General features: G+C 66.1%; 47 protein-coding genes and 1 tRNA gene. 24 read left to right on the top strand and 24 right to left on the bottom strand.

The features are described 5' to 3' along the window. Positions 1–22: 22 nt before the first annotated feature. The 4 genes from D7Y61_RS19425 to D7Y61_RS19440 form a co-directional block, all read right to left on the bottom strand. Positions 23–1444 (bottom strand): M28 family peptidase, encoded by a 1422-nt coding sequence (locus D7Y61_RS19425; RefSeq protein ID WP_180868665.1) that lies wholly within the window; start codon positions 1442–1444, stop codon positions 23–25. Between the two features lie 271 nt (positions 1445–1715). Beyond that, on the bottom strand, positions 1716–2120 hold the full coding sequence (gene mscL, locus D7Y61_RS19430) for a large-conductance mechanosensitive channel protein MscL (RefSeq protein ID WP_032130206.1): 405 nt from the start codon (positions 2118–2120) through the stop codon (positions 1716–1718). Positions 2121–2175: 55 nt separating this feature from the next. Beyond that, positions 2176–2892: a fumarylacetoacetate hydrolase family protein gene (locus D7Y61_RS19435; protein ID WP_180868667.1), complete on the bottom strand. Its 717-nt coding sequence runs from the start codon at positions 2890–2892 to the stop codon at positions 2176–2178. Positions 2893–2967: 75 nt separating this feature from the next. Further along, the gene (locus D7Y61_RS19440) at positions 2968–3249 is read right to left on the bottom strand and encodes a hypothetical protein (protein ID WP_180868669.1); all 282 of its coding nucleotides are present in this window, start codon (positions 3247–3249) and stop codon (positions 2968–2970) included. A gap of 178 nt (positions 3250–3427) precedes the next feature. On the opposite strand from D7Y61_RS19440, the gene D7Y61_RS19445 reads away from it, so the two are divergent. Beyond that, the gene (locus D7Y61_RS19445) at positions 3428–3763 is read left to right on the top strand and encodes a Rieske (2Fe-2S) protein (protein ID WP_180868671.1); all 336 of its coding nucleotides are present in this window, start codon (positions 3428–3430) and stop codon (positions 3761–3763) included. A 162-nt stretch (positions 3764–3925) separates the two neighbouring features. Here the strand turns inward: D7Y61_RS19445 and D7Y61_RS19450 are convergent, their stop codons facing one another. The 4 genes from D7Y61_RS19450 to thiS all read right to left on the bottom strand — a co-directional run bounded on the left by D7Y61_RS19450 (position 3926) and on the right by thiS (position 7636). Continuing rightward, a complete protein-coding gene (locus D7Y61_RS19450) occupies positions 3926–5773 on the bottom strand; it encodes an SLC13 family permease (protein WP_057504383.1) in 1848 nt (615 codons plus the stop codon). Positions 5774–5800: 27 nt separating this feature from the next. Continuing rightward, positions 5801–6535 carry a tRNA (guanosine(46)-N7)-methyltransferase TrmB gene (gene trmB, locus D7Y61_RS19455; RefSeq protein ID WP_180868673.1) on the bottom strand — a complete coding sequence of 245 codons (735 nt, stop codon included), beginning with the start codon at positions 6533–6535 and terminating at the stop codon, positions 5801–5803. Continuing rightward, positions 6535–7329 carry a thiazole synthase gene (locus D7Y61_RS19460; RefSeq protein WP_010481470.1) on the bottom strand — a complete coding sequence of 265 codons (795 nt, stop codon included), beginning with the start codon at positions 7327–7329 and terminating at the stop codon, positions 6535–6537. The genes trmB and D7Y61_RS19460 overlap by 1 nt, the downstream gene beginning before the upstream one ends. 106 nt (positions 7330–7435) lie before the next feature. Further along, positions 7436–7636, bottom strand: coding sequence for a sulfur carrier protein ThiS (gene thiS / locus D7Y61_RS19465; protein ID WP_180868675.1), 201 nt, complete (start codon positions 7634–7636; stop codon positions 7436–7438). Between the two features lie 207 nt (positions 7637–7843). Here thiS and D7Y61_RS19470 point away from each other — a divergent pair, with 207 nt between their 5' ends. Then, the gene (locus tag D7Y61_RS19470; protein WP_180868677.1) at positions 7844–9679 is read left to right on the top strand and encodes an autotransporter outer membrane beta-barrel domain-containing protein; all 1836 of its coding nucleotides are present in this window, start codon (positions 7844–7846) and stop codon (positions 9677–9679) included. Between the two features lie 128 nt (positions 9680–9807). Next, positions 9808–9881 (top strand) — tRNA-Gly (locus tag D7Y61_RS19475). Between the two features lie 84 nt (positions 9882–9965). On the opposite strand, the gene D7Y61_RS19480 is transcribed toward D7Y61_RS19475, so the two are convergent. Continuing rightward, entirely contained in the window at positions 9966–10457 is a 492-nt protein-coding gene (locus D7Y61_RS19480) for a hypothetical protein (RefSeq protein WP_180868679.1), read from the bottom strand. A 112-nt stretch (positions 10458–10569) separates the two neighbouring features. On the opposite strand from D7Y61_RS19480, the gene D7Y61_RS19485 reads away from it, so the two are divergent. After that, the gene (locus D7Y61_RS19485) at positions 10570–10797 is read left to right on the top strand and encodes a hypothetical protein (RefSeq protein WP_180868681.1); all 228 of its coding nucleotides are present in this window, start codon (positions 10570–10572) and stop codon (positions 10795–10797) included. A 41-nt stretch (positions 10798–10838) separates the two neighbouring features. Continuing rightward, entirely contained in the window at positions 10839–12023 is a 1185-nt protein-coding gene (locus D7Y61_RS19490) for a hypothetical protein (protein WP_258010431.1), read from the top strand. On the opposite strand, the gene D7Y61_RS19495 is transcribed toward D7Y61_RS19490, so the two are convergent. Beyond that, complete coding sequence (locus D7Y61_RS19495) at positions 12024–12461, bottom strand: acyl-CoA thioesterase (RefSeq protein ID WP_180868683.1); 438 nt, start codon at positions 12459–12461, stop codon at positions 12024–12026. It abuts the gene before it with no gap. Between the two features lie 79 nt (positions 12462–12540). Beyond that, a complete protein-coding gene (locus D7Y61_RS19500; RefSeq protein WP_258010432.1) occupies positions 12541–12906 on the bottom strand; it encodes a hypothetical protein in 366 nt (121 codons plus the stop codon). Positions 12907–13073: 167 nt separating this feature from the next. Between D7Y61_RS19500 and rimK the strand changes: the two genes are divergently transcribed. The 6 genes from rimK to D7Y61_RS19530 all read left to right on the top strand — a co-directional run bounded on the left by rimK (position 13074) and on the right by D7Y61_RS19530 (position 18020). Further along, positions 13074–13952: a 30S ribosomal protein S6--L-glutamate ligase gene (rimK, locus tag D7Y61_RS19505; RefSeq protein WP_171969054.1), complete on the top strand. Its 879-nt coding sequence runs from the start codon at positions 13074–13076 to the stop codon at positions 13950–13952. 246 nt (positions 13953–14198) lie between these two features. After that, positions 14199–14675 carry a hypothetical protein gene (locus D7Y61_RS19510; protein WP_180868685.1) on the top strand — a complete coding sequence of 159 codons (477 nt, stop codon included), beginning with the start codon at positions 14199–14201 and terminating at the stop codon, positions 14673–14675. 93 nt (positions 14676–14768) lie between these two features. Continuing rightward, positions 14769–15242 carry a hypothetical protein gene (locus D7Y61_RS19515; protein ID WP_180868687.1) on the top strand — a complete coding sequence of 158 codons (474 nt, stop codon included), beginning with the start codon at positions 14769–14771 and terminating at the stop codon, positions 15240–15242. Between the two features lie 8 nt (positions 15243–15250). Beyond that, on the top strand, positions 15251–15928 hold the full coding sequence (locus tag D7Y61_RS19520; protein ID WP_005410804.1) for a response regulator transcription factor: 678 nt from the start codon (positions 15251–15253) through the stop codon (positions 15926–15928). Then, positions 15891–17261, top strand: a complete 1371-nt coding sequence (locus D7Y61_RS19525) for a sensor histidine kinase (RefSeq protein ID WP_180868690.1) — start codon at positions 15891–15893, stop codon at positions 17259–17261. Before D7Y61_RS19520 ends, D7Y61_RS19525 begins: the two co-directional genes overlap by 38 nt. A gap of 342 nt (positions 17262–17603) precedes the next feature. Beyond that, positions 17604–18020, top strand: a complete 417-nt coding sequence (locus D7Y61_RS19530; RefSeq protein WP_180868691.1) for a hypothetical protein — start codon at positions 17604–17606, stop codon at positions 18018–18020. A 178-nt stretch (positions 18021–18198) separates the two neighbouring features. Here the strand turns inward: D7Y61_RS19530 and coaE are convergent, their stop codons facing one another. Genes coaE through D7Y61_RS19545 form a run of 3 tightly spaced genes read right to left on the bottom strand, consistent with a single transcriptional unit; the run spans position 18199 to position 20952 of the window. Then, positions 18199–18810, bottom strand: a complete 612-nt coding sequence (gene coaE, locus D7Y61_RS19535; protein WP_180868693.1) for a dephospho-CoA kinase — start codon at positions 18808–18810, stop codon at positions 18199–18201. A gap of 11 nt (positions 18811–18821) precedes the next feature. Beyond that, positions 18822–19685: a prepilin peptidase gene (locus D7Y61_RS19540; protein ID WP_032128827.1), complete on the bottom strand. Its 864-nt coding sequence runs from the start codon at positions 19683–19685 to the stop codon at positions 18822–18824. Between the two features lie 7 nt (positions 19686–19692). Beyond that, positions 19693–20952, bottom strand: coding sequence for a type II secretion system F family protein (locus D7Y61_RS19545; protein WP_180868695.1), 1260 nt, complete (start codon positions 20950–20952; stop codon positions 19693–19695). A gap of 354 nt (positions 20953–21306) precedes the next feature. Here D7Y61_RS19545 and D7Y61_RS19550 point away from each other — a divergent pair, with 354 nt between their 5' ends. The 3 genes from D7Y61_RS19550 to pilB all read left to right on the top strand — a co-directional run bounded on the left by D7Y61_RS19550 (position 21307) and on the right by pilB (position 24249). Beyond that, positions 21307–21732 (top strand): pilin, encoded by a 426-nt coding sequence (locus tag D7Y61_RS19550; RefSeq protein ID WP_180868697.1) that lies wholly within the window; start codon positions 21307–21309, stop codon positions 21730–21732. 153 nt (positions 21733–21885) lie between these two features. Continuing rightward, the gene (locus D7Y61_RS19555) at positions 21886–22293 is read left to right on the top strand and encodes a pilin (RefSeq protein WP_180868699.1); all 408 of its coding nucleotides are present in this window, start codon (positions 21886–21888) and stop codon (positions 22291–22293) included. Between the two features lie 222 nt (positions 22294–22515). Then, positions 22516–24249, top strand: a complete 1734-nt coding sequence (gene pilB / locus D7Y61_RS19560) for a type IV-A pilus assembly ATPase PilB (protein ID WP_180868702.1) — start codon at positions 22516–22518, stop codon at positions 24247–24249. A 60-nt stretch (positions 24250–24309) separates the two neighbouring features. Here pilB and D7Y61_RS19565 read toward each other — a convergent pair whose 3' ends face one another. Then, complete coding sequence (locus D7Y61_RS19565; protein WP_180868704.1) at positions 24310–25683, bottom strand: sigma-54-dependent transcriptional regulator; 1374 nt, start codon at positions 25681–25683, stop codon at positions 24310–24312. A gap of 60 nt (positions 25684–25743) precedes the next feature. After that, on the bottom strand, positions 25744–27357 hold the full coding sequence (locus D7Y61_RS19570; protein ID WP_180868705.1) for an ATP-binding protein: 1614 nt from the start codon (positions 27355–27357) through the stop codon (positions 25744–25746). Between the two features lie 405 nt (positions 27358–27762). On the opposite strand from D7Y61_RS19570, the gene sucC reads away from it, so the two are divergent. The 3 genes from sucC (at position 27763) to D7Y61_RS19585 (ending at position 31702) form a co-directional block, all read left to right on the top strand. After that, a complete protein-coding gene (gene sucC, locus D7Y61_RS19575) occupies positions 27763–28932 on the top strand; it encodes an ADP-forming succinate--CoA ligase subunit beta (RefSeq protein WP_004154430.1) in 1170 nt (389 codons plus the stop codon). Positions 28933–28952: 20 nt separating this feature from the next. Continuing rightward, positions 28953–29828, top strand: coding sequence for a succinate--CoA ligase subunit alpha (sucD, locus tag D7Y61_RS19580; protein WP_005410793.1), 876 nt, complete (start codon positions 28953–28955; stop codon positions 29826–29828). A 239-nt stretch (positions 29829–30067) separates the two neighbouring features. Continuing rightward, complete coding sequence (locus D7Y61_RS19585) at positions 30068–31702, top strand: NAD+ synthase (RefSeq protein ID WP_180868707.1); 1635 nt, start codon at positions 30068–30070, stop codon at positions 31700–31702. Positions 31703–31795: 93 nt separating this feature from the next. On the opposite strand, the gene D7Y61_RS19590 is transcribed toward D7Y61_RS19585, so the two are convergent. Both D7Y61_RS19590 and D7Y61_RS19595 read right to left on the bottom strand, forming a co-directional pair. Further along, the gene (locus D7Y61_RS19590; RefSeq protein ID WP_180868709.1) at positions 31796–32989 is read right to left on the bottom strand and encodes a lipase family protein; all 1194 of its coding nucleotides are present in this window, start codon (positions 32987–32989) and stop codon (positions 31796–31798) included. A 202-nt stretch (positions 32990–33191) separates the two neighbouring features. Next, positions 33192–34079, bottom strand: a complete 888-nt coding sequence (locus tag D7Y61_RS19595; RefSeq protein WP_029379759.1) for an outer membrane protein assembly factor BamD — start codon at positions 34077–34079, stop codon at positions 33192–33194. A 113-nt stretch (positions 34080–34192) separates the two neighbouring features. Here D7Y61_RS19595 and rluD point away from each other — a divergent pair, with 113 nt between their 5' ends. Genes rluD through D7Y61_RS19615 form a run of 4 tightly spaced genes read left to right on the top strand, consistent with a single transcriptional unit; the run spans position 34193 to position 36891 of the window. Beyond that, entirely contained in the window at positions 34193–35182 is a 990-nt protein-coding gene (gene rluD, locus D7Y61_RS19600; protein ID WP_180868711.1) for a 23S rRNA pseudouridine(1911/1915/1917) synthase RluD, read from the top strand. Beyond that, positions 35182–35952: a peptidoglycan editing factor PgeF gene (gene pgeF, locus D7Y61_RS19605; protein ID WP_180868713.1), complete on the top strand. Its 771-nt coding sequence runs from the start codon at positions 35182–35184 to the stop codon at positions 35950–35952. The genes rluD and pgeF overlap by 1 nt, the downstream gene beginning before the upstream one ends. A 20-nt stretch (positions 35953–35972) precedes the next feature. Further along, complete coding sequence (locus D7Y61_RS19610; RefSeq protein WP_180868715.1) at positions 35973–36479, top strand: DUF4166 domain-containing protein; 507 nt, start codon at positions 35973–35975, stop codon at positions 36477–36479. Then, positions 36454–36891: a thiol-disulfide oxidoreductase DCC family protein gene (locus D7Y61_RS19615; RefSeq protein WP_180868717.1), complete on the top strand. Its 438-nt coding sequence runs from the start codon at positions 36454–36456 to the stop codon at positions 36889–36891. The genes D7Y61_RS19610 and D7Y61_RS19615 overlap by 26 nt, the downstream gene beginning before the upstream one ends. Positions 36892–36962: 71 nt before the next feature. Here D7Y61_RS19615 and otsA read toward each other — a convergent pair whose 3' ends face one another. The 4 genes from otsA to D7Y61_RS19635 form a co-directional block, all read right to left on the bottom strand. Continuing rightward, positions 36963–38327 (bottom strand): alpha,alpha-trehalose-phosphate synthase (UDP-forming), encoded by a 1365-nt coding sequence (otsA, locus tag D7Y61_RS19620; RefSeq protein ID WP_111112869.1) that lies wholly within the window; start codon positions 38325–38327, stop codon positions 36963–36965. Further along, on the bottom strand, positions 38324–40105 hold the full coding sequence (locus D7Y61_RS19625; protein WP_180868719.1) for a glycoside hydrolase family 15 protein: 1782 nt from the start codon (positions 40103–40105) through the stop codon (positions 38324–38326). The genes otsA and D7Y61_RS19625 overlap by 4 nt, the downstream gene beginning before the upstream one ends. A gap of 41 nt (positions 40106–40146) precedes the next feature. Then, positions 40147–40905: a trehalose-phosphatase gene (gene otsB, locus D7Y61_RS19630; protein ID WP_180868721.1), complete on the bottom strand. Its 759-nt coding sequence runs from the start codon at positions 40903–40905 to the stop codon at positions 40147–40149. Positions 40906–41124: 219 nt separating this feature from the next. After that, complete coding sequence (locus D7Y61_RS19635) at positions 41125–43557, bottom strand: TonB-dependent receptor plug domain-containing protein (protein ID WP_180868723.1); 2433 nt, start codon at positions 43555–43557, stop codon at positions 41125–41127. A gap of 242 nt (positions 43558–43799) precedes the next feature. Between D7Y61_RS19635 and D7Y61_RS19640 the strand changes: the two genes are divergently transcribed. Together D7Y61_RS19640 and D7Y61_RS19645 are read left to right on the top strand one after the other, a co-directional pair. Further along, the gene (locus D7Y61_RS19640; RefSeq protein ID WP_079222925.1) at positions 43800–44276 is read left to right on the top strand and encodes a DUF3574 domain-containing protein; all 477 of its coding nucleotides are present in this window, start codon (positions 43800–43802) and stop codon (positions 44274–44276) included. Between the two features lie 36 nt (positions 44277–44312). Further along, complete coding sequence (locus tag D7Y61_RS19645; RefSeq protein ID WP_180868725.1) at positions 44313–45170, top strand: XAC2610-related protein; 858 nt, start codon at positions 44313–44315, stop codon at positions 45168–45170. Between the two features lie 9 nt (positions 45171–45179). Here the strand turns inward: D7Y61_RS19645 and D7Y61_RS19650 are convergent, their stop codons facing one another. Together D7Y61_RS19650 and D7Y61_RS19655 are read right to left on the bottom strand one after the other, a co-directional pair. After that, complete coding sequence (locus D7Y61_RS19650) at positions 45180–45491, bottom strand: hypothetical protein (protein WP_180868727.1); 312 nt, start codon at positions 45489–45491, stop codon at positions 45180–45182. A gap of 17 nt (positions 45492–45508) precedes the next feature. Next, positions 45509–45796, bottom strand: coding sequence for a hypothetical protein (locus D7Y61_RS19655; protein ID WP_180868729.1), 288 nt, complete (start codon positions 45794–45796; stop codon positions 45509–45511). Positions 45797–45911: 115 nt separating this feature from the next. On the opposite strand from D7Y61_RS19655, the gene D7Y61_RS19660 reads away from it, so the two are divergent. After that, positions 45912–47630: a thiamine pyrophosphate-dependent enzyme gene (locus D7Y61_RS19660; RefSeq protein WP_180868731.1), complete on the top strand. Its 1719-nt coding sequence runs from the start codon at positions 45912–45914 to the stop codon at positions 47628–47630. Positions 47631–47810 lie beyond the last annotated feature (180 nt).

Below are 47810 nucleotides of genomic sequence, written 5' to 3' on the forward strand. Positions count from 1 at the left end.
CCSACCCCATGGTGTCATCGCATCACTCGTTCGGCGGCGTGGTGGCCTTGGCTTCGCTGCCGAAGTTGCCGTCGGCTTCCGCGGCCAGATACGCGAACACCGTGTACGCTGCCACGTTCTGTGCCAGCGCCTTCGGGTCGATCTTGTCCAGCGTGTCGTCGGCGGTGTGGTGCAGGTGGAAGTAGTCCGAGCCATCCTGCGCCAGCCATGCCCACGCGCCGCCCTTGGCGGCCAGCGGGCCGACGTCCGGGCCCGGGCCACCCTTGTCGGCCTGGTATTCGATGCCCAGCGGCTTCATCACTTCGGCAATCTGCCGGGTCGCCTCGCGCGAGCCTTCCGGATTTGGCGAACCGGTATTGAAGGCATAGATGCGGCCGGCGCCGAAGTCGCTCTCGGCGGCCAGCTGATGCAGGGCCACGTCCTTGGCATGCGCTTCGGCGTAGGCCTTGCCGCCATACAGTCCCTGTTCTTCGTTGGCGAAGGCGATCACGCGGATGGTGCGCTTCGGTGCCTGCTTGAGCTGGCCGATCAGGTGACCAGCAGCCATGGTGATTCCCACGCCCGCGCCGTCATCGACGGCACCGGTGCCCAGGTCCCACGAATCCAGATGGCCGCCGATCACCACCACTTCCTTCGGCAGGCTGCGGCCGGTGATCTCGCCGATCACGTTGTATGAGGTCGCCGTGCCATCCCAGCCGCAGTCCAGCGCCACCTTCACCGTGGTGCTGCCACGGGCCAGCAGGCGGGCCAGCTGGTCGGCATCGGGCACCGACAACGCCGCCGACGGCACCGGGGTCAGGCCATCATCGAAACGGGTGATGCCAGTGTGTGGCACGCGGTGCGAATCGGTACCGGCCGAGCGCATCAGGAAACCTACCGCGCCCTTGCGGATCGCCTCGGACGGGCCCTTGCTGCGGATCGCACCACCGCGGCCATAGTCGCGGCCATCGCGGAACGGCAGCATCTGGTAATCGACGAAGGCGATCTTGCCCTTCAGCGAACCGGCCGGGGCAGCCTGCAGCGCGGCCAGGTCGGCGAAGCGCACCACCTCGGCTTCCACGGTGCCGCCCGGGCTGCCACCCAGTGCGGTGATCTGCAGCGGCTGCGGGTTCCTGCCGGTCACGGCGGCATGCTCACTGCGGCGCTCCCACTTCGGGAAGGTCACCGGTTCCTTCCACACCTTGTCGAAGCCCAGGGCTTTGAACTTTGCTTCGGCCCAGGCCACGGCGCGGGCGTCGGCTTCGCTGCCCGCGATACGCGGGCCGATCTCGGTGGTGAGTGATTCGACCACCTTCCAGCCGGTGTCGTCGGCCAGTGCCCGGTCGCGCAGCTGCGCGGCGGTTGCCAGCGAGGCCGGGGGCAGGGTGGTGGTGTGCGGCGCCGCAAAGGCCGGAGCGGCCAGCAGGGCGAGGGAGAATGCGATGGCAAGGGCGCGGCGACGCATGGGCAACTCCGGAAGGGACCAAGTCTTGGAGCTTAACAGTCGTTCAGGCCCGCGCATGGGCGGGAGGTCATGGCTGGCGCGAACGCTGTTTTCCGCCATGTCCGGCAAAGCGAAAGCCCCGCCGGAGCGGGGCTTTCGCCTGCTTCTGTAGAGTCGAGCCATGCTCGACTGATTTTTCCGGGCAGTCGAGCAAGCTCGACTCTACGTACGAAGGCAGTCGAGCATGGCTCGACTCTACAGATGGGAGGGGCGCCCGTAGGCGCCCGCTACCTCATTTCTTCAAGCTGTCGCGGATCTCGCGCAGCAGCACCACTTCCTCGGCGGGGGCGGCCGGGGCGGCTTCCTGCTTGCGCGACAGGCGGTTGATCGTCTTGACCACCAGGAAGATGGCGAAGGCCACGATCACGAACTGGATCAGCGTATTGATGAAGTCGCCGTAGCCGATCACCACGGCCGGGATTTCCTTGCCGTCGGCACCGATGCTGGCCGGTGACAACGTCCACGCCAGCTGCGAGAAATCCACCTTGCCGATCAGCATGCCCAGCGGCGGCATGATGATCTTCTCGACCAGCGCGGTCACGATCTTGCCGAAGGCCGCGCCGATCACCACGCCGACGGCGAGGTCGATGACGTTGCCGCGCATCGCGAATTCCTTGAATTCGGTGAGCATTCCCATTGTTGTTGTTCTCCGGTGGGGGAAGTGGACAGCGCGCAGGGTAGCGCAGGTGATGTCAGCCGGCGATCACGCCGTGGCGCTCAGCCACGTTTTCCAGGCGGGCACTGAAGCGGTCGCCGGGCTTCAATGCGGCCACCCCGGACGGCGTGCCCATGAACACCAGGTCGCCGGCGCGCAGCTGCCACAGCTTGGACAGCTCGTGCAGGATCTCCGGCACATTCCAGATCATCTGGTCCAGCAGCGCCTGCTGGCGCACTTCGCCATTGACCTCCAGCGACAGGTTCAGCGCGGTCAGGTCGCCCACTTCAGCGGCGTGGACGATCTCGCTGATCGGTGCGGAGGCATCGAAGCCCTTGGCCGCATCCCACGGGTGACCCTTGTCCTTGGCGGCGGCCTGCAGGTCGCGGCGGGTCAGGTCCAGGCCGACGGCGTAGCCATAGACCAGCGCTTCGGCATCAGCCACGGCCAGCTCACCGGCAGGCGCATCGCTGCCGATCGCCACCACCAGCTCCACTTCGTGGTGCAGGTTGGCGGTTGCCGGCGGATAGGGGATGGCATCGTCGTGGCCGACCACGATCGCGTCGGCCGGCTTGCTGAAGAACATCGGGCGGCCGCGGTCATCGGCCGCTGGCACCGCTGCGCCCATTTCGCGGGCATGGTCGGCGAAGTTGCGGCCGACGCAGTAGATGCGGTGCACGGGGAAACTGCCACCGCCCACGACCGGCACACGCGGCAGGGCTACGGCAGGGATCACATCGGAGACATCGGACATGCGGGCATCCAGGAAGGGCGTGCCCGCAGTCTAGAACGCATGGCGCCCGCCGTCAGCGGGCGCAGAAGACGCGGGTCAGCGCGAGGCCGGCAGCACCGGCTTGCGCACCACGCGGTATTCGCCCTCGACCACGGTCGGGTCGACCGGATGCGCGGCGCCCGGCTTGCGCGAGGCCAGCAGCTTCCACGCCAGGCCGACCAGGATCATCGCCGCACCGACGAACACGCCGATGAACACCATCGCGGCCAGGATCGCCAGGCCGAGCAGGCCCACGGCAACGCGCACCAACGGATGGCGCGGCTTGCGCGGCGCGAACAGGGTGCGGAACTGGTTGAAGGCGGATGCGCGATTGAACATGGCGGCTCGATAGGCTGGGATCAGCGAAACCAGAGTATCGGGACGCGCCACTGTCATTGAGTGAAAAACTCGTTAAATATAGCCTGTGCTTATTACGGATCAATGACTTGTGTTCATGTCGCAGCCAGTCACCTGAGCAGGCATGCGACAATTCCGGTTTACCGTCCGAGCCTTCGCCATGACTACCGCTGCTGCCCTGATCGCCCTTGAAGCCATCGCCGATGGTGCGTTTGCCGAGGTCGAAGCGGTGGTCGATGGCGATGCCGAGTCGCTGGTGCTGTACCGCAACGGCGCGCAGGTCCGAGCCTTCCTGAACATCTGCCCGCACGCCGGCCGCCGCCTGGACTGGGCCCCAGGCCAGTTCCTGAAGAGCCGCGAAGGCCACCTGGTCTGCGCCGCACATGGCGCCTCGTTCGCGCTGGACAGCGGCGACTGCATTGCCGGCCCCTGCAAGGGCGACCGCCTGCGCGCAGTGCCGGTGGATGTGCGTGATGGGCAGGTCTATCTGGCCTGATGTAACCGGTGTGCGAACCAAGGTTCGCACCCACGGGATCAATGGATATCCAGAGACCCACCCCGCCATCTCTCAGTAAACCCGCTGTTGCTGTTGAGGTTGCCGGCCAGCGGCCGGCACTACCGGGGTGCAGGGCGCAGCCCTGCCAACAAACCCCAACCCTCAGAACATCAGGTTGATCATCAGCACCACCACGCAGGTGTAGATCAGCGACAGCGGGCCGCCGACCCGCCACATCTCGCGCGGGGTGTAGTTGGCCGGGCCGGTGATCATCGAGATCACCGGGTTGGAGGCCGTCATCAGGTTGTTGGACGCCGACAGCGCCACGATCAGCGCGAACGCGGTCGGGTTGCCGCCGGCTGCCAGCGCCAGGTTCACCGCAATGGGCACCATCACGATGGTCGCGCCCACATGGCTGATGACCAGCGAGAACGCCGTGGTCAGCAGCGCCAGCGCCACTTCCAGTACCCAGATCGGGATGCCGGTGGGCAGCTTGTCGATGGTATGGCCGGCCACCCACGCCGCCGCGCCACTGGAATCCATCGCCCAGCCGAGCGGAATCAGCCCGGCCATCATGAACACCGTCTTCCAGTTGATCGAGGCATACGCCTCGTCCATGCGCAGCACGCCGGTCAGCAGCATGCCGGCCACGCCGGTCATCAGGGTCAGTGCCACCGGCAGCTTGCTGGTGAGCGCGATCAGGATGGTCAGCGCAAAGATCGCCATCGCGATCTTGAACTTGTGCGGGCGCTGTTCGCCGGTCGGGTAGTCGGTGACCACCACGAAGTCGCGGCTGCGCGCGGCCTGCGCCAGGTCGGTCCAGATGCTGTGGAAGACCAGCATGTCACCGGCACGCAACTGCACATCGCGCACGTCCTCGCGTATCACCTGCTTGTCGCGGTTGATCGCCAGCAGGCTGATGCCACGTTCCTTGCGCAGGCGCAGGTCAGCTGCGCTCTTGCCGATCACGTTCGAGGTCGGCGGCACCACCGCTTCGGAAATACCGGCGCGGCTGGGGTTGAACAGGTCGCCCAGGTGCTTCAGGCGCGAGGACATGCGCAGGAACTGGTTCTGCGCGAAGTCGTTGATCTGCTCACGCGGGCCCATCGCACCGAGCACGCTGCCCACCCAGATGCGCATCTCCGCTGGCGGCGCCAGTCGGGTGTCGTTGCCCGTCTTCAGGGCCAGCAGCAGCGGCGCATCGTGCAGGTTCTCGGCCTCGCCCAGGGTCATGCCGACCAGCGGGCTCTCGGCGCTGACCACCAGCTCGAACACATCGCCTTCGATGCCATAGGTCTTGGCGAAGTAGCTCTCGGTGCGTGCCGGCGTGACCCCGTCGTTGACCAGGTTTTCTTCCTCGATCAGCTTGCGGTCGCCGTAGTAGCGGAAGTACAGCAGCGAGGCGATCAGCAGGGCCACGCCGATCGGCAGCGGTGCGAACATGCGCAGCGGTTCGATGGTGGCCAAGCCCGAGGGCAGGTTGTTGTTGGCCGAGGCCAACAGGTCGTTCAGCAGGATCAGCGGCGAGTTGCCGACCATGGTCAGTGCGCCGCCCATCACGATCGCCGCCGAGATCGGCAGCAGCAGGCGCTGCAGGGTCAGCCCGGTGCGCGCGGCCAGTCGCGAGGCGACCGGCAGGTACAGCGCCATCACCGACGGGTTCTGCATGAAGGACGAGTTCAGGCCGGCGATGGCCGTGGTCATCATCAGCAACCGCTGCTCGACGCCATGGCCGCGCCGCAGCAGCCACGCGGCCAGCCGGTTCAGCGCCCCGGTGCGGTCCAGGCCCGCACCGAGGATGGTAGTGGCGATGATGCTCATCACCGCGTTGCCGGAAAAGCCCCCGAAGATTTCCTCAGGGGCGATCAGGCCGGTCACGCCCAGCACCACCAGCACCACCAGCGCGACCACGTCGGCGCGGATGCGCTCGAACAGGAACATCGCCATCGTGAAGCCGACCAGCCCGAGCACGAGCTTCATGTCGTTGGTCAGCGTCAGCGCGGTATCCATGTGGGGCGCGGCGTCCTCAGGCGATCGTCAGGTGCGGTCGTACAGCAGGTCCCAGACGCCATGGCCAAGCTTCTGGCCGCGGGTCTCGAAGTGGGTCTGCGGGCGCCAGTCCGGGCGCGGCACGCTGCCACGCGGGCCGGCACGGTTGACCAGCCCGGCGGTGGTATCGAGCACGTCCCACATCTGCTCGGCGTAGTCTTCCCAGTCGGTCGCGCAGTGCAGGCGGCCGCCCAGGCGCAGCTTACGCACCAGCAGGTCGGCGAACGCCGGCTGCAAAAGGCGGCGCTTGTTGTGGCGCTTCTTGTGCCACGGGTCCGGGAAGTAGATGCGCACTTCATCCAGCGCGCCGTCGGCGATCTCGTTCTGCAGCACCTCCACCGCATCGTGGTGGTACAGGCGCACGTGGTCGGCGTTGTCCTCGGCCAGCGCGTTCAGCAGGCGACCCACGCCCGGTGCGTGCACTTCGATGCCGATGTAGTCGCGCGACGGATCGTGCTGGGCGGCGAAGCGCAGCGCCGCACCGTTGCCGAAGCCGATTTCCAGCACCTTGTGCGCCGGGCGGCCGAAGGTGGCATCCAGGTCACGCGGCTGGCCGTTGTAGTCGATGCCGAAGCGCGGCCAGCGTTCGTCGAACGCGCGCTGCTGGGCGGGAGTGAAGCGGCCCTGGCGCAGCACGAAGCTGCGCACCTCGCGGCGGCCCTCGCTGACGGTGAAGGGCTTGGGCGGGGCCTTGGAGCCGGCGCTGTCAAAAGGATTGGTCATCAGCCGATCAGCCCATCCACCGGAGAGGACGCGCTAGCGTAGCGCTTGCGCGGAATGCGCCCGGCCAGGAAGGCCTCGCGGCCGGCCTCGACCGCCTTGCGCATGGCGCTGGCCATCAGCACCGGGCTGCGTGCGCCGGCAATGGCGGTGTTCATCAGTACGCCGTCGCAGCCCAGCTCCATCGCAATCGCGGCATCCGACGCGGTACCGACGCCAGCGTCGACGATGATCGGCACCTTGGCGTCTTCGATGATCTGCAGCAGGTTGTACTTGTTCTGGATGCCCAGGCCCGAGCCGATCGGTGCGGCCAGCGGCATCACCGCGGCGCAGCCGATCTCTTCCAGGCGCTTGGCCAGGATCGGGTCGTCGGAGGTGTAGACCATCACCTCGAAGCCGTCCTTGACCAGCTGTTCGGCGGCCTTGAGGGTCTGCACCACGTCCGGGTAAAGCGACTTCTGGTCGCCCAGCACTTCCAGCTTGGTCAGGTTGTGGCCGTCCAGCAGCTCACGGGCAAGGCGGCAGGTGCGCACGGCATCTTCGGCGGTGTAGCAGCCGGCGGTGTTGGGCAGGATGGTGTAGCGCTCCGGCGGCAGCACGTCGAGCAGGTTGGGCTCGCCCGGGTTCTGCCCGATGTTGGTGCGGCGGATGGCCACGGTGACGATCTGGGCGCCCGCGGCCTCGGTGGCCAGGCGGGTTTCTTCCAGATCCTTGAACTTGCCGGTGCCGGTCAGCAGCCGCGAGCCATAGGTCTTGCCGGCGATCACCAGCGAATCGGGGGAGACATGAACGTTCATGGCGCGATTATCGCCTATCCGCCTGAAGATGGGATCACGCAATGGCGTGCCGGCCGCGGATCGGCATGGGTAGTGCCGGCCGCAGGCCGGCAAACCAGGACAGGTCTCAACCCCCACCCAGCGCGTGCACTATCTCGACCACATCACCCTCGGCCAGTACATGTTCGCCATGGCGGCTGCGGCTGATGATCTCACCGTTGACCTCTACGGCCACCCGGCGCTGCAGCAGCTGCTCGGCCCCGAGCAGGTCATGGAGGGTCGCCGAAGCGGGCAGGGTGCGGGGTTCGCCATTGAGCTGGATGTTCATCCCTGCATTGTCGCTGATACCCCGTCGGGATCGGAACGTTTGCAATCTGCTTCAGATGCCAACTCCGGCACACCCCGCTTTCAGGGGAACAGGGGACAATTCATGCGGCGGCGCAGCGTGAGCAAAAGGCGACGCGGTGAAACCATTCACCGTGCGCCGGCGTACGTCCGCCGGATACCCAACGATTTCCCCACAGGAGTTTCTTACATGTTGCTCAGCAAACGCCCGATCCGCTCCCTGATGGCGGCCGCGATCGCGCTGGCCGCGCTTCCGGCCATGGCAGGCGAAAACCCATACTCGAAGGCGGTGTTCTTCGGCGACAGCTTGACCGACGCCGGTTACTTCCGTCCGCTGCTGCCGGCCGCGACCCAGGGCGCCACCGGCCAGTTCACCACCAACCCGGGCTGGGTCTGGTCGCAGCAGGTGGCCAACTACTACGGCCTGAACAACGGCGCCAACGGCAATGGCCAGAGTGGTGACAACTACGCCGTCGGCGGTGCACGCGTCAGCGTGGACGTGCCCAGCGCCCTGGGCGTCATTCCCTCGCTGAAGTCGCAGGCTGCGCGCTATCTCGCTGCCAATGGCGGCAAGGCAGACGCAAATGCCCTGTACACCGTGTGGGGGGGTGCCAATGATCTCTTCGCCGCAGCCAACGCGCCTGCGCAGGCACCGGCCATCATCGGCGCCGCCGTGACCGATCAGATTGCTCTGGTCGGCGCGCTGAAGCAGGCCGGCGCACAGTACGTGCTGGTGCCGAACCTGCCGAACGTGGGCTTGACCCCGGCCTTCCGTGGCCCGAATGCCGGCACCGCCACCGCGCTGTCCGCCAGCTACAACAAGGCGCTGTACGGTGGCCTCAAGCAGGCCGGCATCGCGTTCATTCCGCTGGATACGTTCACCGTGCTGAGTGAAGTGGCTGCCAACCCGGCCCTGTACGGTTTCACCAACGTCACCAGCACCGCCTGCAAGATCGACCCGAACAACTCCACGCTCAGCATCCTGACCTGCAACCCGACCAGCTATGTCAGCCCGGATGCCTATCAGACCTACCTGTTCGCCGACGGCGTGCATCCGACCGTTGCTGGCCACCAGCTGCTGGGCCAGTACGCCGTGTCGGTGCTGGAAGCCCCGCGCCTGCAGCAGGTCCTGAGCCACTCGGCGCAGACCATCGGCCGCGCACGCGCAGACCAGGTCAGCAATCACCTGGGGGCCCGTCCCGCCGACGGCCTGTCGTGGTGGGGCGGCGTGCGCGGCGACCTGCAGCGCTATGACCACGCGGACCTGTATGACGGCGTGGCCCCGGCCGGCCTGTTCGGTATCGACTGGGCACGCAATGGCGTGGTGGTGGGCGGCTTCGCTGGCTTTGGCCGGCTCAATGCCGACTTCGGCAACAGCCGTGGTGACTTCACCCAGAAGGACACCACTGCCGGCCTGTTCGCGGCATGGTATGGCGACCGCGTCTGGGTGAACGGCCAGGTCAGCTACACCTGGCTGTCTTACGACGTGAACCGCAAGGTCCAGCTGGGCCCGGCCACCCGCGAGCATGGTGGTTCGCCGGACGGCAGCAACCTGACCGCTGCGCTGAACGCCGGTTATGAGTTCGGTACCGAAGGCGGCTTCCGCCACGGCCCGATCGCTTCGGTGATCTGGCAGAAGGTGAAGATCGACGGCTACACCGAAAGTGCTGCCGCCGGCACCATGGCCACTGCGCTGGGCTACGACCGTCAGAACGTCGACTCCACCGTCGGCCGCGTCGGCTGGCAGGCCCGCTTCGATGGCGGTACCGTCAAGCCGTACGTGCAGGTGACCTACGACCACGAGTTCGAAGACACCAAGCAGGCCAGCGCATGGTTGCAGACCCTGCCGGAACTGGGCAGCTACCGCGTGCCGGGCCTGGACTTCGACAAGAACTACGCCACCGCAGTGCTGGGTGCGCGCATGGATCTGTTCGGCCTGCAGGGCAACCTCGGCGTGAGCACCACGGCCGCGCAGAAGCGCGCCCGCGACGCGACGATCTTCGCCACCGTAGGCGGCAGCTTCTGATGAATGCACCCTCCCGGGCACCGCAAGGTGCCTGGGATGCCTGCACGGCAGCGCCGGGCCAGGCCCGGCGGATGCAGCGGTCACCATTGCGCAACACCGGCCGATCCGCATAGACTTTCATCCGCAACGCGGGCGTAGCTCAATGGTAGAGCTGTAGCTTCCCAAGCTACTGACGTGGGTTCGATTCCCATCGCCCGCTCCATTCTGCCTCTCAGTCACTCCTGATCGAGCAGGCCACCCAGCCGATCCCCTGCAGAGCTGGCTCCGTGTGAGGGCGCTGGCGCAGCTACTCGGCTGAAAGCGCTTTGATCCCGGCAAGGTGTTCCTTGAGGCGCTCGTGCCGGGAAGTGCCCGCCGGCATCTTCATCAGCCTTTCAACGTCACTGAGCACCTGCGAGGAGAACATGTTCTCCCCCGTTGCTGCGGGCAGCACCACTGTGACATGAAGAACCCCGCTCAGCATCATGCCGACGTCGTAAGGGTCGAAGTCCGATTCGCCCTCGAACTCGAAGAGGGAAAGCCTGGCGTAGAAGTCGACTTCGTCTATCTCAATGCCAACACAGCCGCGACCCGCCCGGTCAACGTTGAATCCTGCGTCGAGGTGGTGATCCAGCATGTCCTTGTCGCGGTAGAACAGGAAGCCCAGGCCGTTCCCGAGGCGGTCCACGTCCATCTGATAGCCGAACGTATCCCGGAAACAGGCCATGAGGTCCTTGGCCAGATCAAGGAGGGGGCGATTGGTGTAGATGATCGTGGGATAGCCGGTCCATTCCGCCATCGTGTCCGTCCGCCGTTGAGTGATCGAAGGTGTCAAAGCACGACGTATACAACGCTGGATATCGCGCTTGGCTTCTCTTAGCCTGTGAGCGCACATTCTGGAGGTGTACGTGATGGATCACAACGAACATTCAAGGCGGGACGCCGCATCCCGTGTTGAACCTGCTGCGCCGGTCCGGCCTGTTGGCCTGATCGTGGCGGCAACGCTGACGGCCGTGATCGCGCTGCTGGCAGGGGTGAACAGTCTATTCGTCCCGTTCGCGCCTCCCCATCTGCTTGGGGGCGCAGCAGTCGTATCTGCTGCGGTGACCTTCGTGCTGTCCAGGAAGGTCGGTCGATAGTTCTGACGATGGCCGGGCCCGGTGGCACGCCGGACAATGGGATGGTCGCCCGTTCCCGCTGCCAGATCTGCATGGCTTTGAATCGAAGCACTCTTCGCCGTTACACCCAATGGCTGCCCATTCTGGTCTGGGTTGTCATCTGTGTGGCGTGGTGGTCACCCCTGGGGGTGATCGTCGGCCTGGCTGCGTGTCTTGCGTTGGGGGGCGTGCTGCAGCGCTTCGATCTGATTGGCGATGCGGTAGGCGGTGAACGGTTGCGCTCGCGATCACCAGGGCGCTTTGCCAATCGGCCGCCTGCCCACGATGTGCAGCTGGAGTGGGGCGAACTGGGCATGGGAGGTCCCGTCTACAGCACCCAGATGCTGCGTGATGGTGCCATCGTCGAAGACATCGCCATTGCAGGTGGTCGTGATGCCAGCTGCGGATGGAAGGACGTTCCGGGAAGCGCACTGCGCTGGACCACCGGCTATGTTGACCGTCAGGAGGCCGTCATCGTCTATGACGAGGATCAGAAGGTGGTGCATGTGCTGGCGATGCCTGGCTGGCAGTTCTGGCAGCAACTGGACGCGCAGCGGCAATCCGAAGGAGACGCTGGCGCAGTGTCTTGGCTGCGCAGCCTGCACAGCAGCACGAGCCAGCTGTATCCCTGTCGCGGTCTGTGGCTCGACCAGACGCACCCGGCGCTGAGCGCTGGAGTACCGAAGGCGTTGCGATACGTCCTGCCCGATGCGCGGGTGCTGTTGGCAGTTCCGCTGCTTCCTGAGGATCTGCGCCTGACGGCCCATCCAACGCTGTTCGCGCGGATCTGCCCGTATTCCCTCAGGCTTGACGGTGAGCCCAGTGACCGCCACGCCTGTGGCCTGGATACGGTGATCACCAGTCCGGCAGGGCGATGCCTAGTGGTAGCGGGCAATGTGCTTGAAGAAGACCTGCGTCCGAGTGGCGGCGTATGGCTCGTTCACTGGCAGGGACGTTGGCAGGCCATCGCTTGCCATGCGACGGGTGGCAGCGGTAAAGCCCAGAGCATGGTCTGGATCACAGTGATCGAGGCCGGCGATGATGGCACGCTCCGCTGCGAAGCCCATGAGGAACGCTGGGAGTTTGACGACATCACGCGTTGCCCGACGGTACATACGTCGCTGGCGCTTCCCGTGGAGTGGCGGGACACCCCGTTGGCACTGCGTGTTCGCAATGGGCGCTTCAGCCTTCGGATCCCCTCATTCTGATCAGGCCTCGGCGGCGCGCCCGCTTGCTTCGCGCAGCTGTTGCGCATACTCCTCGGTGAACAATGCCGACAACGCCTGCCGCTGCCCATCGTCCACCTCGCGCGGCGTGTTGGTGGTGTAGTCGAAATGCACCATCACGCAACGCCCGCTGGCAACCAGCGCCCCGCGCTGCAGCGCCTGCTGCACGATCGACAACGAGGAGCGGCCGATGTTCTCGATACGGGTTTCTATACATACCTCGTATCCCGGCTGTATCTGCTGAAGGAAGTCGATTTCGTAGCGGCGCAGGATCAGCGTCAGGTCGCGCATGCTGGCCTCGCGGCTGAAATACCGGAAGATTTCCTGACGGCCTTCCTCGAACCAGACGGGCAGGGCGGTGTTGGTGACGTGGCCGAGTACATCCACTTCGGAGAAGCGCGGAAGGATCGTCAGCGGCATGAAGTCTCCGGGGCGTAGTGGGTGGATTCTCCGGCGACGATGCTGCCATCGCCGGAGACAGTGCGGTGGCTGTCGGCTGTCAGTCAGAGTAGAAGCCATTGCCGAGGGCGCCGGGCAGGCCGGGTTCCGGCCACGGCATCAGTGATGTGCAGGCGTCATACAGCGTGCAGAAGTCCTGCCGCAGTTGCACCGGCACCCAGCTGCCGTAGGAAACGTCGGTCGAGTCACCCTGGCAGGCGTAGGAAACATCGATCCAGCGGGTATCGGCGTGTGAGGCAACGCCCTGGTGCTGTGTCCTGCCCGTGCAGTAGCGCAGGCCCTGGCCGATCAGGGTGTTGTTGGCATCGAAGTAGAGCCGGGAGACTGCATGGGTCGGTGCGGCCTGTACGTCTGCCGCGCCTCCCACCAGGCCAAACAGCAACAACAGCGGAATTCCCATTCGCATCTGTGGTTCTCCTTGGTTTGTGTAAGCCGGCCGTGTCCTGTCCTGTAGCCGGCGAAAGGCATCTTCGCACAGCCCCGGCATGCAGGCAGGGGCGGTGGCCTGCACGGCATCATCCACCCGCCACACGGCCGCGCTATGCTGCGCGCCTGCCGCCCGATCCCACCGCGATGAAGCTCGCCATCCTGTCCCGCAACAGCTCCCTGTACTCCACCCGCCGGCTGGTCGAGGCGGCCCGCGCGCGCGGCCACACCGTACGCATCCTCGACCCGCTGCGCTGCTACATGCGCATCGCCGCCGATGGTTTTTCGATGCACTACAAGGGCCGGCCGATGACCGGCGTGGACATGGTCATTCCGCGCATCGGTGCCTCGATCACCCGCTACGGCACCGCCGTGCTGCGCCAGTTCGAGCTGATGGGCGCACGCACCCCCAATCCGTCCGACGCGATCCTGCGCTCGCGCGACAAGCTGCGTGCGCACCAGCTGCTCGCGGCCAAGGGCATCGACATGCCGGTTACCGTGTTCGGCGACAATCCCGATGACACCGTCGATCTGCTGTCCATGCTGGGGCCGCCGCCGCACGTGGTGAAGCTCAACGAGGGCACCCAGGGGCGTGGCGTCATCCTCACCGAGAAGGCCAGCGCCTCCCGTGGCATCGTCGAGGCGCTGCGTGGGCTGTACGCCAACTTCCTGATGCAGGAGTTCATTGGTGAAGCCAAGGGCGCCGACCTGCGCTGCTTCGTGGTGGGCGACCAGGTGGTGGCCTCGATGCAGCGCCAGGCACCGGAAGGCGACTTCCGCTCGAACCTGCATGCCGGCGGCACTGCAGTGGCGGCCAAGGCCAGCCGCGCCGAACAGCAGGTGGCTGTGCGTTCGGCCAAGGCGCTGGGACTGTCGGTCTGCGGCGTGGACCTGATCCGCTCCGCGCGCGGCCCGCTGGTGCTGGAAGTCAACTCCACGCCAGGGCTGGAAGGCATTGAAGCGGCCTGTGGCGTCGACGTGGCCACGCGCATCATCGAGCATGTCGAGAAGCTTAGAAAGCCTTGATTAATCAGTTGTTTGTAATTCTCATGGGTAAATGAGCCCGGCTTTAACACCCCTTTAATCGGCCCCGGCGTAGCCTTCAGCGAACCGCAGCTCTGCCTCTCAGCAGGATCGGTATCGGGATACGACTTCAGGCCCAGGCGGGGCACCGCCTGGGTCTTTTTTATGCCCGCAGGCAGTCCCTTGTGGAGGCAACGTGACGGCCGTAGAGTGGCGGCCATCGTTCCTGGATGGATCCGGAGGCTGGCGATGTACCGCATCACGATGATCGCGTTGTTGCTGGGGCTGGCAGGGGCCACTGCGGCCAAGCCGCAGAAAGCCGTTGTGCAGATGGATCGGCAATCGCCCGTGTCCGAGCAGGTGCGGCGGGTCGAGCAGGCACTGGACGACGGCGATTACAGCGAGATTTCCGCCGACGACCGCAGCGCCGTCCGCGAGGCACTGGCCCGCATCACTGCGCGCGCGGGTAGCCACCAGAACCTGCAGGAGCTGCCACCGCAGGTGCAGAGCGAGGTCTTCAACGACCAGGAGCGGGTCAACACGCTGCTGACGCGTGCCCATGACGACAGCCGGCAGATCTGCCAATACACCCGCGGCACCGGCAGCAACATGCCCAAGAGCCGTTGCCTGACGGTGGCCGAGCGGCGCCGCATTGCCGAGAAGGGCAAGGCACTGTTGAACGACCAGCGTACCTTCAACAACCTCACGCCTCCCGGCAATCGTTAGCCCAGCCGATCGCCGCCCGTGCAAATGGCACTTGCTGGCGTGAAGGTGGTGCGAATACAGTCGGCGTTCACCTCAAACAAGGATTCGTTTGTCATGAAGTCCCTCCTGATCTCGGCGGTCCTGATTTCGGGCCTGACCCTGGCTGCCACCGCCTCTGCATCCAGCCAGGCCGGTGAAGTCTTCGCCCCCGGCAAGCCGCTGCAGCAGCAGATCGAGCGCATTGAAATCGAACTCAACGATGGCGAGACCTACAGCGAACTGAAGCAGACCGACCGCAGCCGCGTCCGCGAGGCGTTGGGGCGGATGCGCACGGCGGTGGAGCAGCACCCCAATCGCGAATCAATGCCTGAACAGGTGCGAACCGATGTCTTCAACGACCAGCAGATCGTGAACACGGTTTTGACACAGGCGCGTGAAGATAGTCGTCTAATATGCCAACGTGAAAAGGCCACGGGTTCGAACCGGTCCACCACGCAGTGCACTACCGTTGCCGAGCGCGCCCGGCGGAAGGACAAGGCACAGCGTGACATGGGCCAGGCCCAGCGCGTCGGCAAATTCGTCAATTAGAGGTGACAGTGAGAATCCTGGTAATCGAAGACAACAGCGACATTGCGGCCAACCTGGGCGACTACCTGGAAGACCGGGGGCACACCGTGGACTTCGCGGCTGACGGGGTTACCGGTCTGCACCTGGCCGTGGTGCACGAGTTCGACGCGATCGTGCTGGATCTCAATCTGCCAGGCATGGACGGTATCGAGGTCTGCCGCAAGCTTCGCAATGAAGCGCGCAAGCAGACCCCGGTGCTGATGCTCACTGCCCGCGACTCGCTGGACAACAAGCTGGCCGGCTTCGATTCCGGTGCAGACGACTACCTGATCAAGCCGTTCGCGCTGCAGGAAGTGGAAGTGCGTCTGAACGCCCTGTCGCGACGCGGCAAGGGCGTGCAGACCCGCGTGCTGGAAACCGGCGACCTGGAATACAACCTGGATACGCTGGAAGTGCGCCGCCAGGGCAAGCTGCTGCAGCTCAACCCGACCGCACTGAAGATCCTGCAGGCGCTGATGGAAGCGGCCCCGGCCGTGGTGACCCGCCAGGAGCTGGAAACCCGTGTGTGGGGCGAAGAACTGCCCGATTCGGATTCCCTGCGCGTGCACATCCATGGCCTGCGTGCAGTGGTCGACAAGCCGTTTGAAGTGCCGCTGATCCAGACCCGCCATGGCATCGGATACCGCATCGCCACTCCGGAAGCCTGATTCGGTGGCAACCAAGGGGGAGCGCCGGCGCACGCCCTATCGGCGGCGCCTGCGGAGCCGCATCATCGTCTCGTTCGTGTTGTTGGGCTTCTGCCTGACGACACTGTTCGCGTTCGCCACCAACTGGGCCCGCATGCGAGTGGAGAACCAGTTGGTGGAAGACGTGATCAACCACAACATCGAAGAGTACGCGCGCCGCTTCTACGAGCATCCTGGGCGTAACCCGGCCGTACCTGTGCAGCAGATCCGGGCATACGCGTATTCGGCTGACAAGTTCGACAAAGCCCGGGAGTCCTGGCCGCAGTGGGCAGACCTGCAGAACGGCAACTACAACCTGAGTGGCACCGATGAGCAGGGGCAGCCGTATGCCTACAAGCTGGCGGTGCGTAAAGCGCCCGACGCCTGGTTCTTCCTGGCCTATGACATGACCGACAGCGTGCGCGGTGGCAAACAGCTCAACCGCGCGCTGGTGCTGTCGGTCCTGGTGTTCAGCGTGTTGTCGCTGGTGCTGGGCTGGTGGTCGGCCTCGAAGGTGATGAAGCCAGTGTCGGACCTGGCCGCGCGGCTGCGCGCCTACCGCGGCGGCACCAGTGATCCCGAGCCGCTTGCACCACGCTTCCCCGATGACGAAGTGGGGCAGCTGGCACAGGCGCTGGATGACTATTCCTCGCGGCTGACCGAAGTGGTGCAGCGCGACCGTGAGTTCAATGCAGACGTCAGCCACGAACTGCGCACGCCGCTGGCGGTGATCCGTGGTGCCACCGAGCTGCTGCTGACCCGGCCCGGTCTGGACGAGAAGGTGCTGCAGCGCCTGCAGCGCATCCAGCGCGCCGAACAACAGTGCAGCGACCTGATCGGCGCGCTGCTGCTGCTGTCGCGCAACGAGCGGGGCCAGGGCACCAGCAACGTCGCCCGCGTGGCCGAGCAGCTGTTGGACGCGCATCGCGCGCAGCTGGGCGGCAAGCCGCTGGAGCTGCTGCTGGAAGGCGAGCGCAACCTGGTGATCGATGCGCCCGAAGCTGCGCTGTCGGTGGCGCTGGGCAACCTGATCGGCAACGCGGTGAAGTACTCGCAGGATGGCGAAGTACGCGTCTTTGTCGGCAGCAACTCGGTGTCCGTGACCGACAGCGGCCCGGGCCTGAGCGAGGAGGACGCCGCCAAGCTGTTCCAGCGTGGTTACCGTGGCACCCATGCCGGCCATTCGCAGGGGGGCGGCATTGGCCTGTCGATCGTCAGCCGCCTGTGCGATCTGTATGGCTGGCAGGTAAGCGTGCGCCCGGGCGGCGAGCGCGGCGTGATCGCTACCCTGACGTTCTCGCCGAAGCCGCTGTAACGGCGGCGTGGCCGAGCCGGATCGGCACATGAATCTGCTTGAGTGGATTTCAACCTGAGTTGGCACATGGATCTGTCCTGGTGGGTGCCAACCCTGGTTGGCACTGATGCCTGGCATCCACCATCAAGGTATGGCACGGATCTACCGCCCTGGTGGCATCAACATGTCTGTTGCCGCCGGCCCAGCCTGCGCTCCGCGCGGGCCGCATGCCTGCCTGGATGTGCCGTGGCTCACGGTTCCGCGCATCCACGCCGCCGTTGACGCTTTTGCCTCCTGACGGGCCGATGCGCAGATGGCCAGATGCCAGCGTCGGATCGTCCGTCGCCTGTCAGGAGCATCGCCATGTCACACCGTACCCGTTATCCCAACCTGCATCAGCTGGTTGGCGAATCGGTCAGCCAGTTGTCCGCGGACGTTGCCCAGCGGGTCGAGAACCTGCTGTCGCGGTCAGACGGCCTGATGCCGATCCTCGTGGCACAGTTGGATCTGGACGACATCACTGATGGCGCAGCACAGCGCGCCGGGTTGAAGCCGCCCCTGGCAGGCACGCTGGCAGACGTCAGGCGCACCGTCGCAGGCATCACCATCCTGACCCGGATGATGTATGCCGCGCATATCGCACGCACCCGCGGAGGCGCGCTGCAGGTCATGCCGCCGGACGCCGTGGAAGGGCTGCTGCTGGCAGCGCGCGAGCTTACCTGCCATGCGCAGCAGCAGTTGCAGGCTGAGAAGGCCCGGGGGGCGGCGACGCTGCAGTAGTCGTCGCCGCGCGTGAACAGGTGGAGCAGGTCCGCGCATGGATGCGAAACGCCCTGTGTAGAGCCGAGCCTATGCTCGGCTTGATGATCGCAGCCGAGCATGGGCTCGGCTCTACAGGAGATCCACGCCGCGCTTGGGATGCCCCACGGTAGTGCCGGCCGCTGGCCGGCAACCTGCCTCAGCCCCCAGCCAACCCCAGGTAACGCGCGTGCAGCTGTTCCACCTGCACCTGCAGATCCTCCGGCTGCCCATCATTGGCCACCACGTCATCGGCCAGGGCCAACCGCTGCGCACGGCTTGCCTGGGCGGCAATCATCCGGTCGGCCAGTGCCGCGTCGATGCCATCGCGCCGCATCAGCCGGGCGTGCTGCACCGCCTCGGGTGCATCCACCAGCAACACCCGGTCAAGCCACGGGTAGGCTTTCCGCCCGCCCACCTCGGTCAGCAGCGGAATGGCGGCAATGGCGTAAGGGCTCCCAGCCTGATCGCACTGCTGTTGCATCAGCAGGCGGATGGCCGGATGGGTGATCGCTTCCAGCGCCGTGCGCTCGGCCGGGTCGGCAAACACGTGGGCGCGCAGGCGGGCCCTGTCCAGGCTGCCGTCGGCCAGCAGCATGTCGGCGCCGAAGCGCTCGGCGATGCGGGCCAGCGCCGGGCTGCCGTCGGCCACCACGGACCGTGCGGCCAGATCGGCGTCGGCCACCACGATGCCCAGCGCCTCGAAGCGCCGGGTCACTTCGCTCTTGCCGGAGGCGATGCCCCCGGTCAGGCCCACCACATAGCGGCTCATGGGGACTCCCCTCAGCGCAGCCCGCTCATCACCAGGTACTGCTCCACCAGCGGTGCACCCCACATGAAGTACAGCCAGCCGGCGATGGCCAGGTACGGCCCGAACGGGATGGGCGTGGCGCGGTCACGGCCCCGGCTGTACAGCCAGATCGAGCCGATGATGGCGCCCAGCACCGACGACAGCAGGATGATCGGCAGGATGCCCTTCAGCCCGCACCAGGCGCCCAGGGCCGCCAGCAGCTTGAAATCGCCGTGGCCCATGCCTTCCTTGCCGGTCAGCTGCTTGAACAGCCACCAGACCGTCCACAGCGACAGGTAACCCACCGCCGCACCCACCAGGGCGGGCTTGGCCGGCATGTACAGGTTGTCGATGCTGCCTATCAGCCCCAGCCACATCAGCGGGAGGGTCAACTGGTCAGGTAGCAGCTGCGTGCGCAGGTCGATGCCGGACAGGGCGATCAGGAAACAGGTCAGCACGATCGCACCGAAGCCCTGCCAGCCGAAGCCGAACTGCCAGACGCAGGCCAGCACCAGCACCGAGGTCAGCGCCTCCACCAGCGGGTACTGCAGCGAGATAGGCGCCTTGCAGTGTCGGCACTTGCCGCCCTGGATGATCCAGCTGAACAGCGGGATGTTCTCGTACCAGCTCAGCTTGTGCTTGCAGTGCGGGCAGTGCGACGGCTCCACCACGATCCCTGGTGGGGGGGGCTCATAGAAGTCCGGTTCCTCCAGGACTTCGCGCGCATCGCGCTTCCACTGCCACTCCAGCCGCTTGGGCAGCCGCAGGATGACCACGTTCAGGAAACTGCCCAGCAGCAGTCCCAGGGCGGCCGCGGCGGGGTAGCCGAGGCCGGGATGCTGGTCGAGAAATGCCATGTATTTTTTATCCGACGACGGCGCCGAGTTTGAAGATTGGAAGGTACATGGCAATCACCATGCCGCCCACAATGGTACCAATGAACACCATGATCATCGGCTCCAGCAGGCTGCTCAGGGCATCCACCGAATTGTTGACCTCCTGCTCATAGTACTCGGCCACCTTGAACAGCATGGCGTCCAGGGCGCCGGCCTCTTCGCCGATGCCGGTCATCTGGATGACCATGTGCGGGAACAGGTTGGTCTGCTTCATCGACACGTTCACCGGGTAGCCCACCGAGACATCGTCGCGCATGCGCAGCACCGCCTCCTCGTACACGGTGTTGCCGGTCGCGCCGGCCACGATGCCCAACGCCTCCACCAGCGGTACGCCGGCCTTGAAGGTCACGGCGGTGGTACGCGAGAAGCGGGCGATGGCACTGTTGTGCATGATCTGCCCGATCACCGGCACCTTCAGCACGAAGCGGTCCATCGCATGCTGCATCTTCGGCGAGCGCTTGTAGGCCATGATCGCAGCAACTGCCGAGCCGATCGCGACCAGCAACATCAGCCACCACCATGACACCATGAACCGCGACAGATTGACCACCATCTGGGTGAAGGCGGGCAGCTCGGCGCCGAAGCTCTTGAACACGTCTTCGAACTGCGGCACCACGAACACCAGCATGATGCCGCTGACCAACATGGCTACCACCACCACCATGATCGGGTAGAACAGCGCCTTCTTGATCTTGCCTTTCAGCGCTTCGATGTTTTCCTTGTAGGTGGCGACCGTGTCCAGCACAGTCTCCAGCACACCGGCGCCTTCGCCGGCCCGCACCAGGTTCCGGTACAGCTCGTCGAACTGCACCGGGTGCTTGCTGACCGCCTCGTACATCGAAGAGCCGCCTTCGATGTCGGTGCGGATGGTATCCACCAGTTTCTTCATGCGCGGGTTCTTGTGCCCGCTGGCGATGATGTCCAGTGCCGATACGATCGGCACGCCGGACTTCATCATCGTAGCCATCTGCCGGCTGAAGAACGCGATGTCCTTCGGCTTGACCGGGCTGCCGGCGGCACCGAACAACGGCTTGGGCTTGGGCTTGACCTGCCCGGGGTTGATACCTTGGCGGCGCAGCTCTGCACGCAGCAGGTTGGCGTTCTTGGCCAGCTGCTCGCCCTTCATCTTCACGCCCCGCTTGTCGATCCCCTCCCAGACAAACGGCTGCAGCTCCATGGTGGCGCGCGCCACCGGCTCCTTCTTGATCGCACTGCGACTGACAGACATGTTGGCTCCCCAAGACCCGCCATCCCCAGGCGGGTAACTAGCCATCGATGGTAGCGGGTTCAAGGCCGTATGGGCAGTTGGCAGGGGCCCCTGCATGCGAATTCGTGCCGGCTGCCGGCCAAAGGTGACGCACTGCGTCACATTGCCGCGTCCATCGCAGATTCGGATGGGGGGGGGTTCCCATCCGCAAAATTGCTGCCATCATGGGCGCGGGGAAATCCAGGGGGAGGCGTGCCGGGGTTGGCACGCAACCTGCGTTGATCCACCCGCAGGGTACGGGGCCCGCTCAACCGGCGCTGTCCGGTCCGATCCCGTGCACTGAACTCAACCACCACTATCTTGGGGATGTACCAAATGAAGAACCAGAAGGGCTTCACCCTTATCGAACTGATGATCGTCGTCGCGATCATCGCCATCCTGGCCGCCATCGCGCTGCCGGCTTACCAGGACTACACCTCGAAGTCGAAGGTCACCGCTGCGCTGGCCGACCTGGCCTCGCACAAGACCCAGTTCGAGATGGTCATCAGCGACGGTGGCACTCCGACGGTGACGAATGCCGGCTTCCAGTCTGCCAGCACCGGTGCTTGCTCCCTGATCGCTGTTGCTGCGACCGGCATGACCTGCACCATCCGTGATCCGGGCCGTATCGGTGGTTCTTCCACGATCGCACTGAACTACGCCGAAGCCAGCGGCTCGGGCGCCACCGCGACCGCTGGTGGCTTCTCCTGCGTCACCACGGATGTGCTGGAAAAGTTCCGTCCGAAGGGTTGCACCCAGTAATAGCCGGTTTCGTGGAGCGCTGGGAGCCTTTGGCGCTGCCTGCCCTGCGAGAACCAGACACAAGGCCCGCTTCGGCGGGCCTTGTGCTGACTGGAGTAGAAGTTCCAGTCGACAGCGCAGCAATGGGGATTGCTGGAAAGTACAGGGGGAGTCATGAATACGCAGAAGGGTTTCACGCTCATCGAGCTGATGGTCGTGGTAGCCATCATTGCCATACTTGCCGCGATTGCGATGGTGGCATTCCAGCCATACATCGTACGCACTCAGTTGACGGCGGCGTTGGCAGACATCAGTCCAGGCAAGACGCTGGTGGAGATCGTCGTCTATCAGGGACGTCCCGTCAGCGATGTCACGCCTGAACTCATCGGCGGTGCTCAGAACGCCCATTGTTCGATCGTGGAAGCCGAACTCAGCGAATCCGGTGTTGGCCACATCAGCTGCACCCTGAAGGGCCACAGCGTGCTGGAGGGCAAGGACCTGATTCTGCGCCGCTCGGCCGAAGGCATCTGGACCTGCGACGGCAGCGCCTTCGAAGCGCGCTATCGTCCAACGGGTTGCTGATCACACTTCAGTCCTCTGCTGGGATGTTGACCAGCCCTTGACGGAGCTATCATCCCCAGGGGAGTCAGGATCGAACCTGCCGGGCCGGGAGGGCCAGGCAATGCACTGTTGCTCATGGAATGGCGATGCCGTTGGCCGATCGGTCGCGGAAGGTTCTGCTGCCCTGTGTGGTGCCCTTGGAAGGCGCACGGCACTGCGTGACCCCATGAGCCAAGGATCCATATGAACGCTGTCACCACCGCCAATCTTGTCGGCATCACCGGCCTGGCCCGTCGCCTGGTGCAGGACGGGGCCCTGGACGAGGCCGCCGCCCGCGACGCCATGGCCAGGGCCGCCGCCGCCCGCCAGCCGTTGCCTACGTGGTTCGCGCAGAACAAGCTGGTCAATGCCTCGCAACTCGCCGCCGCCAACGCGGTCGAGTTCGGCATGCCATTGTTCGATGTGTCCACCTTCGATGCCAGCCAGAATGCGATGAGCCTGGTCAGCGAGGAACTGCTGCGCAAGCACAACGTGCTGCCGCTGTTCAAGCGCGGCGGCAAGCTGTTCGTGGGCACCAGCAATCCGACCCATTCGCTTGACGAGATCAAGTTCCACACCAACCTGGTGGTGGAACCGATCCTGGTCGATGAGGACCAGATCCGCCGGACCCTGGAGCAATGGCACGCCAGCCACGACACCCTCGGCGACGCCCTGGGGGGCGATGACGAAGGCATGGGCAATCTGGACGTGGCGGTCGGCGACGAGGATCTCGGCGCCACCGGCGGCGATTCCGGCATCGACGCGAAGGGCGACGACACCCCGGTGGTGAAGTTCGTCAACAAGGTGCTGGTCGATGCGATCCGCAAGGGCGCCTCGGACATCCACTTCGAGCCCTACGAAGACGATTACCGCGTGCGCCTGCGCATCGACGGCCTGCTGAAGATGGTGGCGCGCGCGCCGGTGAAATTGAACCAGCGCATTGCCGCGCGCCTGAAGGTGATGGCGCAGCTGGACATTGCCGAGAAGCGCGTGCCGCAGGACGGGCGCATCAAGCTCAACCTGTCCAAGAGCAAGCAGATCGACTTCCGCGTCAGCACGCTGCCGACCCTGTTCGGTGAAAAGGTGGTGCTGCGTATCCTCGATGGCAGCGCGGCCAAGCTGGGCATCGACAAGCTGGGCTACGAGCCGGACCAGCAGAAGCTGTTCCACGACGCCATCCACAAGCCGTACGGCATGGTGCTGGTGACCGGCCCCACTGGTTCGGGCAAGACCGTGTCGCTGTACACCGCGCTGGGCATCCTCAACGACGAGACGCGCAATATTTCCACTGCCGAAGACCCGGTGGAAATCCGCTTGCCTGGCGTCAACCAGGTGCAGCAGAACAACAAGCGCGGCATGACCTTCGCCGCGGCGCTGCGCTCGTTCCTGCGACAGGATCCGGACATCATCATGGTCGGCGAAATCCGCGACCTGGAGACGGCCGAGATTGCGATCAAGGCGGCGCAGACCGGTCACATGGTGCTGTCCACGCTGCATACCAACGATGCGCCGCAGACCATCGCGCGCCTGATGAACATGGGCATCGCCCCGTACAACATCACCAGCTCGGTGACGCTGGTGATCGCGCAGCGCCTGGCACGCCGGTTGTGCGGCAACTGCAAGCGCCCGGCCAACCTGCCGGAGCATGCGCTGCTGGCCGAGGGCTTTACCCAGGCGCAGCTGGATGCGGGCATCCAGTTGTACGAGGCGGTGGGCTGCGATGAGTGCACCGAGGGCTACAAGGGCCGAACCGGTATCTACCAGGTGATGCCGATGACCGATGAGATCGCCACCATCGTGCTGGCCGGTGGCAATGCACTGCAGATTGCCGAGGCGGCGCAGCAGATCGGGGTGAATGACCTGCGGCAATCAGCGTTGAAGAAGGCCGCCGCGGGCGTGACCAGCCTGGCCGAAATCAATCGCGTTACCAAGGATTGAGGTAGAGCCGAGCCTATGCTCGGCTGATGGCCCGACGAGCAGCCGAGCATGGGCTCGGCTCTACTCCATTCCCAGCTTCTTCAACTTGTAGCGCAGCGCGCGGAAGGTAATCCCCAGTTGCGCGGCGGTGCGGGTCTTGTTCCAGCGGTTCTCTTCCAGCGCGCGCTGGATGGCGCTGCGTTCCAGTTGCTCGATGTACGAGGGCAGGGCAGCGCTGCCGGGTTGCAGGTCGGCCACGGCTTCGGCGGGCGCGCCGCTGCCGGGTGTACGCGGCGCGTGCTGTGGCAGGCGCAGGTCGTCGGCGCCGATGCGGTCTTCTTCGGCCAGTGCCAGCGCGCGTTCCAGAATGTTCTCCAGCTCTCGCACATTGCCCGGGAAGGCATAGTGGGCCAGCGCTTCCAGCGCCGACGGCGCCAGCAGCGGGGTGGCACGGCCGTGGCTGCGGGCCAGCCGCGCCAGCACGGCGGCAGCCAGTTCCGGCAGGTCCTGGCGGCGCTCGCGCAGCGGCGGCACCTTCAGTTCGATCACGTTGATGCGGTAATACAGGTCGTGGCGGAAGCGCCCGTCCTCGACCAGTTCGGCCAGGTCACGGTGCGTGGCCGAGAGGATGCGCACGTCCACTGGTTCCTCGTTGGCCGCCCCCACTGCGCGCACCGACTTTTCCTGGATGGCGCGCAGCAGCTTCACCTGCATCTGCAGTGGCAGCTCGGCCACTTCGTCCAGGAACAGGGTGCCCCCGTGTGCGGCCTGGAACAGGCCGGGCTTGTCGGCGTGCGCGCCGCTGAAGCTGCCTTTGCGGTGGCCGAAGAATTCGCTCTCCATCAGCTCGCCCGGAATGGCGCCGCAGTTGACCGGCACGAACGGGCCGGCCGCACGCGCGCCCTGGGCGTGGATGGTGCGAGCGACCAGTTCCTTGCCAACCCCGGATTCACCGAGGATGTAGACCGGTGCCTGGCTGCGCGCGACCTTGCCGATGGTGATGCGCAACACGTCCATGGCCGGCGAAGCGCCCAGCAGGCGTGCAGCCTGTTCGGTGGCGGGGCCGGGCGCAGGGCGTTCGGTGTTGTTGAGTTCCAGTGCGTGCTTGACCAGGCCACGCAGCACCGAGATGTCCACCGGCTTGCTGACGAAGTCGAAGGCGCCGGCTTTCAGCGCTTCCACCGCCAGGTCCATGCTGCCGAACGCGGTGATCATCGCCACTGGCGTGCGCGGGTAGTGCTGGGCGATCTCGCTGACCAGCTCGATGCCGTTGCCATCCGGAAGGCGCATGTCGGTGATGCACAGATCGTAAGGATTGCTGGCCAGCAGTTCGCGTGCTTCGGCCAGGTTGGCGGCGGTACTGATGCGCAGCCCCATGCGGCCGAGGGTCAGTACCAGCAGTTCGCGGATGTCGCGTTCATCGTCGACGACGAGGGCGCTGCGGGTTTCGTTCATGGGCGTGAAAGATAAACGAGGGGGCTGGAAGCGACAAATGTTTGACGCACAGATTTGGAATCAGGTGGGCAACAGCGTGTGCGGGCCGGGCAGCACCAAGCGGAAGCAGGAGCCGCCTGCCGGCACCGGGATGTAGTCGAGCCGTGCCTGGTTGGCACGGCACAACTCGCGGGCGATATACAGGCCCAGCCCGGTGCCGTGCTCGGAGGTGGTGAAGAACGGACGGAACAGCTGTGCGGCCACGGTCTCGGGAATGCCCGGGCCGCGGTCCATCACGTCGATCACCGCGCTGCGCTCGTGCTGCGCGACGCGCAGGCGCACCCGCGCCGGCTGCTGGCCGATGCGGCCGTACTTCAGTGCGTTGTGCACCAGCACGATGAGCACCTGGTACAGGTGCCTGGTATCGACCTGCGCCATCACCGCCGTGTCGCTGATGATCGGTTCGATGCTGTCGGTTTCCAGCGTCTGGCCCTGCTTGTACTCCAGCACGAAGCGGCGCACGAAGGCGACCAGGTCGACGTTCTCGGGAGTGGCGCGTTCGCGCCGTGCCAGTCCCAGCACGCTCTCGACGATGCCGTTGGTGCGCTGGCATTGCTGGCGGATGATCTGCAGCAGGCGGCGGTCGCTCTCATTGAAGCCGGTGCCTTCCTCCAGCAGCTGCACGGCGTAGTTGATCGCCGCCAACGGGTTGCGGATTTCGTGGGCGAGGCTGGCCGAGAAGCGGCCCATGGCAGACAGGGTGAGCGATTCGGCGCGCCGCGAGACCACGCTGGAGTCGTCCAGGAACACCAGGGCAAGTTCGCTGCCTGCCAGCAGGCGGGCGAAGCGCGGCTGTACTTCCGGCTGGTCGGGGTTGAGCTGCAGCGGCAGTTCGTCCTGCGCCCAGCCGTTGCGCCAGCGCTGCAGCCGGCGCGCCAGCTCCGGTGCGGCGCTGGCCAGGTCCAGGCGGCCGCTCTCGCCGTTGCCGTCGCCGTCACCCAGCAGCATCGAGGCGGCTTCATTGGCCAGGGTGATGCGGTTGTCGGCGTCCACCACCAGTACGCCAGTTCGCATGCGGCGGATGATCAGTTCGTTGATCTGGAACAGGTTGGCAACTTCGTCGCCGCGCTGGTTGGCCAGCTGCTGGTTGCGGCGCGCGCGGTTGCCCACCTGGTAGCTGATGAAGGCCAGCGCCAGGTAGCTGGTGGCGAACATGGCCAGCTCGGCCAGCGTGCGGGTAGGGTCGCCGCCTTCGAGCACTTTCCAGAGGTATTCGGTACCGGTGGCCAGGCTGGCAACGATCGCCAGGCCCAGACCCCAGCTCAAAGGCAGCAGGGTGGCGGCCGCGGCGATGTTGAACAGCAGCGACATCGAGATGCCGGCGCTGGCACCGGGCAGGGCATGCGCCAGCAGCGTGGCGGCGATGATGTCCACCAGCACGCTGCTGACCACGATCGGGCGCAGCCAGCGTTCGTTGCGACCGATTGCAAGGGCCAGCAGCGAAAGCACCAGGTAGATGGCCGCGACGGTATCGGCCAGACGCGGGTGATGGGCTTCGCCGACCATGCCTGACAAGGGGCTGTAGAGCAGGGCGGCGATGACCGCGGCGATCAGCACCCGGTACAGCGCGAAGAAATACAGCTCACGCCGCGGAATGGATTCGATGCGGTCGATCAATGAAGCACTGGGTGACACGCCGGAACTCCCCTTCTGGCTGCCTGGGTCTGGAAACTGCGGCGGCCCAGCCTGGCATCCCCTGAAGCCGGGCGGGTACGTCGCTTCTACGTGGCCTGCGGTGGAACCCGTCGAGCAGGGTCGACACGACACACTCTGGCTGACCAGTATAGGGCCCCCGGCGGGAGCCCGCCGGAGCGGCCCGGATCGCGCATTTGGCCCGGTGCGGACACCGGTGGCCAGTCCCGGCCCGGGCGCAACTGCCTGAATGGTGGTGGAAATCTGGCCCAGCCCGGCGTTTTGTACAGACTTCTTTGCGCCCCGGCGCTCGCTCGGCCACAATAGTGGGCCCGCCGCGGTCCATGCCGGCGCCCCGCCGGGGCCCTGAGGAATTGCGTGCGGTCGTTCCTATTCCCACGGTGACGCATGAATTTCCACGAATACCAGTCAAAACAACTGCTTGCCGAGTACGGCATCCCGGTCCCGGCCGGCAAGGTCGCTGCGACCCCGGACGAAGCGGTTGCCGCTGCCAACTCCCTGGGCCAGGGCCCCTGGATGGTCAAGGCGCAGATCCACGCTGGCGGCCGCGGCAAGGCTGGCGGCGTCAAGTTCTGCAAGACCACCGACGACGTGAAGGCCGCTGCGGCCAAGATGCTCGGCACCAAGATGGCCACCTACCAGACCGCTGGCGTTGAACTGCCGGTCAACCTGGTGCTGGTGACCACCGCCGGCGAGATCGTCAAGGAACTGTACCTGTCGGTGCTGGTCGACCGTGGCACCAAGACCATCACCTACATCGCCTCTTCGGAAGGCGGCGTGGAGATCGAGCAGGTCGCCGCTGAAACCCCGGAGCTGATCCACTCGCTGAACGTCGACTTCGTCGAAGGCGTGCAGGGTTACCACGGCCGTGATTTCGGCTTCAAGCTGGGCCTGACCGCCAAGCAGGCCGGCCAGTTCGCCAGCATCATGGTGAATCTGTACCGCCTGTTCAACGAAAAGGACCTGGCCCTGGTTGAAATCAACCCGCTGGCCATCCTGGACGACGGCAACCTGTACGCGCTGGACGGCAAGTTCGACAGCGACGACAACGCCGCGTTCCGCCAGAAGGCGCTGGTCGCCATGCGCGACAAGACCCAGGAAGATCCGACCGAAGTGATCGCTTCGGAACTGGACATCAACTACGTCACCATGGACGGCAACATCGGCTGCATGGTGAACGGCGCCGGCCTGGCCATGGCCACCATGGACGTCATCAAGCTCAACGGCGGCGAGCCGGCGAACTTCCTGGACGTGGGCGGCGGTGCAAACAAGCAGCGCGTCATCGAAGCGTTCAAGCTGATCCTGTCCTCGGACAAGGTTGAAGGCATCTTCGTCAACATCTTCGGCGGCATCGTCCGCTGCGACATGATTGCCGAAGGCATCATCGCCGCCGTGAAGGAAGTGGGCGTCAAGGTTCCGGTCGTGGTGCGCCTGGAAGGCACCAACGTGGAAGAAGGCAAGCAGCTGCTGCGTGACAGCGGCATGGCCATCATCCCGGCTGACAACATCAACGATGGCGCCAAGAAGATCGTTGAAGCTGTCAAGAACGCTGCCTGATTCGACACCAAGGAATTCCCATGTCTGTTTTGATTAACAAGAACACCAAGGTGATCGTGCAGGGCTTCACCGGCCAGCAGGGCACCTTCCACGCCACTCAGATGATCGAATACGGCACCCAGGTTGTTGGCGGCGTGACCCCGGGCAAGGGTGGCACCACCCACATCGACCTGCCGGTCTTCAACACCGTTGCCGACGCCGTGCAGAGCACCGGAGCCAACGCTTCGGTCATCTACGTGCCGCCGCCGTACGCGGCCGACGCGATCCTGGAAGCCGCTGCTGCCGGCATCAAGGTCATCGTCTGCATCACCGAAGGCATCCCGGTGCTGGACATGCTGCGCGTCAAGAACGTGCTGACCCGTTCGCATCCGGACACCGTGCTGATCGGGCCGAACTGCCCGGGCGTCATCACCCCGGGTGAGTGCAAGATCGGCATCATGCCGGGCCACATCCACCAGCCGGGCAAGATCGGCATCGTGTCGCGTTCGGGCACCCTGACCTATGAAGCGGTCAAGCAGACCACTGAAGTCGGTCTGGGCCAGTCCACCTGCATCGGCATCGGTGGTGACCCGATCAACGGCCTGAACTTCGTCGACTGCCTGAAGCTGTTCAACGAAGACCCGCAGACCGAAGGCATCATCATGGTTGGCGAAATCGGCGGTGACGCTGAAGAAGCCGGCGCCGAGTACATCAAGAACCACGTGAAGAAGCCGGTCGTCGGCTTCATCGCCGGTGCGTCGGCTCCGGCCGGCAAGCGCATGGGCCACGCCGGTGCGATCGCCTCGGGCGGCAAGGGTACTGCCGAAGGCAAGTTCGCCGCCATGGAAGCTGCCGGTGTTGTCACCGTCCGCTCGCCGGGCGACCTGGGCGCCGCCATCGCCAAGCTGGTGAAATAAGATTGTTGCCGGCCCTCGGCCGGCACGATCGGTAGAGTCGACTGTTAGTCGACTGCTCTACCTGCTTCAATAGAACAGCCGCCTCCGGGCGGCTGTTCTGCGTCTGGCAGTGTCGCGGTCGGCTCCATCCACGCATGGCGTGGATCTACTGAGCCGGGGCTGTCCACGCAGTGAGCGCGCCCGGCGCGCGCATGGCGCAGCGCTACAATGGGCACATTGCAACCACAGGCTGGATTCCCATGGCTTCGATCCGCATCGCGATGGCGCAGTTCGACTTCCCGGTCGGCGATGTCGCCGGCAACACCGAGCGCATCATCGAGATGATCGGCCAGGCGCGCGACGAGTACGGCGCCGAGCTGGTGATGTTCCCCGAGCTGGCGGTGAGTGGTTATCCGCCGGAAGACCTGCTGCTGCGCCCGGGCTTCCTGTACGAGTGCGAGCAGGCGATGGCCCGCATCGCTGCTGCCTGCCGTGGCATCACCGCCGTGGTTGGTTGGCCGCAGGCGGCCGGTGCGGTGGTCTACAACGCCGCCAGCGTGCTGCGCGATGGCCTGGTCGAGCAGACCTACCGCAAGCGCGAGCTGCCCAACTATGCGGTGTTCGACGAGCGCCGCTACTTCGATGTCGATCCGGATGGCGGCAGCTGCGTGTTCGAGGTCAACGGCATTCCGGTCGGCCTGCTGATCTGCGAGGACCTGTGGTTCGCCGAGCCGCTGGCCGACACCGTGCGTGCCGGTGCGCAGCTGGTGGTGGTGCCGAATGCCTCGCCCTACGAGCGTGGCAAGCATGCCCAGCGCGATGCAGTGCTGGCCGCACGCACCCGTGAGAGCGGGGCGGCGATCGCCTACCTCAACGTGGTCGGTGGCCAGGACGCGCTGGTGTTCGATGGCGCCTCGGTGGTGGCTGATGGTGACGGCACGGTGCACCCCGCCGCCGCCGCCTTCGTCGACCAGTGGCTGGTGGTGGAGTACGACGGTGAAACCCGCCGCTTCATGCCGCACGTGTGGATGGACGATGGCGACGAGAGCATGGACGCGCTGGCCTGGCGCGCAGTGACCCGTGGCATCCAGGACTACTGCCGCAAGAACGGCTTCAAGAAGGTGTGGCTGGGCTTGTCCGGCGGCATCGATTCGGCGCTGGTGCTGGCCATGGCCGTGGACGCGATGGGCGCGGAAAACGTCACCGCCGTGCGGTTGCCGTCGCGCTATACCGCGGGCCTGTCCAACGACCTGGCCGCCGAACAGTGCCAGGCACTGGGCGTGAAGCTGGAGGCGGTATCGATCGAGCCGGCGTTCAAGGGACTGATGGAATCGCTGGCGCCGATGTTCGAAGGCACTGCGCCGGACGTGACCGAAGAGAACCTGCAGTCGCGCAGCCGTGGCGTGATCCTGATGGCGCTGGCCAACAAGTTCGGTGGCCTGCTGCTGACCACCGGCAACAAGAGCGAGTATGCGGTGGGTTACGCCACCATCTACGGCGACATGTGCGGTGGCTATGCGCCGCTGAAGGACCTGTACAAGACCGAGGTATTCGGCTTGTCGAAGTGGCGCAATACCGTGGGCGGTGCGCCGGTGATCCCGCCGGCAGTGATCAGCCGCCCGCCGTCGGCCGAGCTGCGCGAGAACCAGCTGGACCAGGATTCGCTGCCGGCCTACGACGTGCTGGATGGCATCCTGTACCGCTACATCGATCAGGAACAGTCGCGCATGGAGATCGTCGCCGCCGGTTACGATGCGGCGGTGGTTGATCGCGTGCTGCGCCTGGTGCGCATCAGCGAGTGGAAGCGCCACCAGGCCGCACCGGGACCGAAGGTGTCGCGCCGGGCATTCGGCCGCGAGCGCCGCTACCCGATCAGCAATGGGTTCAAGGGGTAAGGGCGGCCCTGGCCCCCCCTCCCGGGTAGGTGCGGACCTTGGTCCGCACGGTGTTCGACGATCATCCACGCATGGCGTGGATCTACAAACCCATCATCGTGCGGCGTCGAGCTGTTGTTCCAGCCCCGCCAATTCGGCTGCCGGGTCGAAGCGGGCATCCTCCAGCCGCGCGCGCACGAATGCCAGCCCATCGGCCGCCGCCGCATCCAGCGTGCCGCGGTGGTCGACCGGGTACTGCCGGAAGGCCACCGGCTCGCCACGCAGGGCCAGGCCGGCGGCATACAGCAGCGTGGTCAGATAGGGCACATCCTTGTCGCCGGTGCCGTGGGCCAGCATCAACGGCTGAGTGAACCCCTGCCGTGGCACGCCCAGATAGTCGTGCAGCAGCGTCCAGATGCCCGGCACTGAGGTCAACGGCGCGCTGAACATCTCGCCGGTGCTGGCGCCCTCCAGCTGCGCGGCCAGTTCCGTCAGGCAGTGCTGGCGGGCTTGCGCGATGCGGGCCCGTCCCTGCGGGCTCAGCACTCGGTCGATCTGCGGTGCCACCTGCAGCAGGCCATCGAGCAGATAGGCGTGATAGGCGTTCAGTGCCCCGGGGTTGGCGGTGCGGTTGTCCGGCCGCATCACCAGGGCGGTGATCTCCACGGCGGTGGGGGTACCGGCGGTGAAGCTGCCCTTGTACTGCAGGCCGGGGCCGGAATACGCCCGGGCCTGGTGGCCAGCGCTCAAGGCCGCTGCGGCGCCCTGCGAGTAACCCACCGACACCCAGCGCGGGGACAGGCGGCCGGTGCCCAGGAAGTGGTGGCTGGCCTTGACCATGTCAATGCTGTTGCGTGCGGCACTGCGCACGTGCAGGTAGGCGTGATCGCCGGGACTGCCCAGGCCCTGATAGTCGGCCGCGACGACGGCATAGCCCTGGGCCAGGAAGTGATCCAGGAAGCGCCCATCGCGTTCGGGATGGGTGGGGCCGGAGATGGACGGCGCACAGTGGTTGGCGACGCCCTGGGTGCCGTGGGCCCACGACACCACCGGCCAGCCTCCGGCCGGTGCAGTGCCTGCGGGCAGGTAGAGCAGGCCGCTGCCCTGGGCCAGCTGGCCACGGTGATCGGGAGTGCGGTAGTTCAGCAGGTACGCCTGGGCCGCTTTCGACGGCACCCAGTCGGCGTGGTAGGGGGCTGCCGTGATCAGATCGCCTGGCTCAGCGGCCTGGGCTGCAGCGGGCAGTCCCAGCAGGGCAGCGGTGACGGCGGCCAGCAACGGGCGGACGCGGGAAACGATTGGGAACATATGGACTCCGTGCGGCGGGAATGGCCGTGCGCTGGAGTGTGGAGGGCATCGCGCGTGCCGGATGGGACCCCGGTCGCACTGGGAGGGGTTTCGTAGAATTCCTAGATCCCTGTCTCCGGGAGGGCGAAGCGGCCGAGGAGAGCCGTCGAGCATGGCTCGACGCTACAAAAAGAAAGGGCCCCTTCCGGGGCCCTTTGATTTCTTACTTCTTTTCCAGCCGCGCGTTGCGTTGGCCAGTGCTGGCGGACTTCTCGCCAGCGAATGGGTTCAGCTTTCGGATCATCCATGGGTACTTCGGCCACTTGCCTTCCAGCCACGGGTGATCCGGCTGGTTCAGCTGCAGGACGCGGCGGGCGTCATCGGCCAGGGTCTTGTTGCCCAGGTGGGTATAGGAATCAGCCAGGACGGCAACGGCGTCGTACTGGAACGCGCTCTGCGGATAGGTTTCCAGCAGGTAGTTGGCGCGGCCGGCGGCCGAGACCCAGGCGCCGCGGCGCATGTAGTACAGGGCGTTGTCCAGTTCGTGCTGGGCGAACACGTCACGCAGCTCCAGCATGCGCTGGCGTGCATCGGCGGCGTAGCGGCTGTTCGGGTAGCGGTCCACCACGATGTTGAAGTCCGAATACGCCTGGTGCGGGGTGGACAGATCGCGGCGGCTGGCATCCAAAGACCATACGCGGCGCAGGAAAACCGTACTGCGATTGGAGTTGGCCAGGCCGCGCAGGTAATACAGGTAAGCGATGTTGCGGTGGGTCGGGTAGGTACGGATGAAGCGGTCGATGCTGGACACAGCGTCATCGTGCTTGCCGGCCTTGTACTGGGCGTAGGCGGTCTCGATCATCGCCTGCTCGGTGTACGGTCCGTACGGATACTGGGCCACCAAGCGGCGGAAACTGGCTTCAGCCCCGCTCCAGTTGCCACCCTGCATCAGCTTGTGGCTCTTCTCGTACAACTGTTCGACCGGCGTCCCTTCGTCGGGGCGATCGCCCTTCTTGGCGCCACGGTGGCAGCCGGTGGCGGCGATGACCAGCACCAGCAGCAGGGCGGTGAGGCGGACGGGCGCGGAGAGCATGGCGGAGCGTCGGATCATGGGGTCGAGGCGGGACGCGGCTGGAATACGAAGGGTCGATGATAGCCTAGTGTCCTGTCCAGCGACTGAAACCGGCCGCCGGGACCCCAAAATTTCAAAGAATGCCCCCTGCCATGTCTGAACAACCCTCTGAATCGGCCCGCCAGGCCATCGTCCCCGACACCGCTGCCGGCCGCCGTTTCGACGCCGTCGTGGCCGAACTGTTCCCCGAATACTCGCGGTCGCGCCTGACCGAGTGGATCAAGGCTGGTGAGGTCCTGCTGGACGGCGCCCAGGTGCGCCCGCGCGATCCGCTGCGCGGCGGCGAGGTGGTGACCCTCAATGTGGTGCTCGAAACCCAGACCGAGGCCCAGCCGGAGGACATCCCGCTGGATGTGCTGTTCGAGGACGAGCACCTGCTGGTGATCAACAAGCCGGTCGGCCTGGTGGTGCACCCGGGTGCGGGCAACCACAGCGGCACCCTGGTCAACGCCCTGCTGTTCCGCGACCCGTCGGTGGCGGTGCTGCCGCGCGCCGGCATCGTGCACCGCCTGGACAAGGACACCAGCGGCGTGATGGTGGTGGCCAGGACGCTGGAGGCACAGACCGCGCTGGTCGAGCAGCTGGCCGCACGCGACGTGCATCGCCAGTACCTGGCGATCGTGATGGGTGCGCTGGTGGCCGGTGGTACCGCCGATGCCCCGATCGATCGCCACCCGCGCGATCGCCTGAAGATGGCGGTACGCGAAGACGGCAAGGAAGCGATCACGCATTACCGCCTGCGCGAGCGCTTCCGTGCGCACACCGCGCTCGAGTGCCGACTGGAAACCGGGCGTACCCACCAGATCCGTGTGCACATGGCGCACGTGCGCCATCCGATCATCGGTGACCCGCTGTACGGCGGTGCGCTGAAGCTGCCCAAGGGTGCCAGCGATGAGCTGGTGGCCGCGCTGCGTGGCTTCAAGCGCCAGGCTCTGCATGCCGAGACCCTGGAGTTCACGCACCCGATCACCGGTGAGCCGGTGCGCAACACTGCGCCGGTGCCGGACGACATGCTGCACCTGATGAAGGTGCTGCGCGAAGACAGCGAAGCCTTCGCCGCGCGCGAGCGGGACCGCTGGTGATGGCCGCCGCGCTGCCGTTGCTGCAGGCCGACTGGCCGGCGCCTCCGGGCGTCCGCGCGGTGACCACGCGCCGGCACGGTGCGGGCATCTCGCCGGCACCGTTCGCGCAGTTCAACCTGGGCAACCGGCACGCGGCCGAGGGTGACACTCCGGCCAACGTCGAGTACAACCGCCAGCTGCTTCAGCAGGGGCTGGCGCTGCCGTCGGCACCGCACTGGCTGCGCCAGGTGCACAGCAGCACCGTGCTGCGCTTCAGCGCGCCGCCCGTGCCCGGCGCCAGCGAACCGGTGGCCGACGCCGCGGTGACCTCGGTGCCGGGCGTGGTGCTGGCGATCCTGACCGCCGACTGCCTGCCGGTGGTGTTCGCCGCCGCTGATGGCAGTGAGGTGGGCGCGGCGCATGCCGGCTGGCGTGGCCTGGCCGACGGCATGCTGGAGGCCACCGTGGCCGCCATGCAGACGCCGCCAGCGCAGCTGCGCGCGTGGCTGGGACCGGCCGCCGGGCCGGCCGACTACGAGATCGGCGAGGAGGTCTATCACGCGTTCGTTGGCCATGATCCAGCCGCCGAGGTGGCGTTCGTGGCCACCCGCGCAGGCCACTGGAAGGTGGACCTGTTCGCATTGGCCCGCCAGCGCCTGCAGGCGGCGGGCATGGATCCGGCTCAGGTATACGGCGGCACGGTCTCGACCATGGCCGATCCGGACCTGTACTCCCACCGGCGCGACCGCCGCACCGGACGTATGGCGACGCTGGCCTGGATCGCACCCTGAGTACGCCCCTGTTCGCACGGATGCTGGGGCCGGCCTTTGCCACCCTGGCACCGCCGGTGCAGGCGCTGCATGCCGCGCCGTTGCCCTGCCGTTATGCAGGGCAGGCGCGCATCGTGACAGGGCGGCACTGGCTGGTGCCGCTGCTGGCTGCGTTGGCGCGGTTGCCAAAGGACGGAGACGCGCTGCCGACCGAAGTGGCGTTCAGAGCACACGGGCAGGGCGAACGATGGGCGCGACGCTTCGGACGTTGGCCGATGGTGTCGCGGCTGTGGGCGCACGAGGGATACCTGCGCGAGCAGCTGGGTGCGGTGCGCTTCGAATTCGACCTGCAGGCCCGCAAGGGTGGCATCGACTGGTCGGTGCGCCGGGTCTGGGCGTTGGGACTGCTGCCGCTACCGGTGCGCTGGTTTGGTGGCGTGCGCTGCCGTGAAGCCTGGCAGGGTGCGCGTTACACTTTCCTGGTCGATGTGACCTTGCCCTGGGTGGGAGCGCTGATCCGCTATGAAGGCTGGCTCGAACCGCAGTGAAGCGGCTGCCGATGGCGGCAGCGCGGTGATCGTGTTCGACGGCGTCTGCGCGCTGTGCAACCGATGGGTGCGATTTCTGCTGCGTTTCGACCGCAAGGGGCGCTACCACTTCGCCGCGATGCAGGGCGCGCAGGGCAGCGCACTGCTGCGCACGCACGGGCTGGATCCGCAGGACCCGGCCTCGTTCCTGCTGCTGGACGCACAGGGCGCGTGGACCGATACCGATGCGATCCTGCGCGTGCTGGTGGGGCTGGGCGGTGCCTGGCGTTTTAGCGGCGTGCTGCGCCTGCTGCCACGCACCTGGCGTGATGCGGCGTATCGCGTGTTGGCGCGCAACCGCTACCGCTGGTTTGGCAGGCATGATGCGTGCCACCTGCCGGCGCCGGAATACCTCGCGCGGTTCCTGGATTGAAGAAAAAGGGGACGGAGGGGATTAAGTCGTTTATGCATAAACGACTTAATCCCCTCCGTCCCCTTTTTCCCTCAACCTTCCAGCGCGTCCAGATAGCTGCGTCGCCAGTGGTTGATGTCGTAGGTGCGCAGGTGCTCCATCATCGCGTGCCAGCGCTCCTTGCGCCTGCGCAGCGACATCGTCGCTGCCGTGGCGATGGCATCAGCCACACCGTCCAGATCGTGCGGGTTCACCAGCAACGCCTGTTTCAGTTCGTCGGCGGCGCCGGCCAGCAGCGACAGGACCAGCACCCCGGGATCGTCCGGATCCTGCGACGCCACGTACTCCTTGGCCACCAGGTTCATGCCATCGCGCAGCGGCGTGACCAGGCCTACTGCCGCCGCCCGGTAGAAGCCGGTCAGCGTGGCATGGGTGAAGTTCTGGTTGACGTAACGCAGCGGCGTCCAATCCGGCTCGGCATGGCCACCGTTGATGTGGCCGGCGATCTGCTCCAGCTGGCTGCGCAGTTGACGGTACTCGGTGACATCACCGCGTGAGACCGGGGCGATCTGCAGGTAGGTCAGCGAACCGCGCTGATCCGGATGGCGCTCCAGGTAGCGCTCGAAGCCGAGGAAACGTTCGGGCAGGCCCTTGGAATAGTCCAGGCGGTCGACGCCGATCGCCAGTTGGCGGTCACGCAGGCTGGCGCGCAGGTTCTTCACCGCCGCCTTGGCCGCGGCGGTACCTGCCTGTCGCGCGATCAGCTCGGTGTCAATGCCGATCGGGAAGGCGGCCGCACGGAAGCGGCGCCCACCAGGCGCTTCCAGTTCGCCGTTGTCGAGCACGCGGCCGCCGCCGAACAGGCGCAGGTAAGTCTGGAAGCGATCGGCATCGCGCTGGGTCTGGAAGCCGACCAGATCGTAGGCGTACAGCGCGGAGAACAGCCGCAGGTGATCGGGCATGGCCTGCAGCAGGTCGGCCGAGGGCATCGGGATGTGCAGGAAGAAGCCGATGCGGCAGCCGATGCCGCGCTCGCGCAGCAGCGCGCCGAGCGGGATCAGGTGGTAGTCGTGGATCCAGACGATGTCGTCTTCGCGCAGCAACGGTGCGAGCTTGTCGGCGAACAGCGCGTTGACCTTGTGGTAGGTCTCGCGGGTACCACGGTCGTAGTCGACCAGGTCGAGGCGGAAGTGCAGCAGCGGCCACAGGGTGCGGTTGGCGAAGCCGTTGTAATAGCCATCCACCTCGCGCTTGCTCAGGTCCAGGGTGACGAATTCGATGTCGCCGTCCTTCTGCGTGTGCAGCGTGCCACTGCCATCTCGCACGCTCTTGCCGCTCCAGCCGAACCACATGCCGCCACGTTCCTTCAGCGCGGCCAGCAGGCCGACCGCCAGGCCGCCGGCACGGTTCTCGCCCGGCACGGCCACACGGTTTGAAACCACAACCAGACGGCTCACGACGCCTCCTGCCAGGACCGCGACAGCCGCATCGCGGCGGTGATCAGGCCGACGTGCGAATAGGTCTGCGGAAAATTGCCCCAGGCCTCGCCGCTGTCGAAGGCCAGATCCTCCGACAGCAAGCCCAGGTGGTTGCGCTGCTTCAGCAGCGTCTCGAACATCTCGCGTGCCTCGTCCAGTCGCCCGATCGCGGCCAGTGCGTCGATGTACCAGAACGTGCAGATCGTGAAGCTGGTTTCCGGCTCGCCGAAGTCATCCGGCGCCACATAGCGGTACAGCGAATTGCCATGCTTGAGGTCGCGGCCGATGGCTTCAACGGTCGCGATGAAACGGGCGTCCATCGCATCGATGAAGCCGATGTCGGCCAGCAGCAGCAACGAGGCGTCCAGGCGATGGCCGCCGAAGGTATCGGTGAAGTGACCAAGTTCCTCGCTCCAGGACTCGGCCATGATGCGCGCGTGGATGGTGTCCGCACGCTCTCGCCAGTAACGTGCGCGGTCGTCGCGCTTCAGGCGCACGGCGATCTTGCACAGGCGGTCGCAGGCGGCCCAGCACATCGCGCTGGTGTAGGTGTGCACCTCGGTACGGCCGCGGAACTCCCACAGGCCTGCATCGGGTACGTCGTGCAGGGCGAATGCCTGCTCGCCGAGGGGTTCCAGGCGGGAAAAGGTGTGTGCATCACCCGGGTCCTGCAGGCGGCGGTCGAAGAACAGCTGGGTGGAGGCCAACACCACGCTGCCGTACACATCGTGCTGGCGCTGCACCCAGGCCAGGTTGCCGCGGCGCACCGGGCCCATGCCACGGTAGCCGGACAGGCTGGGCACTTCGTCCTCGTCCAGCTTGGCTTCGAAGCCGATGCCGTACAGCGGCTGCAGGGTGCCGTCGGTGGTGGCCAGGTTGAAGATGTAGCCGAGGAACTGTTCCATCGTGCGCGTGGCGCCAAGACGATTCAGTGCGCGCACCACGAAGGCGGCATCGCGCAGCCAGCAGTAGCGGTAATCCCAGTTGCGCACGCTGCCGGGCGCTTCCGGAATGGAGGTGGTCATCGCCGCGATGATCGCGCCGCTGTCCTCGTACTGGCACAGCTTCAGCGTGATTGCGCTGCGGATCACCGCGTCCTGCCATTCCAGCGGAATGGACAGGTAGCGCACCCATTCGCGCCAGTAGTCGCGGGTGCGCTGGAAGGCTTCCTGCACATAGCCGCTGATCGAGCGGTTCAGCGATTCATCCACGCCCAGGATCAGGTGGATCGGGTGGTTGAGCACGAACGGCAGGCCGTCACGCACGAACCGTACCGGCACGTCGGTGGTCAGCCGCAGCACGTGTTCGGGCAGCACCCAGCGCACATGGTTGCTGCCCCAGGTCGACTCGGGCACGCGCGCGCCCCAGTCCGCCAGCGGCCGCGCGCGCACGGTGATGCGTGGGCTGCCGGCCAAGGGACGCACTTGGCGGATCAGGCTGACCGGCCGATAGAAGCGGTCGTTCTGGCGCCAGCGCGGGGCGAAATCGAGGATTTCCAGTGCGCCGCCGTGCGTGTCACGCAGCACGGTGCGCAGGATCGCGGTATTGGTGAGGTACTCCTGCTCGCTGTCGGCGAAGTCCTCCAGCTCGATGGCGAAGTCACCACCGGCCTGCTGGTTGGGACCCAGCAGGGCGCAGAAGGTAGGGTCGCCGTCGAAGGTGGGCAGGCAGCTCCAGACAACGCGGGCATGTTTGTCGACCAGGGCGCCGAAGCTGCCGTTGCCGACCACGCCCAGATCAAGATCGGGTTGGGTCATCACGCGGTACATCTCGGTTGCGGCCGTGGGGGTTGGCCGGGTCAATAGGCATTCTCACGCAGCCAGGCGTGCACGCTGCGTATGTCGGGCAGTGCGAACACAGCCGCGCTGGGTTCACGTTCACCCACCAGCACGCTCCAGCCATGCTGGCCGTTGGCAGCATCGAAGCCGAATTCATCGGTGAGGTCATCGCCCATGAACACGGGCAGGCGACCGCGGAACGGCAGGTACTGCATCATCCGTCGTACCGCGCGGCCCTTGTCTGTGCCGACGGGCACGAACTCGACCACGTGGTCACCGGGCTGCAGGCGATAGCGGGTGCGGCCGCGCACGTGGCGGTCGGCGAATGCGCGGACATCGCTGGCGGCGTGCGGCGCACCGCGCCAATGCAGGGCCAGGCCGACGCCCTTGTCCTCGACCAGCACGCCGGGATGGCCATGGGCGAAACGCATCGCCTGCTGGTGCAGCGCGTGCAGCCATTCGGCAGTGTCATCGTCATGCTCGTCGCGCAGGACGCGGCCATCCTGGCCACGCAGTTCGTGGCCGTGCAGGCCGGCGGCGGGCAGCTGCAGCGGGGCGAACAGCTGGTCCAGCTGTTCAAGCGGGCGACCACTGACCAGTGCCACGGCACCTTCCAGGCGGTCGCTGATGCGGCCGATGGCTTCACGCACATCCGGCAGCAGCTGCACGGCATCCGGGCGCGCAGCGAATTCGATCAGGGTGCCATCGACATCGAGGAACAACGCACAGGCGTCATCCAGCAAGGGCGGTGGCGGACGCAGGGGGAGCGGTTCAGCCATGTCCCCACCTTGCCAGCGTGGGCGTGTAGGGCAGGTCGAGGCAGGGCGACAGTTCACTGACCTGCCGGCCCTGAACCCGACGGCGGGGTAGAGTCGACTGGGTAGAGTCGACTGTTAGTCGACTGCTCTTCGCGCAGATCGCGAAAATCCCGCGCTGCGCGCGATAGTCGACTAACAGTCGACTCTACCCCGCCGGCTCTACCGGGTCGATTCTGCGAATCAGAACGTATAGCGGACGCGGCCGTAGTAGTACGCGCCGTTGCTGCCGATCGGCGACAGCACGTCGTACGGCAGGTTGCCGAAGTAGTGGATGTCGCTGTTGGATCGATCCGGGTAATTGTCGGTCAGGTTCTGCCCGCCGATGGCCACGCTCCAGCGCGGAGTGATGCGGTACTCGACCTCCGCATCCAGCTGCCATTCGGCCTGGTAGGTCTGGCGCGGGATGTAGCCGTCACCGAAGTTGAATACGCGGGTGGCACTGCCGTAGCGGTTCACACGGGTGCTCAGCGACCAGTTGTCGTTGCTCCACGCGGCGGAGAAGCTGCCGCGGGTACGCGGCGTGGCATCGGTCAGCGTGTTGGTCTCTTCAATGCCGAACAGCACGTAGTCCGGGTTCAGCGCGCGCAGCTGGGCCGGGGTGGCCAGCACGTTCTTCAGCGTGGTCTTGGTATACGCATAGGTGCCGGTCAGCAGCAGCTGGCCATCGCCCAGCGACTGGCGCCAGTTGGTTACCAGCTCGGCGCCACGGGTGCGGGTATCGGCGGCGTTGACGAAGAAGCTGGCACTCTGCAGGCCGGTGACGCCGTAGTTGGCGGCCACGAAGTCGGTCAGCGCATCGCCGGTGATGCTTTCCGACAGCGCGATGCGGTCGTCGATGTCGATCTGGAAGAAATCCAGCGACAGGTCGAAGTGCTCACCGATGCGGCTGGTGAAGCCCAGCGAGGTATTGAGCGATTTTTCCGGCTTCAGGTCCTGCGCGCCGAGGCCGCGGGCGATCGGGTTGTTGACCGACAGCAGGCGGCCCTGCACCAGCTGGCCAGCCGCGTTGTAGCCGGTGGACGTGGATTCGTAGCCGATCTGTGCCAGCGATGGCGCGCGGAAATTGTTGGAGATGGCACCGCGCAGGGCGAAGGCCGGGGTGAACTCGTAGCGCAGGCCGAGCTTGCCGGTCAGTTCGCCGCCGAAATCGTCGCTGTGCTCGTAGCGCGCGGCCAGATCAGTGGAGAAGTGGTCGCCGAACTGGCTGGACAGGCTGGCATAGGCACTGGCCACGTCACGCGCCAGCGAAGCGGCATCCTGCGGGGTCAGGCCGCCGCCGGCCTGCGAGCCGGTCGGGCGATCGGTGTACGGGCCGGCTGCATAGCTGGACGGGTCACCCGGACGCGTCTGGTAGCGCTCGTGGCGCACTTCCGCGCCCAGGCCCAGGGTGTGGGTGATGCTGTCGCTCTGCGAGAACACGCGGCTCAGGTCGAGGTTGCCCACGGTCTGCGCGTACTGGTAATCGGCGGTCTTGAAGCGCGTCGGGCTGGTCGGGCCCAGCGAGGCATTGATCGAATCGCGCAGGCGGTAGGTGAAGTCGTTCTGGCCGTAATCCACGCTGCCGTCATAGCTCCACTCGCCCCACTGGCCACGCACGCCGGCCACGGCCTGCACGTCACGGTTCTCGCCTTCGGAGATCGGGCGGTAACCGTTCGGGTAGACCTCCTTCCAGTTGGCATCGCCGTCGGGGTAGCGGAAGTAGTTCGCGCCTTCGGTGTCACGCTGGTTGAAGGTGCCGAAGGCATAGAACGTTGCGGTTATGCCCACCGGAATCTCGGTGTTCAGCCACAGGTTGATGTCCTTGCTGGCGCCATCGCCGAGCACGTAGTTGCGCTTGCCCTGCAGCGCCAGGTTGGCCTCGGTCTGGTCCCACGGCGGGATCAGGTCGTAGCCGGCCCGGTTGGTGCCGTTGCGCTTCTTGTATTCCAGGCCTACGCGCAGGAAGCCGCCATCCTCGCCCAGCGAGGTGCCGACCTTGGCGCTGATGTTGCCGGCCTGGCCATCGGTGAGGGTGCGGCCGATCGGCTTGAGGTCGGTGTGGTTGGCGCCGTAGCTGGCTTCGATCTCACCGCCGTCGCCGCCGTTGTCCAGGATCACGTTGATCACGCCGGCCACGGCATCGGAGCCGTACAGGGCGCCGGCGCCATCACGCAGCACTTCGATGCGCTTGATGGCGCTGACCGGGATCGAATTGAAATCGACCGGCGTGGTGCCCTTGCCGATCTTGCTGTCCGTGTTGACCAGTGCGGTGTGGTGGCGGCGCTTGCCATTCACCAGAACCAGCACCTGGTCAGGCGACAGGCCACGCAGCTGCGCGGCGCGCACGTGGTCGGCGCCGCCGGAGTTGGACTGGCGCGGGAAGTTGAACGACGGCAGCAGGGCCTGCAGCGCACTGCCCAGCTCGCCGTTGACCACGCCGGCCTTGCGGATGTCCTCGGCGGTCAGCACGTCCACCGGCGAGGTGGATTCGAGCACGGTGCGGTCGGCGGCGCGGGTGCCGGTGACGATCACCGTGTCCAGGTTGGTGGCCGCATCCTGTGCAGAGGCGAGGGTGGGGGACAGGGCGAGCGCGATGGCGAGGCCGAGCGGCGACGCGGACAGGCGGGGGGACATGCGGACTCCAGCAACAACGACGTGGGGAAGGGGCGGGGGAGAGAAAGTTTTACTTACATCCATCCGGATGAAGCGATATATTATCTTGGCGTGAGGAGGGGGTGTGACGCAAGCCCCGCTTCCAATCGCATCAGCTGATGCCGCTGTGGCATGAGTGATTGGTTGCAACCGCAACCGAGACGCAGGTGTACCCTCCGTGCCCCTTCGTCGTGCTTTTCCCCTTCCCCGGAGTGCTGTCCCCCATGAAACACCTTGGCCTGATCTTTGCCGTGCTGCTGGCGACCAGCGGCTGCGCCAGCCTGTCCTCGAAGGCGCCCAGCGCCTATGCCACCACCGCCGAGATGCAGGGCGACGCCGCGCGGCCGTCCAACGGCCAGGGCTGGGTGCGCAGCGAGCTGTACTTCGGCGTGGGTGAGGAGCAGGGCGCGGGCAACCGGCCGCAGGCCGACACCATCAGCGAGGCGCAGTGGCGCGCCTTCCTGGACAAGGAAGTGACCCCGCGCTTCCCCGATGGCCTGACGGTGTTCGATGCCTACGGCCAGTGGCTGTTCCGCGGCGATACCTCGCCCAACCGCCTGCGCACCAAGGTGCTGGTGGTGCTGCATGAAGACAGCCCGCAGCGTCGTGCCGACATCGAAGCGATCCGCCTGGCGTGGAAGCAGCAGACCAAGCACCAGTCGGTGCTGTGGTCGCGGCAGGCAGTTGACGTATCGTTCTGACCTGGAGGCGCCACCGTGGCGCCGCAGGGAACGACGATGAGACACAGGGACACCGTGATGGGCCTGCTGCTGGCGGGCCTGATGACTCCGCTGGCGCATGCCGCTGAAAGCAATGCGCCGCTGCGCTTCGAGGCGGCGCCCGGCGTCCGCGTGCAGGCCGAGGTGACGGAGGGCGGCAGCATTGCCGTGCAGGTGCTGCCCTCTGGCAAGCGGCAGAGTCTGCCGGGGGCCCCCGATGTCGACGGCAATTCCCGCCTGTCTGCCGAGGATGTCGATTTCGATGGGCGCCCGGAGCTGGTTGCGCGGGCGTCGGTCGGCATGGTCAACGAAGCGGTGGCGGTGTATCGCTACGATCCGGCCAGCGGCGGTTTCCGCGCGCTGCAGGCCCGTTCCCATGGCCGTGACAACTGCGGCGGCCTGATGGGCCTCACCGTTGATGCCGCCACGCGCACGCTGACCAGCAGCTGCCGCGGCGGGCCGATGTGGTACACCGATCAGTACCGCTTCGATGGCAGCACGCTCTACCTGTACCGCTCCGAGGACGTGCTGCGCCTGGGCGACACATTGAACAACACGCTGCAGCCGGATCGGACCGAGGAAAACGGCCCGCTGGCGGTCTGGCGCACCCATGATGCGTCCGGCCGCGTGCTGGAAAGCGCCATCGCCGATGGCCTGAGTGCACCGGCCGCCAACGCACCGCTGCGCGGTCAGCAGGCCACGGTGCTGACCGCGCGCCTGTTCCTGTTTGATCGCCCGGGTGCTGCAAGCACCAAGCGCTATCTGCTGCAGGGCGACCGGGTCGAGATGCTGGATGAAAAGGACGGGTGGATGAAGCTGCGCTATCGCAACCCGAAGCGTGGCGCGATCGAGGGTTGGGTCAACGTCAACGATTGAAACAGGCGTTCAGTCACCGACGCAGCGGATGGTGCTGCGCTGGCGATATGCCTGGTCGAACAGCACCAGTAGACGCAGGGCCACCTCAGCCAGCGGCGAGTCTGCGCCCTGCGGTTCCTCCAGCATGCGGCCGATGATTTCCTGCACCAGTGCCTGTGACTGCCCGGGCGAGATGGAAGGCTGCGCGTAGAACTCGCGCGCGAGCCGGCACAGCTGCGGGTAGCGCTGCGCATCGGAACTGAGGATGGCTTCCTCGTGCGGCGCAATCCAGGCACGCTGTTCCGGGTCGCGCCCGTTGTCGAGGTAGAGGTCGAAGGCCACGTCAGTTCCTGTACGGGTCAGCGGGTCTGCCAGGCTACGGCCTGGCCATCGCGGTGGGCGGCGGCAAACACCAGCAGCAGGCGCAGGCCGCCCCTGCGCTGCAAGTCGTCACCGGGGACAGTGGCCAGGCACTGCAGCAGTTCGTCCATCGCGGTTGCGAGCGTGGTGCCCTCGAGGCTGCCTCGCGGCTGCGCACGCAGTGTTGCCAGATGCGGATGCAGGGTGGCGTCGAGCCCCTGCAGCCACTGCAGTTCGTGGTAGTTCAGGATGTCGCGCGATTCAGCGCGGTGCAGGATGAGCTGCATGGGGGCAGGCCGGGGAATCTGCCGTCAATGTATCGGATCAGCTGCACAATGCCCACAGTGGCATCACTTGGCCGGGTCTAGCCTCGGGTTTCCCCCGACCCCGGCTGTGCCCCCCATGAGCAAGCGCGTTGCAGAAATCGTCATCGACACACTTCAGCAGGCCGGCGTCCGCCGCTGCTACGGCATTGTGGGCGATACCTTGAACCACGTGACCGATGCGATGCATCGCAGCGAGATCGAATGGGTGCACGTGCGCCACGAAGAAGTGGCCGCCTTCGCCGCCGGCGCTGATTCGCTGGTGAGCGGGCAGCTGACCGCCTGCGCCGGTTCCTGCGGGCCCGGTGGCCTGCACTTCATCAACGGCATCTTCGAAAGCAACCGCAACCGTGCGCCGATGGTGCTGATCGCCAGCCAGATCGTCACCAGCGAACTGGGCATGGAATTCCCGCAGGAAGTGGATTTCAAGGCGGTCTATGGAAGTTGCACGGTGTTCTGCGAGCAGGTGCACAGCCCCGAGCAGGCGCGGCGCGTGGTGGCGCTGGCCTGCCAGGCGGCGATCAGTCGCCGCGGCGTGGCAGTGGTGATCCTGCCGGCGGATATCAGCGAGGCCGAGGTGAAGCACGATGTGCCGTTCTCGGTGCATTACGCCCAGCCCGTGCTTCGCCCCTCCGATGTGGAGCTGCAGCGCATCGCCGAGCTGCTGGGGCAGGGCAAGCGCATCGGCATCTACGCCGGCGCCGGTTGCCAGGGCGCGCACGCGCAGCTGCTGGAACTCGCACGGCGTCTGCAGGCGCCCGTGGCGCACACCTCGCGCGCCAAGGATTTCGTCGAGCCGGACAACCCCTACAACATGGGCATGACCGGCATCTTCGGCATCGAATCGGGCTTCCACACGTTGATGGAGTGCGACACCCTGCTGCTGCTGGGCGCTGACTTCGCCTGGGGCCAGTTCTACCCGGACAAGGCGACGATCATCCAGGTCGACCGCGATGGCAGCCACCTCGGCCGCCGCCATCCGGTGAGCCTGGGCGTGGTCGGCGATATCGCACCGACGCTGGACGCGCTGCTGCCGATGCTGCCGCCGCGCGAGGACAGCACCTTCCTGGACGAGTGCATCACGCACCGGGACAAGGCGCTGCAGAAGCGCGAGCAGGAAGAACAGCCCGGCGAAGGCGAACTGATCCACCCGCAGCACCTGACCGCGTTGCTGTCGAAGCATGCCAGCGACGATGCGCTGTTCACCGCCGACGGCGGTTCGCCGATGGTGTGGGTGTTGCGCCATATCCGCGTCAACGGACGCCGCCGCACGCTGACCAGCCTGCTGCACGGCACGATGGCCAACGCGATGCCGCAGGCGCTGGGCCTGCAGAAGGCGTTCCCCGGCCGGCAGGTGATCTCGCTGTCCGGCGATGGCGGTCTGGCAATGCTGTTGGGCGACCTGCTGACCGCAGTGCAGGAAAACCTGCCGATCAAGGTAGTGGTGTTCAACAACGGCTCGCTGAATTTCGTCGAGCTGGAGCAGAAGGTGGAAGGCCTGCTGGACAACTACACCGACCTGAAGAACCCGGACTTCGGCCGCCTGGCCGAGGTGATCGGCTTCCACGGCCGCACGGTGACCCGCAGCGAGGATCTGGAGGAGGCGGTGCAGGACTTCCTGGCGCAGCGCGGCCCGGCGCTGCTGGATGTGCATACCAGCCGCGCTGAACTGGTGATGCCGCCGCAGATCGAGGCCAAGCAGGTGGCCGGTACGGCGCTGTATGCGGCCAAGGCGGTGTTGAACGGCCGCTTCGACGACGTGAAGCATCTGCTGGTGGACAACTTCCTGAAGAAGTAGGGGGGGGCGATGCAGGGCTGTGCCCTGCACCCGCAGAGGCCAAAGCAACAGCCGAAGCAACAGCAACAGCGGGCATTCCGTGGGATGGCGGGGTGGGTCCGGTTGCAGGGGGCGCCGTAAACCCATCCCTGGGGGCTTGGCCGCGGCATCCATGCCGCGGACACCCCCGCAACCGGACCC

Origin of the sequence: Stenotrophomonas maltophilia (assembly GCF_013464485.1) — a bacterium.
Classification (GTDB): Bacteria; Pseudomonadota; Gammaproteobacteria; order Xanthomonadales; family Xanthomonadaceae; genus Stenotrophomonas; species Stenotrophomonas maltophilia_AW.

What these genes read in the sequence shown, in the direction of transcription:
- D7Y61_RS19635 (WP_180868723.1), bottom strand. Translation starts at nt 43,557, where the DNA reads ATGTCCCCCCGCCTGTCCGCGTCGCCGCTCGGCCTCGCCATCGCGCTC.
- D7Y61_RS19450 (WP_057504383.1), bottom strand. Translation starts at nt 5,773, where the DNA reads ATGGATACCGCGCTGACGCTGACCAACGACATGAAGCTCGTGCTCGGG.
- D7Y61_RS19540 (WP_032128827.1), bottom strand. Translation starts at nt 19,685, where the DNA reads ATGGCATTTCTCGACCAGCATCCCGGCCTCGGCTACCCCGCCGCGGCC.
- D7Y61_RS19490 (WP_258010431.1), top strand. Translation starts at nt 10,839, where the DNA reads ATGGTCGCCCGTTCCCGCTGCCAGATCTGCATGGCTTTGAATCGAAGC.
- sucC (WP_004154430.1), top strand. Translation starts at nt 27,763, where the DNA reads ATGAATTTCCACGAATACCAGTCAAAACAACTGCTTGCCGAGTACGGC.
- sucD (WP_005410793.1), top strand. Translation starts at nt 28,953, where the DNA reads ATGTCTGTTTTGATTAACAAGAACACCAAGGTGATCGTGCAGGGCTTC.
- D7Y61_RS19470 (WP_180868677.1), top strand. Translation starts at nt 7,844, where the DNA reads ATGTTGCTCAGCAAACGCCCGATCCGCTCCCTGATGGCGGCCGCGATC.
- D7Y61_RS19565 (WP_180868704.1), bottom strand. Translation starts at nt 25,683, where the DNA reads ATGAACGAAACCCGCAGCGCCCTCGTCGTCGACGATGAACGCGACATC.
- D7Y61_RS19500 (WP_258010432.1), bottom strand. Translation starts at nt 12,906, where the DNA reads ATGCGAATGGGAATTCCGCTGTTGTTGCTGTTTGGCCTGGTGGGAGGC.
- mscL (WP_032130206.1), bottom strand. Translation starts at nt 2,120, where the DNA reads ATGGGAATGCTCACCGAATTCAAGGAATTCGCGATGCGCGGCAACGTC.
- D7Y61_RS19525 (WP_180868690.1), top strand. Translation starts at nt 15,891, where the DNA reads ATGGCATCGGATACCGCATCGCCACTCCGGAAGCCTGATTCGGTGGCA.
- D7Y61_RS19595 (WP_029379759.1), bottom strand. Translation starts at nt 34,079, where the DNA reads ATGATCCGACGCTCCGCCATGCTCTCCGCGCCCGTCCGCCTCACCGCC.
- D7Y61_RS19550 (WP_180868697.1), top strand. Translation starts at nt 21,307, where the DNA reads ATGAAGAACCAGAAGGGCTTCACCCTTATCGAACTGATGATCGTCGTC.
- D7Y61_RS19440 (WP_180868669.1), bottom strand. Translation starts at nt 3,249, where the DNA reads ATGTTCAATCGCGCATCCGCCTTCAACCAGTTCCGCACCCTGTTCGCG.
- D7Y61_RS19660 (WP_180868731.1), top strand. Translation starts at nt 45,912, where the DNA reads ATGAGCAAGCGCGTTGCAGAAATCGTCATCGACACACTTCAGCAGGCC.
- D7Y61_RS19555 (WP_180868699.1), top strand. Translation starts at nt 21,886, where the DNA reads ATGAATACGCAGAAGGGTTTCACGCTCATCGAGCTGATGGTCGTGGTA.
- D7Y61_RS19530 (WP_180868691.1), top strand. Translation starts at nt 17,604, where the DNA reads ATGTCACACCGTACCCGTTATCCCAACCTGCATCAGCTGGTTGGCGAA.
- D7Y61_RS19625 (WP_180868719.1), bottom strand. Translation starts at nt 40,105, where the DNA reads ATGACCCAACCCGATCTTGATCTGGGCGTGGTCGGCAACGGCAGCTTC.
- D7Y61_RS19585 (WP_180868707.1), top strand. Translation starts at nt 30,068, where the DNA reads ATGGCTTCGATCCGCATCGCGATGGCGCAGTTCGACTTCCCGGTCGGC.
- thiS (WP_180868675.1), bottom strand. Translation starts at nt 7,636, where the DNA reads ATGAACATCCAGCTCAATGGCGAACCCCGCACCCTGCCCGCTTCGGCG.
- otsB (WP_180868721.1), bottom strand. Translation starts at nt 40,905, where the DNA reads ATGGCTGAACCGCTCCCCCTGCGTCCGCCACCGCCCTTGCTGGATGAC.
- D7Y61_RS19655 (WP_180868729.1), bottom strand. Translation starts at nt 45,796, where the DNA reads ATGCAGCTCATCCTGCACCGCGCTGAATCGCGCGACATCCTGAACTAC.
- pgeF (WP_180868713.1), top strand. Translation starts at nt 35,182, where the DNA reads ATGGCCGCCGCGCTGCCGTTGCTGCAGGCCGACTGGCCGGCGCCTCCG.
- D7Y61_RS19480 (WP_180868679.1), bottom strand. Translation starts at nt 10,457, where the DNA reads ATGGCGGAATGGACCGGCTATCCCACGATCATCTACACCAATCGCCCC.
- D7Y61_RS19445 (WP_180868671.1), top strand. Translation starts at nt 3,428, where the DNA reads ATGACTACCGCTGCTGCCCTGATCGCCCTTGAAGCCATCGCCGATGGT.
- D7Y61_RS19640 (WP_079222925.1), top strand. Translation starts at nt 43,800, where the DNA reads ATGAAACACCTTGGCCTGATCTTTGCCGTGCTGCTGGCGACCAGCGGC.
- pilB (WP_180868702.1), top strand. Translation starts at nt 22,516, where the DNA reads ATGAACGCTGTCACCACCGCCAATCTTGTCGGCATCACCGGCCTGGCC.
- D7Y61_RS19510 (WP_180868685.1), top strand. Translation starts at nt 14,199, where the DNA reads ATGTACCGCATCACGATGATCGCGTTGTTGCTGGGGCTGGCAGGGGCC.
- D7Y61_RS19645 (WP_180868725.1), top strand. Translation starts at nt 44,313, where the DNA reads ATGAGACACAGGGACACCGTGATGGGCCTGCTGCTGGCGGGCCTGATG.
- D7Y61_RS19545 (WP_180868695.1), bottom strand. Translation starts at nt 20,952, where the DNA reads ATGTCTGTCAGTCGCAGTGCGATCAAGAAGGAGCCGGTGGCGCGCGCC.
- D7Y61_RS19590 (WP_180868709.1), bottom strand. Translation starts at nt 32,989, where the DNA reads ATGTTCCCAATCGTTTCCCGCGTCCGCCCGTTGCTGGCCGCCGTCACC.
- coaE (WP_180868693.1), bottom strand. Translation starts at nt 18,810, where the DNA reads ATGAGCCGCTATGTGGTGGGCCTGACCGGGGGCATCGCCTCCGGCAAG.
- rimK (WP_171969054.1), top strand. Translation starts at nt 13,074, where the DNA reads ATGAAGCTCGCCATCCTGTCCCGCAACAGCTCCCTGTACTCCACCCGC.
- D7Y61_RS19425 (WP_180868665.1), bottom strand. Translation starts at nt 1,444, where the DNA reads ATGCGTCGCCGCGCCCTTGCCATCGCATTCTCCCTCGCCCTGCTGGCC.
- trmB (WP_180868673.1), bottom strand. Translation starts at nt 6,535, where the DNA reads ATGACCAATCCTTTTGACAGCGCCGGCTCCAAGGCCCCGCCCAAGCCC.
- D7Y61_RS19610 (WP_180868715.1), top strand. Translation starts at nt 35,973, where the DNA reads ATGCTGGGGCCGGCCTTTGCCACCCTGGCACCGCCGGTGCAGGCGCTG.
- D7Y61_RS19435 (WP_180868667.1), bottom strand. Translation starts at nt 2,892, where the DNA reads ATGTCCGATGTCTCCGATGTGATCCCTGCCGTAGCCCTGCCGCGTGTG.
- rluD (WP_180868711.1), top strand. Translation starts at nt 34,193, where the DNA reads ATGTCTGAACAACCCTCTGAATCGGCCCGCCAGGCCATCGTCCCCGAC.
- D7Y61_RS19615 (WP_180868717.1), top strand. Translation starts at nt 36,454, where the DNA reads ATGAAGGCTGGCTCGAACCGCAGTGAAGCGGCTGCCGATGGCGGCAGC.
- D7Y61_RS19460 (WP_010481470.1), bottom strand. Translation starts at nt 7,329, where the DNA reads ATGAACGTTCATGTCTCCCCCGATTCGCTGGTGATCGCCGGCAAGACC.
- D7Y61_RS19495 (WP_180868683.1), bottom strand. Translation starts at nt 12,461, where the DNA reads ATGCCGCTGACGATCCTTCCGCGCTTCTCCGAAGTGGATGTACTCGGC.
- D7Y61_RS19515 (WP_180868687.1), top strand. Translation starts at nt 14,769, where the DNA reads ATGAAGTCCCTCCTGATCTCGGCGGTCCTGATTTCGGGCCTGACCCTG.
- D7Y61_RS19485 (WP_180868681.1), top strand. Translation starts at nt 10,570, where the DNA reads ATGGATCACAACGAACATTCAAGGCGGGACGCCGCATCCCGTGTTGAA.